The organism is Corynebacterium sp. p3-SID1056, from assembly GCF_025152525.1.
Lineage (GTDB): Bacteria > Actinomycetota > Actinomycetes > Mycobacteriales > Mycobacteriaceae > Corynebacterium.
Genome location: NZ_JALXXL010000015.1, coordinates 1 through 42,460 on the forward strand (window position 1 = coordinate 1; position 42,460 = coordinate 42,460).

36 protein-coding genes are annotated in these 42,460 nt (G+C 65.1%); 18 read left to right on the forward strand and 18 right to left on the reverse strand.

The genetic code is table 11. The features are described from left to right. The 5 genes from M3G14_RS11015 to M3G14_RS11035 all read left to right on the forward strand — a co-directional run. Positions 1-1,219: hypothetical protein (locus M3G14_RS11015; protein WP_259926579.1), on the forward strand; the 1,219-nt coding region annotated here is incomplete at its 5' end. A gap of 257 nt (positions 1,220-1,476) precedes the next feature. Continuing rightward, complete coding sequence (pta, locus tag M3G14_RS11020; RefSeq protein WP_259926580.1) at positions 1,477-2,832, forward strand: phosphate acetyltransferase; 1,356 nt, start codon at positions 1,477-1,479, stop codon at positions 2,830-2,832. Beyond that, complete coding sequence (locus M3G14_RS11025; RefSeq protein WP_259926581.1) at positions 2,833-4,038, forward strand: acetate kinase; 1,206 nt, start codon at positions 2,833-2,835, stop codon at positions 4,036-4,038. It abuts the gene before it with no gap. A 193-nt stretch (positions 4,039-4,231) separates the two neighbouring features. After that, the gene (locus tag M3G14_RS11030) at positions 4,232-7,303 is read left to right on the forward strand and encodes a Rib/alpha-like domain-containing protein (protein ID WP_259926582.1); all 3,072 of its coding nucleotides are present in this window, start codon (positions 4,232-4,234) and stop codon (positions 7,301-7,303) included. A 63-nt stretch (positions 7,304-7,366) separates the two neighbouring features. Then, on the forward strand, positions 7,367-9,871 hold the full coding sequence (locus tag M3G14_RS11035) for a hypothetical protein (protein ID WP_259926583.1): 2,505 nt from the start codon (positions 7,367-7,369) through the stop codon (positions 9,869-9,871). 16 nt (positions 9,872-9,887) lie between these two features. On the opposite strand, the gene M3G14_RS11040 is transcribed toward M3G14_RS11035, so the two are convergent. The 4 genes from M3G14_RS11040 to M3G14_RS11055 all read right to left on the reverse strand — a co-directional run bounded on the left by M3G14_RS11040 (position 9,888) and on the right by M3G14_RS11055 (position 15,911). Then, positions 9,888-10,604, reverse strand: coding sequence for an endonuclease domain-containing protein (locus tag M3G14_RS11040; protein ID WP_259926584.1), 717 nt, complete (start codon positions 10,602-10,604; stop codon positions 9,888-9,890). 440 nt (positions 10,605-11,044) lie between these two features. Next, positions 11,045-13,504 carry a tetratricopeptide repeat protein gene (locus M3G14_RS11045; protein ID WP_396122263.1) on the reverse strand — a complete coding sequence of 820 codons (2,460 nt, stop codon included), beginning with the start codon at positions 13,502-13,504 and terminating at the stop codon, positions 11,045-11,047. Further along, entirely contained in the window at positions 13,438-14,415 is a 978-nt protein-coding gene (locus M3G14_RS11050) for a glutamate ABC transporter substrate-binding protein (protein ID WP_259926586.1), read from the reverse strand. The genes M3G14_RS11045 and M3G14_RS11050 overlap by 67 nt, the downstream gene beginning before the upstream one ends. Next, on the reverse strand, positions 14,415-15,911 hold the full coding sequence (locus tag M3G14_RS11055; protein ID WP_259926588.1) for a hypothetical protein: 1,497 nt from the start codon (positions 15,909-15,911) through the stop codon (positions 14,415-14,417). Before M3G14_RS11055 ends, M3G14_RS11050 begins: the two co-directional genes overlap by 1 nt. Positions 15,912-15,947: 36 nt before the next feature. On the opposite strand from M3G14_RS11055, the gene M3G14_RS11060 reads away from it, so the two are divergent. Genes M3G14_RS11060 through M3G14_RS11070 form a run of 3 tightly spaced genes read left to right on the forward strand, consistent with a single transcriptional unit; the run spans position 15,948 to position 18,052 of the window. Then, positions 15,948-16,409, forward strand: a complete 462-nt coding sequence (locus tag M3G14_RS11060; RefSeq protein ID WP_259926590.1) for an NUDIX domain-containing protein — start codon at positions 15,948-15,950, stop codon at positions 16,407-16,409. Then, complete coding sequence (locus M3G14_RS11065; RefSeq protein ID WP_259926591.1) at positions 16,402-17,328, forward strand: ABC transporter ATP-binding protein; 927 nt, start codon at positions 16,402-16,404, stop codon at positions 17,326-17,328. Before M3G14_RS11060 ends, M3G14_RS11065 begins: the two co-directional genes overlap by 8 nt. Next, positions 17,321-18,052 carry an ABC transporter permease gene (locus M3G14_RS11070; protein ID WP_259926592.1) on the forward strand — a complete coding sequence of 244 codons (732 nt, stop codon included), beginning with the start codon at positions 17,321-17,323 and terminating at the stop codon, positions 18,050-18,052. The genes M3G14_RS11065 and M3G14_RS11070 overlap by 8 nt, the downstream gene beginning before the upstream one ends. Positions 18,053-18,057: 5 nt before the next feature. Here the strand turns inward: M3G14_RS11070 and cls are convergent, their stop codons facing one another. From cls to M3G14_RS11095, 5 genes are read right to left on the reverse strand one after another with little or no spacing between them, the layout of a single operon-like run. Further along, complete coding sequence (cls, locus tag M3G14_RS11075) at positions 18,058-19,536, reverse strand: cardiolipin synthase (protein WP_259926593.1); 1,479 nt, start codon at positions 19,534-19,536, stop codon at positions 18,058-18,060. Further along, entirely contained in the window at positions 19,533-20,324 is a 792-nt protein-coding gene (locus M3G14_RS11080) for an exodeoxyribonuclease III (RefSeq protein WP_259926594.1), read from the reverse strand. Before M3G14_RS11080 ends, cls begins: the two co-directional genes overlap by 4 nt. Positions 20,325-20,362: 38 nt before the next feature. Continuing rightward, positions 20,363-21,343, reverse strand: coding sequence for a GNAT family N-acetyltransferase (locus tag M3G14_RS11085; RefSeq protein WP_259926595.1), 981 nt, complete (start codon positions 21,341-21,343; stop codon positions 20,363-20,365). Then, entirely contained in the window at positions 21,343-22,356 is a 1,014-nt protein-coding gene (locus M3G14_RS11090) for a hypothetical protein (RefSeq protein WP_259926596.1), read from the reverse strand. The genes M3G14_RS11085 and M3G14_RS11090 overlap by 1 nt, the downstream gene beginning before the upstream one ends. A 19-nt stretch (positions 22,357-22,375) precedes the next feature. After that, entirely contained in the window at positions 22,376-22,948 is a 573-nt protein-coding gene (locus tag M3G14_RS11095) for a peptide deformylase (protein WP_259926597.1), read from the reverse strand. A 16-nt stretch (positions 22,949-22,964) separates the two neighbouring features. Between M3G14_RS11095 and M3G14_RS11100 the strand changes: the two genes are divergently transcribed. The 3 genes from M3G14_RS11100 (at position 22,965) to M3G14_RS11110 (ending at position 25,577) form a co-directional block, all read left to right on the forward strand. Then, positions 22,965-23,186 carry a DUF3263 domain-containing protein gene (locus M3G14_RS11100; RefSeq protein ID WP_259926598.1) on the forward strand — a complete coding sequence of 74 codons (222 nt, stop codon included), beginning with the start codon at positions 22,965-22,967 and terminating at the stop codon, positions 23,184-23,186. Positions 23,187-23,410: 224 nt separating this feature from the next. Continuing rightward, positions 23,411-24,370 carry a LytR C-terminal domain-containing protein gene (locus tag M3G14_RS11105; protein WP_259926599.1) on the forward strand — a complete coding sequence of 320 codons (960 nt, stop codon included), beginning with the start codon at positions 23,411-23,413 and terminating at the stop codon, positions 24,368-24,370. 70 nt (positions 24,371-24,440) lie between these two features. Beyond that, complete coding sequence (locus M3G14_RS11110; protein ID WP_259926600.1) at positions 24,441-25,577, forward strand: glutamate--cysteine ligase; 1,137 nt, start codon at positions 24,441-24,443, stop codon at positions 25,575-25,577. Positions 25,578-25,586: 9 nt separating this feature from the next. Here the strand turns inward: M3G14_RS11110 and M3G14_RS11115 are convergent, their stop codons facing one another. The 7 genes from M3G14_RS11115 to M3G14_RS11145 all read right to left on the reverse strand — a co-directional run bounded on the left by M3G14_RS11115 (position 25,587) and on the right by M3G14_RS11145 (position 33,627). Then, the gene (locus tag M3G14_RS11115) at positions 25,587-25,973 is read right to left on the reverse strand and encodes a monovalent cation/H(+) antiporter subunit G (protein ID WP_259926601.1); all 387 of its coding nucleotides are present in this window, start codon (positions 25,971-25,973) and stop codon (positions 25,587-25,589) included. After that, positions 25,970-26,248: a monovalent cation/H+ antiporter complex subunit F gene (locus M3G14_RS11120; RefSeq protein WP_259926602.1), complete on the reverse strand. Its 279-nt coding sequence runs from the start codon at positions 26,246-26,248 to the stop codon at positions 25,970-25,972. The genes M3G14_RS11115 and M3G14_RS11120 overlap by 4 nt, the downstream gene beginning before the upstream one ends. Positions 26,249-26,251: 3 nt before the next feature. After that, entirely contained in the window at positions 26,252-26,770 is a 519-nt protein-coding gene (locus M3G14_RS11125; protein WP_259926603.1) for a Na+/H+ antiporter subunit E, read from the reverse strand. Next, on the reverse strand, positions 26,767-28,590 hold the full coding sequence (locus M3G14_RS11130) for a Na+/H+ antiporter subunit D (RefSeq protein WP_259926604.1): 1,824 nt from the start codon (positions 28,588-28,590) through the stop codon (positions 26,767-26,769). Before M3G14_RS11130 ends, M3G14_RS11125 begins: the two co-directional genes overlap by 4 nt. Next, positions 28,580-29,071, reverse strand: a complete 492-nt coding sequence (locus M3G14_RS11135; RefSeq protein ID WP_259926605.1) for a Na(+)/H(+) antiporter subunit C — start codon at positions 29,069-29,071, stop codon at positions 28,580-28,582. The genes M3G14_RS11130 and M3G14_RS11135 overlap by 11 nt, the downstream gene beginning before the upstream one ends. Then, positions 29,072-32,086, reverse strand: coding sequence for a Na+/H+ antiporter subunit A (locus M3G14_RS11140; RefSeq protein WP_259926606.1), 3,015 nt, complete (start codon positions 32,084-32,086; stop codon positions 29,072-29,074). A 203-nt stretch (positions 32,087-32,289) separates the two neighbouring features. Next, entirely contained in the window at positions 32,290-33,627 is a 1,338-nt protein-coding gene (locus M3G14_RS11145; RefSeq protein ID WP_259926607.1) for a dipeptidase, read from the reverse strand. Positions 33,628-33,844: 217 nt separating this feature from the next. Between M3G14_RS11145 and groL the strand changes: the two genes are divergently transcribed. The 4 genes from groL (at position 33,845) to ppk2 (ending at position 37,297) form a co-directional block, all read left to right on the forward strand. Then, positions 33,845-35,485: a chaperonin GroEL gene (groL, locus tag M3G14_RS11150; RefSeq protein ID WP_259926608.1), complete on the forward strand. Its 1,641-nt coding sequence runs from the start codon at positions 33,845-33,847 to the stop codon at positions 35,483-35,485. Between the two features lie 391 nt (positions 35,486-35,876). Beyond that, on the forward strand, positions 35,877-36,035 hold the full coding sequence (locus tag M3G14_RS11155; protein ID WP_259926609.1) for a hypothetical protein: 159 nt from the start codon (positions 35,877-35,879) through the stop codon (positions 36,033-36,035). A gap of 91 nt (positions 36,036-36,126) precedes the next feature. Then, positions 36,127-36,255, forward strand: coding sequence for a hypothetical protein (locus tag M3G14_RS11160; protein WP_259926610.1), 129 nt, complete (start codon positions 36,127-36,129; stop codon positions 36,253-36,255). 142 nt (positions 36,256-36,397) lie between these two features. Next, entirely contained in the window at positions 36,398-37,297 is a 900-nt protein-coding gene (gene ppk2 / locus M3G14_RS11165) for a polyphosphate kinase 2 (protein ID WP_259926611.1), read from the forward strand. A gap of 251 nt (positions 37,298-37,548) precedes the next feature. On the opposite strand, the gene M3G14_RS11170 is transcribed toward ppk2, so the two are convergent. Both M3G14_RS11170 and M3G14_RS11175 read right to left on the reverse strand, forming a co-directional pair. Next, the gene (locus tag M3G14_RS11170) at positions 37,549-37,989 is read right to left on the reverse strand and encodes a MarR family transcriptional regulator (protein ID WP_259926612.1); all 441 of its coding nucleotides are present in this window, start codon (positions 37,987-37,989) and stop codon (positions 37,549-37,551) included. A gap of 74 nt (positions 37,990-38,063) precedes the next feature. Beyond that, positions 38,064-38,360 (reverse strand): rhodanese-like domain-containing protein, encoded by a 297-nt coding sequence (locus M3G14_RS11175; RefSeq protein ID WP_259926613.1) that lies wholly within the window; start codon positions 38,358-38,360, stop codon positions 38,064-38,066. A gap of 26 nt (positions 38,361-38,386) precedes the next feature. Here M3G14_RS11175 and M3G14_RS11180 point away from each other — a divergent pair, with 26 nt between their 5' ends. The 3 genes from M3G14_RS11180 to M3G14_RS11190 all read left to right on the forward strand — a co-directional run bounded on the left by M3G14_RS11180 (position 38,387) and on the right by M3G14_RS11190 (position 42,433). After that, entirely contained in the window at positions 38,387-39,076 is a 690-nt protein-coding gene (locus M3G14_RS11180; RefSeq protein WP_259926614.1) for a class F sortase, read from the forward strand. 89 nt (positions 39,077-39,165) lie between these two features. Then, on the forward strand, positions 39,166-40,011 hold the full coding sequence (locus M3G14_RS11185; protein WP_259926615.1) for a hypothetical protein: 846 nt from the start codon (positions 39,166-39,168) through the stop codon (positions 40,009-40,011). Between the two features lie 751 nt (positions 40,012-40,762). Continuing rightward, positions 40,763-42,433, forward strand: a complete 1,671-nt coding sequence (locus tag M3G14_RS11190) for a SpaH/EbpB family LPXTG-anchored major pilin (RefSeq protein ID WP_259926616.1) — start codon at positions 40,763-40,765, stop codon at positions 42,431-42,433. The last annotated feature ends 27 nt before the right edge of the window (positions 42,434-42,460 follow it).

Here is a 42,460-nt window from a genome sequence, read left to right on the forward strand (position 1 = left end):
GGGCGATGAGAAGACCGAGGTTGATCCCTCTGATGTGAAGCCGGTCAAGCCCACCGATGAGAAGCAGGACACGGGTGTCAAGGTCACCAACCCGGACGATGACACCAAGATTTCTGCAACTGATGAGGATGGCAAGACGATCCCGGTCGAGATTGACGAGAACGGCAATGTCGTCGTCACTCCGGGTGAGGACGTTGACGGCCCGATCACGGTTGTAGTTGAGGACCCGGATCTGCCTGGTGGCAAGACCGAGATCGAGGTCCCAGTTGAGGGCCACGAGAAGGGCGTCGACGACAACGGCAAGACGACCACCGCGAGCGAAGAGGACCCGTCCTACGGCGATCCAGTCATTGTGAAGCCGGGCGAGTCCGCGGACTCGACGAACCCGTTCGGTGAGAAGGGCGCCCCAGAAGGGACCACCATCACCGTGAAGGCACCGGAGAACGCTACTGGCTGGGAGTTCACGAACGACGCTGACGGTGTGATCACCGGTCAGGCTCCGAGCAATGAGGAGCTGGCGAAGCAGTTCGCTGAGCTGGGTGAGAAGGACTGGAACAAGGTCGTAGAGGCCCTGACTCCGGTTGCTGAGCCGAATGTTGGTGTCGAGTTCGAGTACGCGGACGGTTCCAAGGACACCGCAGATGCGAAGTTCCAGCTTGTCGGCCAGGACGGCAAGTCCATCCTGGATCCGGAAGGCGACGCTGACGGCGACGGTGTGTCGAACAAGGAAGAGGCCGAGAAGGGCTCCAACCCGTTCGATAAGAACAGCAAGCCGCAGGACGACAAGCCTGCACCGGTCCCGCAGGGTCCGGCTGATCCGGGCAAGTGCGTCGCTACCGCGGTCGGCTTCGGTTTGCCGCTGCTGGCACTGATCCCGATCGGCCTGGCAACCCAGCTGTCCATCCCGGGTCTGACTGACTTCGTGGAGAACGTGTCCATGGACCTTGAGCGTGCAAACGCTCAGATCCAGAAGAACCTGGGCATGCTTAACCCGGAGACTGCCAAGGCACTGTCGCAGATGAATGCTCAGCTGCGTAAGGCAGGCTTCGACCTGGCTACCGTCGGTGCTGGTCTCGCCGTGATCGCTGCTGGCATCCTGGCTGGCACGCTCATCTACGAGAACTGCGCACCTGGTGACGCGAAGAGCTCCATCAAGGTTGATTCCCTGAAGGGTTCTTCCGGCAAGACCTGGACCTCTTCCAAGAAGGACCAGAAGTAAGCCAAGCGTGACCGCGCTGCGCTGACGAAGTACCGTCCGCAGCCGGTCAGCGGCGAAAACCCGGCCCGGCACTCCCTACCACGGGGGTGCCGGGCCGGACGTATATTCTTCAAGCAATTGGTGTGATCTATGCTGAATGACACAGGCCAGCAGAGCACATTGGGGCGTTGCACGTCGCGATTCGTCGGTACACTGGTCACTGTTTTACGGCAACTCGAACCAGGTCATCGAAACGCCTGGATACGAAAGGTGGATTCATGGCGACTAGCCGCTCACTGCTCATCACTGCAGCCAATTGCACGCTTGACGACGTCGACGTTGCAGCCCTCGCCGCAGCGCTCGATGTGCGCGCCGCCCACGTCGAGGGCGAAACCCTCGCGGAAGCCTATGGCCAGCAACTGCTCGCGCAAGGCGACGCACTCATCTTGGGCAGCGGCGACTACACCTTCGACGCCGAGGTCGCCGCAGCGTACGGTGTGCCCGTCGTGCTGGTGACGCCTACGCCCGAGAAGACCGGGCACGTGGAGGCTGTGTTTGGGCAGAAGGGGGCGGTGCTCGCGGGCGTCGTGAAGCAAGGGGCCCTTGACGCGGCAGCGCTGCAGGTTGATGCCGAGGCTGCGCTCGTCATGAGCCCGGAGGTCTTTGAGTCTTGGCTGGTTGGCCGCGCGAAGGAGAACCAGGCGCACATCGTGCTGCCGGAGGGCGAAGACGACCGCATCTTGCAGGCGGCGCACCAGCTGCTGGCGAATGACGTGGCCAAGCTGACCATCCTGGGCGACGTTGAAGATATTGCTCGACGCGCTAAGGAGCAGGGGCTTGACCTGTCCAAGGCGCAGCTGATTGACCACACGAAGTCCGACCTGCTCGATGAATTCGCCGCCGACTTTGCGGAGCTGCGCAAGAAGAAGGGCATCACGCTCGAGCAGGCACGCGAGACGATGCAGGACATCTCCTACTTCGCCACCATGATGGTGCACAAGGGCCTGGCCGACGGCATGGTTTCCGGCGCAGCGCACACCACCGCGCACACGATTAAGCCTTCGTTCCAGATCATTAAGACGGCCCCGGGTGCGTCCGTGGTGTCCTCTATCTTCCTCATGGTCATGCGCGGCCGCCTCTGGGCATTCGGCGACTGCGCGGTCAACCCGAACCCGACCGCGGAGCAGATCGGCGAAATCGCCGCGGTCTCGGCGGACACCGCCTCGCAGTTCGGTATCGACCCGAAGGTGGCGCTGCTGTCTTACTCGACCGGTTCCTCCGGCGCAGGCCCGGACGTCGAGCGTGCTGTCGCGGCGACCGCGAAGGCGAAGGAACTCGCGCCAGACGTGGCTATCGACGGCCCGCTGCAGTTCGACGCGGCCTGCGACCCAGGAGTGGGCGCGAAGAAGGCCCCGGACTCCCCGGTTGCGGGCCAGGCCAACGTCTTCATCTTCCCCGACCTGGAGGCCGGCAACGCTGGCTACAAGATTGCGCAGCGCACCGGCGGCGCGCTCGCAGTTGGCCCTGTGCTGCAGGGGCTGAACAAGCCCGTCAACGACCTGTCCCGAGGCGCGACTGTGCCGGACATTGTCAACACCGTCGCAATCACCGCTATTCAGGCAGGAGCAAAGTAAATGGCATACGCACTGGTTATCAACTCCGGTTCTTCCTCCATTAAGTTCCAGATCGTCGATCCGGCATCGAGTGCCTCGGACGACCCCTTCGTTTCCGGGCTGGTGGAGCAGATCGGTGAGCCGCAGGGGCGCATCACCATCAAGTACAACGGCCAGAAGTACGTCGTGCAGCGTTCCATCCCGGACCACAAGGTCGGGCTCGAGGAGAGCTTCGGCATCCTCGAAAGCAAGGGAATCGGGCCCACCCAGATTGAAATCAACGCAGTCGGGCATCGCGTGGTACATGGCGGCATGGTCTTCTCCGAGCCCGAGCTGATCCTGGACCCCGTTGTGGAGAAGATCCGCGACCTCATCCCGCTCGCTCCGCTGCACAACCCGGCCAACATCGACGGCGTCGAGGTTGCCCGCGAGTTGCTGCCGGACATCCCACACGTGGCCGTCTTCGACACGGGCTTCTTCCGGCACCTGCCGCCGGCCGCCGCGCTCTACGCCATCAACGCTGAGGTGGCAGAGAGGAACCAGATCCGCCGCTACGGCTTCCACGGCACCTCCCACGAGTTCGTCTCCTCCCAGGTGCCCGAGCTGATTGGTCTGGACCCGCTGCACACGCGCCAGATCGTGCTGCACCTGGGCAATGGTGCGTCCTGCTCCGCCGTGGAGAACGGGCATGCCATCGATACCTCGATGGGCTTGACCCCGCTCGCCGGCCTGGTGATGGGTACGCGCTCCGGCGACATCGACCCCGGCATCATCTTCCACCTGGCGCGTCAGGGCGGGATGACTATCGACGAGATCGATAACCTGCTCAACCGTCAGTCCGGTGTGAAAGGCCTGTCTGGGGTGAACGACTTCCGCGAGCTGCGCGCGATGATCGAAGAGGAAGACGGGGACGCTTGGCTGGCGTACAACGTCTACATCAACCAGCTGCGCCGGTACATAGGCTCCTACATGATCGCCCTCGGCCGCGTCGACGCCATCACGTTCACCGCAGGCGTGGGCGAGAATGACCAGCAAGTTCGCCTCGACGCGCTGGACAACATGGAGATGTACGGCGTGAAGGTTGATCCTGAGCGAAACGCGCAGCCAAACGACGGCCCGCGCGTCATTTCCACCGACGATTCCAAGGTGAAGGTCCTCGTCGTGCCGACAAACGAGGAGCTGGCGATCGCACAAAAGGCCAACAGGATCGCGCAGCAGATGGCCTAGGGGCCTCGTCGCATGTTGGCGCGGGTGTGATCTGTCACGCACATGCCCGAGTCAACATTGCGTTTTGATTACCTGTCGGTAAAGTAAGTAACACATGGGCAAATCCTTGTAGATGCATAAACGCTTGAGGTGTGCCCATACCTAACCCGCGCGCGGCAAACACTCGTGCGCGGTGGACGAAGGAGGGCCACGAATGGGCAGCACTGGAAAGCGCACCACCGCGCGCCGCGGGATGACGCTCGCCGCGTACGCAATGGGCGCGACACTTATTCTGGTGGGGGTGGAGCCACTCGCTGCCCCACGCGCACTTCCAACTGCAGAAGCCGCCCCTAAACGCACAGATGCGGAACGCACCAGCATCAGTTGGGATACCCTGCAGCCTCGCTTCGGCGGCTCCGCATCTTCGGCACCCTCCGTGCGTAAATCCGGCCTTATTGGCAGCGTCGGCACGCCACAGGAGTGGGCGTTGGCCGAAGACTTCACCGTCCCGGAGGGCTGGGAAGTCACGCTGCAGGAAGACGGCAGCCTTGACGTCGCCCCGCCGTCGCCCTTCACCGCGGAGATGGTTGACGAGTTCGACGTACCGGTGACCGTGAGCTTTGCCGACGGTTCGGCCGGCGAGTTTTCCGCACACGTGGAGCTTGCCAACGAGCCCTACCTCATCGCCCCAGGCGACAAAACCTACTGGTCCGGCCGCCTTATCCTTCCGCTGTACCTGCGCGCCGTACACGTGCCCTTCGGCGCAAAGCTTGAGATCGACGGCCTGCCCGACGGTCTGTGGACCACCGTCCAAGCCCCGGGGCTGAAGCGCAGCGTGTATTACTACGTCAACGGGCGCCCGCAAGGAACGGGCGAATACCCGGTGACCTTGCGCGTGGTGGACCGCAACGGCAACCCAGTAGAAAACGGGGAGGGCCCGCTCGAGACCTCGTTTACCATTACTTTCCGCGACCCGGCCGACCTGGAGCCGCAGGATGCCGAGCTTGTCGAGGTGCCGGATACGCCGATTGTTGCGGGGGAAGAGGTCCGTATTCCGGTGGCGTCGGAAAACGCTGCCTCGGTGGAAGTCAGCGGGCTGCCCGAGGGGCTGGACTTCAACGGTGAGGAGCGTGTGATCGCCGGAACCCCAGCGGCAGCTGGCACCTCGCACGTCACCGTCGATGTCATTACAGAAGACGGCGAGCGCCTCGTCGACAACTTCGACCTCGTGGTCGAAGGCGAGCCGGCTGAGTCTAGTGAACCGGCTGAGTCTCCCGCCTCGAGCACGGAAACGCCGGCATCGACCACCACACCGGCACCGTCGACCACGACGCCCGCCAGCTCGACTGCGCCGACGACGCCGACGGCACCGACGACCCCGGCGAAGCCGCCGGTGGAACCGGTTGATCCCGAAGATCCGGTCGAGCTGGACCAGTTCGACTGGGATGAATTTGAGATCGCCGCCGGTGCCGAAGACGCCTTTGAACCGGCGCGCGCCGAAGCAGGCGTGGTTGTTTACGCCACCAAGGGCGCGCCCGATTGGGTCACCGTGTTCCGCGGCGGCCAGGTCTACGCGCAGCCACCTGCGGGTACGGCCCCGGGCATCTACGAGGTTCCGGTGTCGACGTCGAACGGTGAAGACGACGTGATTCGTATCCGCGTGATTGAAGCTGCAAACGATGAGCAGCGCTACAACCCCACCTACACGGTGGCTTACGTGCGTGCCGGCGGTCGGGCTACGTCGACGCCACCGCGTGCTTCCTTCACGGTGAACAACTCCACCTTTGACAACCAGCCTTTGCCCGCGGGCACGCGCTTTGAGGTTGAGGGCGAGCACGTGAGCGTCGATAAGCATGGCGCGGTGACGTACGCTGCGCCGCTGGACGCGCCGGTGGGTGTGGCCAAGCTCGTGCACGTCAACGTGATCTACCCTGACGGCTCGAGCGAGCGCACCATCGCGCACTTTGAGGTGCTCAAGGCACGCGAGGCGGAGCAGCACGCGCCGGCGTACGAGGAGAAGCAGGCGAGCGCCGGCGACACCATCACTGTCCGGCAGACCAACGCCGACCTCCCGGAGGGCGCGGACTTCAGCCTGGACCCCAGCGCCAACTTGCGGGGCTGGGACGTGCGCGTCGATCCTCGCAACGGCGAAGTGCGCGCCACCGCGCCGCAGGACGCAGCGCCGCTGGACGCCATTGTGCGTGTTACCTACGCCGATGGTTCGGAGGCAGAAGCGCCGCTGCGCATCGGTGTGCGCGAGCAGGCCTCGATGGCGCAGGGATCCGACCTGCACTACGAGGACGCCTACGCCGACGCCGACGGCAACATCAGCCTGAAGCCCAGTGGGGACGTGCCGGAGGGGATGGAATTTACCTCCTCCGGGGCGAGCCCAGTGCCCGTCGACGTCGACGAGCACACCGGCGAGATCACCGCGCGCCTGCCGGAGGAAGCGGCACCGGGTGCCTCCTTTACCGTCGGCGTGCGTGCCGAGTTCCCGGACGGGTCTGAAACTTCTCTCGACGCGGTGCTTTCCACCGATTCCGAAGCCCGCCACGCCGACATCACCTGGGAGCCGTTTGTGGTGCCCACAGGCGAAGTCGCGGTGACCGCGAAGGCGAACGGTGTGCCGGAGGGCACCACGTTTGCCCTTGCCTCTACCTACACAGAGATGCCGTGGCCGGCCAAGGTCGACGAGTCGACCGGCGAGCTGACCGTGTCCGCACCTGAGGGCGCACAGCCCGGCGACAGCGCCAACGTGCTGGTCAAGGCGACGTTCAGCGACGGGTCCTGGCGCCTGCTATCCACACGAGCAACGGTGGTCGCCGCGATGTCTGGCGCAGTGCCGAGCGACTTCGGCGCCGCGCAGATCCGACCGGGCCAGACCGCCACGATTTCGCCCGAGTTCGACGCAACGGCGTTCTCGTTGGTCGAAGCGGTACCGGGTCTGCGGACGCGGATCGACGAGACCACCGGCGAGCTGACCGTCGAAGCCGTCGACGGCGCCGAACCCGGCGAACGCAACGTGAAGGTCCGCGTGAGCTTTGCCGACAACACCGAGGCGGTGACGAACGCCACGGTCACGGTCCTGCCGTCGGAGGCGGAAGGCAGCGCGGATAACCGCGCTGCGGTGCCGCCTGCCGCGTCTGCGGCGTCGTCAAGCGCTGGCGTGGCCGCGCGGATGGTCGCGCTCGCCCTTGGCATCATCGCCACCGTCGGTGGCCTTGGCTTTGGGCTGTACCACAACCGGGAGTTCTTCCGGACGTTCCTGGTAATCCCGCTGGGCTAACCTGGGATTACCACGTTGTCTACCAAACGATTCTTCCGCACCGCACGCCGAAAGGGGATGAGCATGCGCCCACAGACATTGCCGGCTCTTCTTATCGCAACCGCGCTCGGCGTCTCTTGCGTGAGCGGCCCGGGCACGGGCGTGGCAGGCGCCGAGGTCACACCACGAGGTTTCTCAGTGGAGGTGACTACCGGCGCAGAGTCCGGGGTCCACACCGTGGACGCGAGCAAGGGCCGGGTGTCCTGGCTGTACTTCAACCACGCCAACCCGCAGGTAAGCCTGCTGCAGAACGCGCTGTACATCGACGCCGCCGCTGGCGGTATCCCGGTGGTGTACACAGCAAAGGACACCGAGGTCGAACATTCCTCCGCGTCGGGCGTTGACACGGTCACGCTTACCCACGTAGACGACTACGCAGAAGTCGAGATGGTACGCACCTTCCGCGTGCAGGGCGATACGGTGGACCTCGATGTGCAACTGCGCAACCTGGCTGAAGAGGACCGCGAGATGTCCGTATCGCTCGCGCACGGCACGCTCGGGACGAGCTACACAGCGCGCGGCTCCCGCGACGGCGACGCGCTCGACATCGAGGTGGGCGAAGCGTACCGGCTCAAGGCCGAATTCCCGTCCGCCGTTGGCATCGGCGCAGGCGCTGACCGGGACGCCGCGCTGGAAGACGCGGCACGCGACCAGTGGGACACCGCCGAGGCCAAGGACGCCCGCTTCCAGGCCGGCGAGTACGCCGACGTGGTCGCCCCGGGCGAGAGCATGCACGCGCACCTGAAACTCAGCGTCGAAATGGCGGAAGCGCTCAGCGACACTGACGGCGACGGGTTCCCGGACCGGTGGGAGGAAGAAGGTTTCACCACCTCCGACGGCACCGAGTTCCCCCTCAACGCGTGGGGCGCGGACCCGGAAAAGCCGGACCTGTTCCTGCAGCTCAACTGGATGAAGTCCGAGTGGGAGACCCTCGGTTGCGCGGCGCGGCACCACTTCGCGCCGACCCCGGCCGACTTCGCTGCGTTCACCGAATGCTCGCGCGCGAACACGAACACCTACCGCCCCTCCCGCGAGAGCCTGAACCAGCTGGTCAAGGTCTTCGACCGCCAGGGCATCCGCCTGCATATCGACGCCGGCGAGTACTACACCAACATCCCCGGCTACACCGAGCACTACGGCGGTCCCACGGAGGACTACGAGAAGTACTACTTCGCCGACGTACCGGACTCGGTGGACCCGAAGGCGTTCTCCGGCATCAAGCTGCAGCAGGAACGCGACCGGCTCTTGGGCCCGCGTGCCGACGTCTTCCGTGTCGGCATTATCGGCGGGCAGCAGTCGCCGGACAACTACTCCTCGGGCACCGGGCTGGTGCGCGACGGCGCCTTCTACGTGGCGAAGAACGACCTCATGACCTCGCAGGAGCAGCTGCGCAACACCATCCTGCACGAGTACGGCCACAACCTGGGGCTCACGCACTCGGGCGGGTTCTTCGTGCAGCGCCCGCAGTCGGACTACGTGCCGAACTACCGCTCCGTGATGAACTACCTCTACCAGTTCGCCCACTTTGACTACTCGGATACCCAGTCGCGGCCGGACCCGAGCGCACCACTGCCGCGCGCATGCGAAAACGGCAGCGCCCGGTGCTACAACGGCGACTACGACATCGACCCCGACTGGGACAACCTGGAACTGATCAACGGTCGAGTCGGCTCGGCACAGGGCACGACCGGTACGAGCGGCGGTACCACCGGCACCGAAAGCGGCAGCCAGGAGGACACTCAGCCCAGCGACAAGGACCCGGAAAGCACCCACCAGAGCGACGTGACGGTCCGCGATTTGGAGAAGAACGCCGCCCAATACAATGACGGCAAGGCCGGGTTCCGCGTGCTCAGGGACCCAAACAACCCGAACGTGATCGTGGCCAACCGCTCCGACTCCACCGTCGAAGTCGAGGTGTCCAACCTGGGACTGCGCCCGCACAACTACACCGTCGAGGCCATCTACCCCGGCGGCAAGTGGTCCGAGACGATCGAGGTTGCCTCCGCGCTCACCGACGCCTCCAAACACGCCCTCACCATCCCCATCGCCAACACCACGGGCTACGACCAGGCCACCATGCCGATTCAGTTCCGGGTCTACAACCAGGACGGCCGCCTCGTCGCCGACGAGACGCAGGAATTCTCGGTGCTCACCTACACCAAGGCCGAGATGCAAAAGCTTATCGACGAGCTCGCACGCACCGGCTCCCCGCTCCTCGCCGAAGCGCAAAACGCCTTCGGCACGCCCGACCCCGGGCTCCGCGGCGCGGCAGTCACCTCGCCCGTGCCGACCCGCCCCAACGACACGCTCACCACGCCCACCCGCAAGAAGGGCGTGACCGACCTGGGACCCGCGAAATCCACTAAAACCAGCGAGCCCGCCGCAACGCCGCGCCCCACCGCGAAGGCACCCGCCCAGGCCGCCTCGCAAGGGTCGAGCACCGCAGGTATTGCCATCGGCGTGATCCTTGGCTTGCTCACGGTGCTGGGGATCGGCGCCGGCGTCGCCGCGCAGGCTGGTCTGTTCTAGCTGGCTTGAGCCGGCGTTAGCTGGCTTTGCTGCGCCGCCAGTCTTCGCCGAACTCTGGGCGGAGGTGGGTGGCGGGGGTGAGCGGGGCGTCGAGAAGCGAAGCGTGCTCTTTTAACTCGCAGATCCTGCGGATGACGGCCACTTCATTGCGCAACAGCTCGCGCGGCGTGACGCGGACGACCGCGTAGTGCTGCAGCCGGAGCCAATTCTCGCGCTCCAACTGCTCGAGGGCGGCCGCCTGGCCGTTGTCCGCGAACTTCGCATCGCCGTCGACCTCGATGACCAGCTGGTCCCACATGAGATCCGGCCGCGCGTACGGGCCGATCCACATCTGCTCCGCCACCTCGACGCCGTGCTCGCGCAGCACTACGCGCAGCAGCGACTCGTACGGTGACTCGGACTTCGTCGAACACCAGTCAAGCGCTTTGCGTGCGCGGGCGATGCCGCGCTTGCCCGCGAGCCTGGTCACCACGTCTTCTAGCTCCGCGCGGATGCGTTCGTGATCGCGGGGATGCGCCTGGTAAAACAGGGAATCCATCGCGACGACGCCGTGGCGGACACCGTGCAGCCGGGCGACGTCGACGGCAGTGCGCGACGGAGTGGTCGTGCGGATGGTGTCGCCTGCGCGTGAAGTGAACGTGTAGGAGTCGGTGGCAGGGACACTGAGCCGACGGAACTCCACGCCATCCGGCCAGCTGCCCCGACCAGGTGCTGCCTGTTTCGGATACGACATCGTCACCGGAGCGTTTCTCATCGGAAGCGTCCAAATCCCGTGCATGCATGCCGCAGACCGGCCTACAAGTAGTGCCGTTTGGGCTGCTGCTCCCAACGCGTACGCCCGCAGAAACTCCTGCTCATAGGATTTCAGCTGCTCCCACGTGGAAGTGGCGATGAGCTTGTTTGCTGATAGTCTCCGGCACGAAACGCCATCGGCCTGGCCTGGCCGAATAAGGTGTGCGACAAGCGCATTTCTATCCATGTGATCCCCCCGATTCTCGTGTGCGATCCCCCGATCGCAATCTGTAGCCACTTTAGTACCAGTTGGAGAGAGCGGCTAGGCGAGGCGGGGCGTTTGCGCTGAATGACGAACACTGGATGACGAAGAAGCCCTAAAAAACGGGTTCTTCGTCATCCAGTCTTCGTCAAATGGAGGCGACCCAGCCCCCAACCCCTCTAGAACCACGTCGCGGGGCGGACCTTGTTCGCCATATCCACGAGCGCGAAGCGGTGCCGCGCGTACGGGGCGACGCGCGCCTGCTCGCGCAGCGTCATGGCGAGGCCGCGGCGTAGTTCCCGCAGGCTGAAGGTGTATTCGAAGAGCGGCATCGTGGAGTCCGCGTGCCGCATCCCATTCGCGCGCAGGTAGGTGAGGGCGGCGCGCAGGACGAACACCTTGATCTGCAGGAAGCGCGGTTCGGTGTTGGGGATCTGGTCGAGGCGGCGGGCGGCGCGTCGGATGCGGGACTCGGTGAGGTCGCCGGAGACCAGGCAGAGGATCGAGGTGAGCTGGGCCATCCGGTAGTGACGTGAGGAGTTGGGCACCTTGTCCAGGGCAGCGACGGCGAGTTCGACTTCGCCCTCGTTCATTAGCTGGCGGGCGAGCCCGAAGGCGGAGGAGACCGTCGTGGGGTTGGTCACCCACACCAGGGAGTACAGCCGCATGGAGTGGAAGCGCAGCATGGCCGGGTCGTTAGTGACCAGGCCCCAGTCCTCGGACATGAGGTCGTGGGCGTGGAGGTCCTCGAACACGCTGTTGTCCACGTCGTCGAGTTTGGTGCGGAGTCCGGCGGAGGCGCGTGAGAGGGCGTCGTCAAGCAGCTCCTCCTCGTGGAGACCCGCTTGCTGGAGGAGCAGCTCATCGACGGCCGCGATGGCGAGCTTGGGGGCGGGCTCGCCGGGGAGGAAGCTTAAGACGCGGTCGAAGTCGCGCTGGGCTTCGTTAAAGTCGCCAAGCAGGGTGTTGACCACGCCGAAGTACCAGTAGAAGCGCCAGTTGCCGGACAGGCGGGCGCGCATACTGGCGAGCCACGTTTGCGCCTGCTCGGTCAACCCGAGGTCCAACATGGAGCGCACAACGCCGAAGGGGATTTCCAGCGACTGCTGGTATTGGTCGGACTGCATCGCCTGGCGCAGCGTCTCCAGCGTTTCCTGCGGCTCGGTGTAGGAGGAGCCTTGGAGCATGCCGGCACCGACGTCGTCGCGGTTGATCAGCGGGGTGGGCAGCGCGGAGACGACTTCCTGCGGGGTGATTTCCACGGTGCGGGTGATGCCGTCGATGAGCTGGTCGGTGCGGAAGACCAGGTGCTTGGTGCCGAAGGTGGTACGTTGCGGCGAGAACTGGGATTGCTGGGCGGGGAAGGTGCGGCCGTCGCGAATTGCCAGCACCTCGCGCAGCACCCCGAGCAGCTGCGCCTGCAGTTCCTGTACCGAGTTGTAGCGCTGCGCGGCGTCGGGGTTGCAGCAGCGCGCGATCACGCGGTACAGCGAGATGTAGCGGCGGAACAGCGGTTCTTGGGTGGGCGTGGGGATGACGTGCTCGTACACGCCGTCTTTCTGCGGCAGGTCAACGACGAGCGCGGCCAGCGTCCGGCCGATGGTGTAGATGTCGGAGGCGATCGAGGGGCCTTCGGTGCCCACCTCCGGCGCCTGGAAGCCGCGTGTGCCGTAGATGAAGCCGTAGGCACCGATGCCGGAGACCGCCCCCAGGTCGATGAGTTTGACCTGGTCTTCGGTGACGATGATGTTGTCCGGCTTCAGGTCGTTGTAGACCACGCCGCGCGAGTGCAGGTAGCCGAGCGCGGGCAGGATCTCCAAGATGTAGCCGATCGCTACGTCGGGCGGCAGGACGTGGTGTTCTTGGGCGTTGCGCTGCGCTCTTAACGACGGCCCGCCAACGTACTCCATCACAATGAACCCGCTGGGCACACGGGGATCGTCGATGAAGTTGAAAATCTTCACAATGCCGGGGTGCGTGATGTCGGCCAAGAACTCGCGCTCTGCCGCCGCGGCTTCGGCCTCGTCCCGGTTTTCTTGCGAGTGCAGGCCCTTGAGCACGACGACGCGCTCGGAGACGTTGTGGTCTTCCGCAAGGTAGATCCAGCCGAGCCCGCCGTGGGCGATCACACCCAGGATCTCGTACTGGCCGGCGACGATGTCGCCCGGGTGCAGGGTGGGGGCCGGGATGCCCTTCTCCACCTCCGCGGGGCGCGGATCTTTCAGCGCGGTGCGTGGCTGTGTCGGCTCGACCCAGGGCAGTTCCACCATGCCGTCGGCCACCACGCGGTTTTCGCGTGGGGTGCCGCGCAGTTCGCGGAAGGTGTCGAGGGCCAGCCGGCGCGCTCGCGCGGCGGTGTCCTCCTTGACGGAGCCACGGCGCAGGTCGTCGAGGTCTTTGAGCAGGCCTGCCATCTCGCCGAGTTCGGAGAAGTCTGCGCCCTCTGAATCCTCGTCGTCGGCGAAGGGGTCGAAGGGGACTGCCTCGGTGGCTGGGTCCTCGTCGGCGAAGGGGTCGTACGGGACCGCCTCGGTGGCGGGGCCGGTGGCGTCGTCGCGATTGGTGGGTTCGGTCACTGCTCCTCCTCGCGGTACATCAACGGTGGCGGGGTCGGTTCGGCGAGCGAGTCGCCGAGCCATTGCTGGTGCATGCGCGTCCACGTGCCGTCGTTGCGGATGCGCTCGATGGTGGCGTTGACCGCCCGGACGAGATCGTCGTGGCCCTTGGGAATACCCACGGCGTAGAGCTGGCGGGCGAGTGAGTCCGGCAGGATTTCGGCGTGCGGGTCTTGGGCGGTCATGCCGGCGAGGATGGCGTCGTCGGCAAGCACGGCATCCGCCTGGAACTGCTGGGTCGCCATGAGGCAATCGGACCAGCAGCGCGTGCGCAACACCTCGGATTCGGGCGCGACCGTGCGTGTCAGGTTGAGCAGGTTCGTGCCGTCGACGATACACACGCGCTTGCCCGCCAACCCCTCGAGCGTGTCGATGCCGCGGTCGCGTGGGGCGAGCACGCGCACGTAGGAGATCATGTACGGGGTGGAAAACGCGACCTTTTCGGCGCGCTCCTGGGTAATGGACATGGTGCGGATGACCACGTCCACCGCCCCCGATTGCAGCATCTCGGCGCGGGAGGCAGATTCCACAAAGCGAAAGTCGACCTTGTCCGGGTCGCCGAGGATGTCTTTGGCGATTTCGTGCGCGAGGTCGACTTCGAATCCGCGCAGGTCACCGGCCGCGGTGTCGCGGTAGGACAGGAGATACTGTGATTGGTCGATGCCCACGAGGAGACGGCCGCGCTCGCGGATCTTGTGCAGGGCGCCGCCGATCCCATCCTCTTCCTCCAAGGGGCGCAGAGAGCCGGGCCAGTCGAAGTCGGCGCTGGAGAACTCGCCGGCCGGCGGCACTCCGGAGGGGTCCACGATCGCGCCGGGCGGCAGCGGCAAACCCTCGTAGGTCAAGGGTGGGTCCTGCGGGGGCGGCGGTGGGGCAGTGGTCGCGCAGCCTGCGAGCAGGAGCGCGCTGGTGAGGGCCATTGCTACGTTGCGCATCACATGTACTCCGCAATCCGGTGACGGATACCAATCCAGATACACAGCACCGCCAACAACGACAGGAGCGCCACCGCGCCGGAAACCAGCCTGGTCGCGTCGAGCGAGGCCGTGATGTACTCGCGGGTGGAACCACGCGAGATGGCAATGAGGTCCTGCAGGTCCGAGTCCAGCTGCCGGTAGGCGGTCGCGCCGACCTCGCCGGCACGCGCCGCGCCGCCAGGCTCGCCCTCGTCGCCGGGCTTCTGCCCGGTCAACAGCACGACGGCCTCCTGGTACTGGCCGTTGTCAATCGCCTGCAGAAGCGCCGCGTGGTTGTCCTGCCACTCGGCCAAGGACACGTGCGCGGAGGTAATCAGGTGCTCGGTCTCGGCCGAGGCGGCGCTGCCGTGGCGCTCCGAGTACTCGGCGAGCACCACGTTGGTCGCGCGCAGCGCGTCCACGATCTTCTCGTGCGTGGCGTCAAAGGAGCGCGAGGACTGCGCGACCGACTGGCGGCGCAACAGGGCGAAGGTCTCGTCCGTGCGCGCCTCCTGTGCGTCGATCCGGGCGGCAGTGAGCTGCTCCCAGGGCTCGGCGGCGCGCGCGAACCCGACGAAGCCGGACTGCCACAGCTGCAGGTTGGACACGCTCACCCACAACACCGCCACCAGCATGGACGCCGTGGCCACGAGGAAGCCCTTGTTCAGGCGGCGGCGGAACGTGCGCCACAGCCACCACTGGGCGGCGACGAGGAAGATCAGGGCAGCAAACAGCCCGGATAACGGGATGAATTGGGGCGCGGAGAGGCGGGCCATCTCGCGCGCGACTTGGCGTTGGGTCAGAGTGTAGAGGCGGTCGGCGTCGTCAAGCATCTGCTCCCTCATGATGCCCGAGGCCTCCGACATGTACGCCACGCCGACCGGGTTGCCCATCCGCTGGTTGACCAGCGCGCGCTCCATCAGCGCCGAGTAGACGGGGATGTGGCGCTGGATCGAGGAGACGAGGTCCAGGATCTCCTCGCTGTCCTGCGCGCTGTCCGCCTCGACCGAGCCGCGGTAGACGTCGTTGGAGGCGGTCACGGCGCGGTCGAGCGAGGCGAGGTAGAGCTGCCGCTCCTCCTGCGTGAGCATGCCGGGCTGCACGAAGCCCGTGGTGGCCACGGTGTCGGCCTGCGAGAGCGAGGTAAACAACAGGTGGGCGGAATTGCTCATCGGCTCGGTCGCGGTGACCAGCGTGTCCAGTGAGTCTTGCCTTTTGGACATCGAGGAACTCATCGCCATGCCCGCTGCGAGTAGGGCGAAGGTGAGCACCAGCATGATCACGACGAGCTTGCCGGGGGTGGTGGCCACGAAGCTCGCGCCGCGCCGGGCTAAGCGCGCGGGCCCGGTGGCGTAGTCGCGGATGACCATGCGAAACGTGCGGCGGGTGGGGGCGCGTTCTAGCTCGTCCAACCATGCGTCGTCGGACGTCGAGGCGAGCCCTCGCGCCTGATCGTGCTGCACGTTCTGGGACATTCTCCAAGAATAACGTGTCTGGCTACAGTGGGTGGCATGCTTGGCGACGGAAACGGATGGGTCACCGGACCCAACGGCGAAAAATACTGGGGCAAATACGGTGCCGCGGGCCTCTTCCTGCAGGCAGGGGAGAAGATCCTGCTGCAGCACCGCGCCGCGTGGACGGCCCAGGGCGACACGTGGGGCATTCCCGGCGGCGCCCGCGATTCGCACGAAACGGCGACCGAGGCCGCGCTGCGCGAGACGGTGGAGGAGTGCGCTATCGATCCGGCGCGCGTGCAGCCGTTCAAAGAGGTCGTCACCTTCGAGGCGCCCGGCTGGAACTACACCACCGTGCTCGCCCGCACGGTTGACGGGGACCCGCTACCGGTGAAGGCGAATGAGGAGAGCGAGGAACTTCGTTGGGTTCCGCTGGACGCTGTGTGTGAACTGCAGTTGCACCCGGGGTTCGCTGCCGCGCTGGAGGAGCTCATCGGGCATACTAGGCCGCATGATTGAAGTTCAAGGACTGACCAAACACTACGGTTCGGTCCGGGCGGTCGATGACCTCACGTTCAGCGTCAAACCGGGCGTGGTCACCGGCTTCCTGGGGCCAAACGGGTCGGGCAAATCCACCACAATGCGCATGATGCTGGGCCTCGACACCCCCACCCAGGGCACCGCGCTTATCGACGGCACCCCCTACCGCGACCTGCCTCAACCCACCCACCGCGTGGGCGCGCTTCTCGACGCCAAGGGCGTGCACCCCAACCGCACCGCCCGCAACAGCCTGCTGTGGCAGGCCCAGGCGGCGGGGCTGCCCACCACGCGCGTGGACGAGGTACTCGGTCTGGTTGGCTTGAGCGATGTCGCGGACAAGCGGGTCGGCGGCTTCTCGCTGGGCATGGGCCAGCGCCTCGGCATCGCCGCTGCGCTGCTCGGGGACCCGGAGTACCTGATCTTGGACGAGCCGGTCAACGGCCTCGACCCCGAGGGCATCCGCTGGGTCCGCGGGCTGCTGCGCAGCCTTGCCGACGAGGGGCGCACGGTGTTTGTCTCCTCCCACATCCTCGCCGAGATGGCGCAGACGGCCGACAACCTGGTGGTGATCGGACGCGGCAAGCTCGTCGCCGATACCTCGGTGGCCGAGTTCATTTCCTCGAACTCGGCGGTGACCACCCTGGTGCGCACCGCGGACGAGGCCGCGCTTGAGCGGCTCGCCGCAGCGCTGGGCGAGGTGCACCGCGGCGTCGATGGGGCTCAGCGGCCTGTGCTGGAGGTACCCAACGTGGCCAGTGATGAGGTCGGGCGCATCGCCTTTGACGCCGGTATTCAGCTGGCCGAGCTCACCGAACGCCACGCCTCGCTCGAGGACGCGTACATGCACTCGACTGAGGGCCACGCTCAATACATCGCACCGGAGGGACCACGTGCTTAACCAGATCAACGCTGAATGGACCAAACTGCGCACCACCCGGTCATTCTGGGTCTTAACGATTGTGGCGCTGGTGCTCTCGCTGCTCTACGGCATCCTCATTGGTTGGTCGTCCACCTTCGGTGCGATGCCGTACGCGCCGCTGATGACGGTTTCCATCGTTGCGCTGACGCTGTCGATTATCACGATGGTGCAGTCCGCCATGATGGTCACCACCGAATACCGTTTTGGGATGGCCAGCACCAACTTCCGCATCGTGCCGAAGCGCTGGCAGCTCGCGGTGGCGAAGGTGCTGCTCGGGGCCGTGCTCGCCTTTGTTATTGGGCTGGTGAGCATGGTGCTCGCGCTGATCGCCGGTGACCTGACGGCGAACGTGCCGGCGAATTGGGCGACGAACAACTTTACGCAGCGCTCGCTGTGGGCGGTGCCGCTGGGGCAGGCGCTCATCGTCGTGCTGACCCAGGGGGTGGGCTGGCTGGTGCGCAACACCGCCGGCACCATCGTCGTCGGCCTCGGCCTGTTGCTGGTGGTGGAAAACGTTGTCCGCATCCTGCCCAAGATCGGCGAGAAGGTCAGCGAGTACATGCCCTTCGGCAACCTGATGAGCTTCATGCTCAACCAGCCGGGCCCGCACGAGCAGTTGGGCGTCTCCCTCGCCATCTTCTGCGCGTGGGCCGTCGTCCTGTGGGCAGCCGGCGTGGCTGTGCTGCACAAGCGCGACGCCTAAAGAAGCTACTGCAGCGCGGAGGTCAGCTTCATCACATTGTCCACGTAGCGGCGGTACCAGGGGCGCCGGTTCCACCGCTCGGGCGTGAGCTCGCGGGAGACTGCAAGGTAGTTTTCCGCGAGCTTTTCTAGATCCCGGATGAGCGAGCCGGCCGTGACAAACAGGCTGGACTCGTAGTTCAGGGAGAAGGAGCGAATATCCATGTTGGAGGAGCCGACAACGCCGACGGCCTCCTTGGTCTGCGGGTCCGCCAGCGCAAACTTGGTGTGCAGGACGTACGGGGCGGGGAATTCCCAGATGTGCACGCCGGCCTCTAAGAGCTGCTGGTAGTAGGAGGACTGGGCGTGGTTGACCATGAACTGGTCAGCCTTCTCGCCCACCAACAGGTCCACGCGGATGCCGCGGTAGCAGGCCGTGGTCACGGCCTCGAGGAGGGACTCCTCCGGCACGAAGTACGGCGAACACAGGATCAAGTGCCCGCGGGCATGGTGGATCAACGAATTGAAGCTGCGCAGGTTCGGCTCCGTCTGGTAGCCAGGCCCGGAGGGCAGAAGCTGCATGAGGTTCACGTCCTCGCGGTGCGGGGTGGGCAGCGGCGCCGGTGCATTCAGCTCGATCAGCTCGCCGGATTCCGTGTACCAATCCACGGCAAACAGCGAAACCATGGAGGTGACGATGGGGCCCTCCAGCTCGATGAAGATGTCCACCCACTGCCGGCCCGCGCGCCGGTGATTCGGCATGAGGTAGCCGCGGTCGATCAGGTTGAGCGAGCCCATCAGGCCGACGCGGCCGTCGATGACCACCAGCTTCCGGTGGTTGCGCAGGTCCGGCCTGCGGAAGCGGCCGCGCAAGAGATTCAGCGGCAGCATGAGGTGCCAGTCGATACCGATGTCGGTGAGTCGGCGCTTGAGCTTGCGGAACCCCGGGTACTTCATCGACCCGATGTGGTCGAAGAGTAGGCGGACGTGGACACCGCGTTGCACGGCGCGCTCCATCGCCTCGAAGACGGGGCCGGTGGTTTCGTCCCACGCCACGGCGTAGATTTCGACGTTGACGTAGGAGGTCGCTTCGTCGATAAGCGAGGCGAGCCGCTGCATCGCCAGCTCGTAGTCCGCCCAGGTGTGGCGCACGCGGCTGTACTGGGCGGGGAAGCCCGTCAGCTCGCGGTTCAGTCGCAGCATCGAGGCGACGTCGGGGGAGAGTCGCGCGCCCTGCGGGTAGTCGGGCGTGGTGGTGTAGACGTCGTTGAGCAGGTCGGTGGCTTGTTGCTGGATGCGGTGGCGGCGCCGCGAGACGAGGGTCGAGCCCATCAGCAGGTACAGCGGAAGGCCGACGATCGGCAGGAGCAAAATGAGCAGCAGCCACGCGTTCGCCGAGGACGGGCGGCGGTTTTCCGGCACGATACCGATCATGACGAACTTGATCACGTAGTCGATGGCCATGGCCGCCAACTGCCAGTACGAGACGTCGAAGGAGAAGCTCATCGTACTTGATCGTAGCCCAGCCCGCGGGTGTCAAAGTCGGCGATCACCGGCGCGTGGTCGGAGGCACCGGTGCCGCGGCGCTCGTCCACGTCCACCCACACGCGGGTGGCTTTCGCCGCAAGCGGGGCGGTGGCGAGCAGGAAATCGATGAGCATGCCTTCGTTGCGCTGGAAGCGCGCCGACTTGTAGTCCCAGAAAGAATAGAGCTCCTCGTGCTCCAGCTGGGTCAGCCCGGTCTCGCACAGCATTTGGAAGGCAGCGCGCTCGGGCTCGGTGACGTGCGTCTTGCCCTCGAACCAGTCGATGTCCCACACGTTCGCATCGCGCGGGGCGATGTTGAAATCGCCGGTGAGCAGCTGCAGCTCGCCGGGGCGCACCGTGTCCTGCAGTGAGTAGAGGAACTGCAGCTTGTAGTCGTAGTGCGGGTCGCCGATCTCGCGGCCGTTGGGCACGTACAGGCTCCACACCTCGACGCCGCCGCAGTTCGCCCCGACCGCGCGCGCCTCGCGTACCGGCTCGCCCTTCTTGGCAAAGCTGGGCTGGCGCTCGAAGTGGTCGCGTACGTCGCTCAACCCCACCCGCGAGGCGATGGCCACGCCGTTCCACTGGTTGTAGCCCACGTGCGCGACCTCGTAGCCGGCGTCGTGGAACGCCTGGTAGGGAAATTTCGCGTCAGCAGCCTTCGTCTCCTGCATGGCCAGCACGTCGACCTGCTGTCGGTCGAGAAAGGCGACGATGCGCTCGGCGCGGGTGCGCACTGAGTTGACGTTCCAAGTGGCGATTCGCATGCCACCACTGTAGCGATGCTTCTCGACGCCGCGACGCCCTAACCTACCCACCGCGCGTAGCGATGCCGGTGGTGCTCGATAAAGCCCAGCTTGTGGTACATATCCAGCGCGATGGTGTTGCTCTGGCGGCAGTGCAGGTACGCGGATTCCGCCCCCTGCGCCGCGCCCCAGGCAAGCAGCTGGCGAGTCAGCTGCGTGCCCAAGCCTTGCCGACGGCAATCCTCGGCCACCTCCACGGCAGAGTAGCCGAGCCACATCCGCCCGTCGTCGGATTCGGTCAGCGTCGCCCGGGTCACCGCGACCGTTCGGCCGTCGCGTACAAGCTGGGCGAAGGCGAGCTTGCCGTCGATGTGCGCGGCGAGGTCCAGCACCGCGTCCTCCGGGAGCGCGGCGCCGCGGAAGTGGTACATCTCGAGCCACTCGTCGCTGGGGTATGCATCGACGCGCAGCTGCGCGCCGGTGTCTGCGGCTGTCTCGGCCGCGGCACACGGGGCGGTCATCACCAGGATCTCTTCGCCCAGCTCCCAGGCTTCGGGGTGGCGCTCGATCAAGCGCAGCGCCGGCTTGCCGATGCGCTCCGGCACCAGCAGCTGCAGCGGCACGTCGTGGGCGTCGTAAAACGTGCGTAGCGCGTCGAGCGGCACCGTCTGGAGTGCGGCGGAATGCCCGATCGGGGTGGCCGAGTTGGAGCGCTCGGCGATCTCGGCACCGGTGCGGGCGAGCCAGCCGTCGATAAGCTGCTGCTCCTGGCCGGGGAATGCGCGGGCGGTGGCGGCCTCGATGGCGCGGATGTCCGAATTGCGCACGGTGCGCGGCGACAATTTCTTGATGATGTGCAGGTCGCGAATCTCCACTGCGTCTTTAAACGACGGAAAACCACCCACCTCCTGCGGGCGGATCACCAAAGGCTCGAGGCTGAGCACGTGCCCGATGACGTCGCTGGCCATCTCGCCGCGGCGCTGGCGAACCACCACCCGGTCGCCGACGGCTACCTTGTCGGAACGGAAAATGCGCGACATTAGGCGGGGCGGCGGACCAGGAACGCGCCGGCAAGGGTGAGCAGTACCGCCAGCACAATCAGGTTGCGCATCGGCGTACCCGTCTCCGCCAGGTCGCCGTCGCGCTCATTGTCCTCGGTCTCCGAAGTCTTCGTGGCGGAGGTGGTGCTCGACGTCGTGCGTGTCACCGTCGACGACTTCGAACTCGCCGAAGTCGTGCGGTTCTGCAGGATCGCAGTCGCCGACGTGGTCGTATCGGCCGTGCCCGTGGTCGTCTCGGCTGCGGGGCTGGTGGTTTCGGCGGAGGAGCTCGAGGACGCGGAGGTGGTCGACTCAGACGTGGTCGACGAGGAGGTCGTCGACGAGGAACTCGAGGTGGTCTCGGAAGTGGAAGACTCGGAAGCGTCCTGCATCACCTCAGCGCGGTAGTACGGCCGCGGCTCCTCCGGCGTAGTCACCTCGGTGGTGGTTTCCTCGGGGGTTTCCTCTGCTTCTTCCTCTTCCGGCAGCCCGAATACGATGCGCTTGTCGCCCTGCTCGGAGCGCTCAATCGCGTCCGAGGCGGTGGTGCCCAAGAGGCCACCAAGCCCGCCGATGACACCCGGGAGGTAGACGGCCTCGTCGTCGCCTAAGGTCTCCTCGCGCAGCTCACGGACCGTCGCCCGGTCCTCGCGGATCGCGTCCTCGGCCTTGGTGAAGGCCTTCTTTTCCTGCTCGCTCAGCTCGCCATCCGAGGCGTTTTCCTTCGCTTCCTTGCGCAAACGTTCCAGCTCGTCGGAGGCGTCGATGAGCTCGGTTCGCCATTCCTTCAGCGTCTCGCGGTACGCATCCTGCGCGTCGACCAGGGCATCCTCGTCATCGGCCTCCTCGGCGGCTTGGATGTCCTCCAGCTGCGTGTTGAGGGTGTCGGTGTAGGAATCGTGGAGCTCGTGGACGTCGATAAGCAACTGCTCCACTGGCTCCTGAGCCCACGCGAAGGGCGCAGAGAGCGCGACAATGAGCGTGCCGGCGGCGAGGGCGGACGTAGTACGCATAACAACCTTTCCAACTGGCCTAGTGGCCGAACGGATCCTCGTCAGTACCCGGCAACCAGGTCCGGCCGGGCTCAGTCCATCCGTTCGCCTTAATCGCGCGCTTAGCCTCGCGCTTGTAACGGCCAGTCAACACATCGGTGTACACCTTACCGTCAAGGTGGCCCACCTCGTGCTGCAAACAACGGGCGAAAAAGCCGGTGCCCTCGACCTCGATCTCGTTGCCGTGCTCATCCAAGCCCGTGACCTTGGCCCAATCGGCGCGGCCGGTGGGGAAACCCTCGCCCGGAACCGACAGGCAGCCCTCGTCGTCCTCGCCATCATCGCGCGGCATCGTCTTCGGGACCTCGCTGGTCTGAAGCACCGGGTTGATCACCGTGCCGCGGCGCATCTCGTCGCCGTCAGGGCAGTGGTAGACGAAAAGACGGAGGTCAACGCCCACTTGGTTGGCGGCGAGGCCGACGCCGTTCGCGGCGTCCATGGTCTCGTGCATGTCCGCGATCAGCTCCTGCAGTTTCTCCACGGGCTGCGTCACCTCGCGGGTCGGGTTGTGCAGGACAGGGTCGCCGTAAATCACGATGGGTCGAATCGTCATGCCTACTATATTAAGCATGCCTTCGACCCTTTCCGACTCCGACCGAACACTGCTCGATTTCGAGGCCCGCGCCCCGCGCAGCCTGGGTGCCAAGGAAGAGGCGATCCGGCAGGAACTCGGGCTTACGCCGACTCGGTACTACCAAAGGCTGAACCTGTTACTGGAGTCGCCCGATGCGTTGGCGTATGCCCCGCAGTTGGTGCGACGGCTGCGGGCGGTGCGGGATGCGGAGGTTTGAGGGGTTTTTGGGGCCTGTTTCGGGTCCTGTTTCGGCGTGTCGTGAATTTTTCGACGTGGTGATTTTCCCCCTGAGATCTGACCTGGGAAAACGAGACATGCATAGCCTACTTATGCGAAAAAATTCACGCCTATCGATCGATAGGAATTATTCGCCACCGATTTTCCGGCGTGTCAGGGCCTACCTCACCTTCAATTGATGCTTGAGGGTCTAAAGTGGCGCGTGTGAATACTGTGAACCCTGGTGATGGACATCGCGGACGAGACGAGTTTCCGCGCGAGACCGACGAGTACCGCGGCGCCCACCGCCGCGCCGACGAGCCGGACGAGGCGTATGAGGAATACGAATGCGTGGAGGCCGAGCCGGTTGACGCGGCAGGTGCCGGGTATCCCGCTGCAGAAGAGGAGCGGGCAGGTTCGACTGCCGCAGCCACCGGAGATGGCGCTGCAGCAGCTGGCCTGCCGAAGCGCGGGCTCGCGATGATTCTGCTGGCAGTCGGCCTGCTCCTGCTGCTGTGGGGAATTTTCGCGCTGGGCAAGGGCGGCGACTCTTCCGGCGACTCCTCCGAAAATGCGGCGCAAGAGACCCCGGTTTCGCAGCCAGCAGACGCTGGCGCGAGCGACCCGAGCGCGTCGGGCGCAGCCAACGGTGACGCCGCAAACAACAACGCTGCCGACAACAACGCTGCCGACAAAGAAGCCGGCAAAGAAGCAGACAACGCTGCCAGCAAGGACGCGGGCAACGACGCGGAAAGCGCCGACAAACCCGCTGACGCTGCCAACAACAACCCCGAAAACAACAACCCCAACGGCGCAGCGCAGCCCAACCCGGCCGCGCCGGACCTGACGGCGCAGAACGCGCAGGTCTACGTGTACAACAACTCTGGCGTTCCGGAGCTGGCTAGCCAGACCGCCGGCAAGCTCGACGGGCAGTACTCGGTGGCGAACAACTCGCGCGATGCTGCTGCGATGAATATGCCGGAGCAGACCTTCGGCGTCTTCCCGGAGACCTTCGTGTTCTATAACCCGCAGGTCACTGGCGCGGAGCAGGTCGCTGCGGATATCGCGCAGCGTGTCGGGGGTACCCCGCGCGCGACGAATGACCTGCCGGGCGGTGAGACGCAGCTGCCGTCGGAGGCGATCCAGAATCGTCACGCCATCACGGTCGTGCTCGCAGGCCAGTAAGCAAGGCCAGTAACCCGGGTCTGAAAGCAAATGCCCGGGTTTCGGGCGCTGCAACATAGACTTGAGCGCTATGGATCCTTATCGCGATTTTGCACGATCCGCGGCGCCGACCCTCGGCGTGGAGTGGGAGGTCGGCGTGGTCGACCCCGGCACGCGCGACCTGGTGCCGCACGCCGAGCGCGTGATTGAGCAGGTGGAACGGGAGCACCCCGGCACCCACCTTGAGCGCGAATTCCTGCAAAATACGATCGAGCTGGTCACACCCATCTGCAAGAACACGCGCGAGGCAGTCGATGCCCTCTCCACGGACCTGACAAAGATCCGTGGTGCCGCGGAGGCGCAGGGTCTGAAGCTGTGGGCCGGCGGCGGCCACCCTTTTTCCGATTTCCGCGAGCAGCCGTTAAGCCCCAAGCTCACCTACAAGGAGATCATTAACCGTACGCAGTACTGGGGTCAGCAGATGCTGTTATGGGGCATTCACTGCCATGTCGGCATTAGCCACGAGGACCGCGTCTGGCCGATCATCAACGCGATCATGACCAAGTACCCGCACCTTCTGGTCATTTCCGCCTCGAGCCCGGGGTGGGACGGCATCGATACCGGCTACGCCTCGAACCGCACCATGCTGTACCAGCAGCTTCCGACTGCCGGCATGCCGTACCAGTTCCGCGACTGGGACGAGTGGGTGCAGTTCATGCGCGAGCAGCAGACCTCCGGCGTGATTAGCCACACCGGCAGTATGCATTTCGACGTCCGCCCTGCCGCCAAGTGGGGCACCGTCGAGGTGCGCATTAGCGACGCCACCTCCAACCTGCGCGAACTCGCAGGCATCGTAGCACTCACGCACTGCCTCGTGGTCTACTACGACCGCATGATCGACGCCGGGGAACAGCTGCCCACGCTGCAGCCTTGGCATGTCGCGGAGAACAAGTGGCGCGGCGCGCGCTACGGGCTCGACGCGTTGGTGATTACCAGCCGCGATACGGATGAGCGATGGGTTACCGACGAGCTGGACGACATGCTGGTCGAGCTGCGGCCGATCGCCGAGGAGCTGGATTGCGTCGACGAGCTCGAGATCGTCCGTGAAATCATGGAGCGCGGCGCGGGTTACCAGCGGCAGCGCAAGATCTACCAGGCCACGGGCGATTGGAAGCGCGTGGTGGATGCGACCTGCGACGAGATGTTTGCCATGCAGCCGCCGCGCTAGCGGCAGCGCTTAGGGGTCGACGCGCTTGGGGTGGTAGTCGGCGGGACGGTCGTTGCGGCTGAGCTGGTCGTCGCCGCCGTAGAGGCCTTCGCGGCGGGCGACGCGGCCGAGGCGCTGCGCGGTCACCGGGTTCGTCATGAGCGCGAAGAGCACGAGCAGGACGAGCATGCCTAGGTCGCCGCGGTGGTGGACGGAGAAGTCGGGCGAGTTGACGAGCCGGATGAAGGTGCCCACGAACATCAGCAGCAGGCCGGTGGTCTGCGGCTTGGTGATCGCGTGGACGCGCGCCATGGTGGAACCGAAGCGGACGGTGCCCACGGCGGCTGAAAAGACCATGAAGGCGCCGGGGAGGATGAACAGGAGCGACAGGGCGTCGAAAAGCAGGTGCCAATTCATAGCGAACCATCCCTCTTGCGGAAGCGGGCGACGGAAATCGAGGCGATGAAGCCGAGCAGGGCGATCACCATCATGACGTTGACCACGGTGGTATCCAGCGTCCAGCAGATGTAGAGCGCAAGCGCGCACTGCAGCGAGGCGGTGATCGCGTCGTTGCCGAGTACGCGGTCCATGGAGTCGGGGCCGACGATGACGCGCCAGCCGAGCAGGGCGAAGCCGATGGCGATGAGCACCGCGGCGATGCCGAGGAACACGTTGTAGACGGTGGGGTCCATGGGTTACCTCCTGCTTTCGAAGATGGCGATCATTTGACGCTCAAGCTTGGCGACGTTCGCGAGTTCCCGCTCGATGGCGCGTTCGTTATCGGCGTCGAGGACGTGGATGGTCCACTCGCGGTCGGCGAGGTTGATATCGGTGACGGAGCCGCCGGGCTGCAAGTTGTAGGCGCAGGTGGCCACGTACAGGACGAACTCGCTGCTCAGGCGCATGGGGGCCGTGAGGATCGCGTTGCGCGGCGGCTCGGCGGGGCGCAGCGCGAGCCAGCTGACCTTTGCGGAGGCGACGATGAGGTCGCGCAGCCACGTGGCGATGAAAAGCGCGAGGCGTCCCCAGTGGATGCGGTAGCCGTGGTTGGGGATGCGCGGCAGGGGCAACAGCAGCACGACCGCGAGCGCGAGCCCGAGTCCTGCGGCGAAGTTACCCCAGCTCAGCTCGCCCATCAGTAGGATCCACATCACGGTCAGCCAGACGACGAACCAGGGGCGGAAGCGGTGCTTGATACCGATTAATGGACTCATTGAGCGCTCACCTCCGGTCCGCGCACTGGCGTCGGGACTGTCTCGGTGGTCACGCCTTGGGTGGGCGCGCCGGGGTTGAGCCCGTGTTGGCTGCGGTGCCTGTACAGAGTGTCCGAACTGCCGTATTCGTCCTGCGGGGTGACAAAACGCTCCGGGCGGCGCGTCGGCGCCTCGGGCTCGGCGACTTCGCCCTCGACCCCGCCGCCGGGGACGGTGTCGAGCACGGCGCTGCGGTAGATCGAGTTGTCCTGGGCGGACTCGGCGGCGCGGTCGGTGATGTGTGAGATCGGGCCGGCGAGAAAGGTGATCGAGACGGACGCCGCGACGAGCAGTGCGGTGGACAAAAACATGCCGGTGGGGACGCGGCCGACGTCGGCGCGCTCGGCGAGCTGGGTGGTGGCGCCGCGCTCCGCCAGGTTGGCGGGCCGGGCCATGGCCACGTCTCCCTCGGGGGCGTCGGCGCGGTCGCGGAGGAAGCCCTTGGACCAGACGAGGATCATGGCGTAGAGCGTCAACAGCGAAGTGACCACGGCGCCGCCGATGAGGACCCACGCCAGCCAGGAGCCGTCGGCGGCGCCGGCTTGGATGAGCATGACCTTGCCCAGGAACCCGGAGAACGGGGGAATGCCGCCGAGGTTGAGCGCGGGGATGAAGTAGAGCAGCGCGATGACGGGGGCCGTGTAGAGCAGTGAGCCGAGCCGGCGCAGCTGCGCGGAGCCTGCCTGGCGCTCGATCAGACCGACGACGAGGAACAGCGAGGTCTGCACCAGAATGTGGTGGACGGCGTAGAAGATCGCGCCGGACAGGCCCGCCATGGAGCCGAGCGCGATACCGAAGATCATGTAGCCGATGTGGGAGACCAGCGTAAAGGACAGCAGGCGCTTGATGTCGTTTTGGGCCAGCGCGCCCATCACGCCGACGATCATGGTCAGCAGCGCGACCCACATGAGCAGGGTGTCGAGGGTGCCGTCGGTAAAGACGGTGGAGCGCATGCGAATGATGGCGTAGACACCCACCTTGGTCAACAGGCCCGCGAACACGGCCGTGACCAGGGAGGCGGCGGTGGGGTACGAGTCGGGCAGCCAGGCGTCCAGGGGGAAGACGGCGGCCTTGATGCCGAAGGCCACGAGCAGGGTGGCGAAGATGGCGGCGCTGGTGCCGTCGGGGATGTCCTCCATGCGCAGTCCGGCGTGCGCCATGTTCACGGTGCCCACCGCGGCGTAGACCAGCGCGAGCGCGAACAAGAACACCATGGAGGAGGCCATGGAGACCATGACGTAGCCGATGCCGCTGCGCACGCGCCCGGGCGAGGCACCCAGGGTGAGCAGGACGTAGGAGGCAACCAAGAAGACTTCGAAGCCGACGTAGAGGTTGAACAGGTCCCCGGCCAAGAACGAGAGGTTCACGCCGAGGCAGAGCAGCATGTAGATGGGCAGGAAGACGGCGACTGGATCGTCATCGTCGCCGTCGCGAAGCCCCTGCGAGATGCCGTACCACATGACCGCGAACAGGACGATCGCGGAGACGAACAGCATGATGGTGGACAGTCGGTCGGCCACGAGCGTGATGCCGATCGGCGCGTCCCAGCCGCCCATCTGCACCGTCTGGATGCCGTGGACGTCCGCGACGATGATCATCGTGCCCGCGATCACCGCCAGTGCAAACAGGGTGAGCAGGGCGATCGCGCGCTGTACTTGGACGTGTTTGCCGGTGACCAGGATCAGTGCTGCGGCGATGGCAGGCATGACCAGCGGCATGACGATGAGGTAGGGCATGGCGGCAAGCGCCGCGTCGGCGAAGTCGAACAGGCTAGTGCTCATCGTCCGCCTCCTTCACCGGGGTTTCGAAGGAGCGGGGGCCGAAGGAGTCGCCGGTCTCGCTGGGTTTGCCGGTCTCCGGGTCGTCGGAGCGGTCGTGGTCGGGCGCGGCCGCGGGCAGCGAAGGCCGCGCGGCGATGGCGCGGTCCTCCTCGTCGCGCTCGATGACGTCGTCGGTGCGGTAGCGGTACTGCCGGTAGGCCAGCGCGAGCATGAAGGCGCTCATCGCCATGGAAATCACAATCGCGGTGAGGATCATTGCCTGCGCGAGCGGGTCGGCGCTGTCTCCAAACAGCGTTGAGTCGCGCCCGAGAATCGGCGGCGCGCCGGCCTGCCCGCCGGACTGCAAGAGCAGCAGGTTCGCGCCGTTGCCGATCAGCAGCACGCCCATGATCATGCGGGTCATCGCGCGGTCGAGCATGAGGTACACGCCCGCCGCGATGAGCACGCCGGAGCCAATCAAGAGGAAGAGGTTCGCTTCCATCTACTCGCTCCTTTCTGTATTGGGCCCTTTGCTTATCGACGCCTCGCCTACCTCTACCGCACTCGATCCCGTCGTGGAAACGGCGGCCCGGTCCGAGGCGCGCGCCGCCCTGCGGCGGGTCTGCAGCCGGCGGCGCAGGGCGTTCTTGGCCTGCAGCTGGCGGGCGCGGTCGCGGGCGCGCTGCTTGCGGGTGTCCTCTTCGCGGTCGAGGTAGGCGCCCATGGAGCCGAGGATGTGCATGGTCAGGCCCACGACGATGAGGTACACGCCGGCGTCGAAAAGCAGGGCGGAGGGCACGACGAACTCGCCGATCAGCGGCAGCGATGCGGTGGCGTAGCCGGACATGAGCGGCGGGTTGCCGGCAAACATCGGGACGACGACGCAGGTGGCGGAGAGCAAGATGCCGGTGCCCAAGAGCTTCGCGGGGTCGACGGGTAGTGCCTCCTCGATTTCGGCGCGGCCGCCCGCCAGGTAGCGCAGCGTGAACGCGAGGGCGGCGACGAGGCCGCCGGCGAAGCCACCGCCCGGCGCGTTGTGGCCGGAGAAGAAGAAGTAGAAGGAGAGCAAGATGATGGACGGGAAGAAGATGCGGGTGACCACGTCCACCATGATGGAGCGGTTCTGCGCGCGTTCGGTGTCCACGCCCGAGGCGAGCCAGCGTGGCTTGTTCGTGGACAGCGTTGGGCGTCGGGAAGCGCGGCCGAATTTGCCGGTGCCGAAGATGAGGCTGGCCACGCCGGTCGCCGCGATGACGAGCACGAGGATTTCGCCGAAGGTATCGGCGGCGCGCAGGTCCACGAGCAGCACGTTGACGGTGTTGCGGCCGTGGCCGATCTCGTAGGCCAGGTCCGGCATGTGGGTGGAGATCGGCTGGGCTTGGCGTGCGGAGATCGCCGTCATCGCCACGATGACGACGGAGACGCCGGTGCCGATGGACAGCCAGGCGCGCAGGCGGTTGTCGTCGGTGCGCGGCTCCACCTCGGTGGGCATCTTGCGCAGCACCAGCATGAACACCACCATCACGATGGTCTCCACCAGCGCCTGTGTCAGCGCGAGGTCGGGCGCGCCGTGGAGGGCGAAGATGAAGGCCATGGCGTAGCCGGTCAGCCCCACCATCACCACGCCGGAGAGGCGGTTGCGCTGCAGTGTGGCGAAGACGGCCATGGCGCACATGAGGCAGACGACCATGCCTTGCCACGGGGAGTCCCACAGGATCATGCGGATGTCGTTGCTCTCGCCGAGGATCATGGCGCCGAGGGGGACCACCATGAGCGTGGCGAAGATGACGGCCAGGTTGATCGACAGCGAGCCGCGCTGCGTCGATGCGGTGAGCTTGAGCGAGGCGTTGCGCAACACGCTCAGGATGGCGTCCCAGAGCTCGTCGGCGTCGCCAAGCGCGGGTTTGGCAAAGGCGGCGCGCTTGATCAGCTTGCGCTGCCAGAACACGATCGCGCCGGCGGTGACGATGACGGCGGTGAGGATCAGGGGCGTGGTGATGCCGTGCCACAGCTTCAGGTCGTGGCTTTCCGCGGTGGGGAAGCGCACGTTGAGGTAGGTGTTGATCGCGTCGGAAAGCCAGCCGGGCAGAAGCCCGAAGGCGATGGTGGCCAGGGTGAGCAGGGCCGGGGAGATCGCGAGCCGCGGCCCGATGTGGTGCATGTCGGCGACGGCTGGCGAGACCCCCTGATCCTTGTGCGCCTCCTTCGTGGCGAAGGCGCCCCAGAGGAAGTACAGGGAGTACGCCATGGTGAGGATCGAGCCGACGACCAGGGCCACCAGGGTGAGGTGGCCCGGCATACCGTGCAGCAGCTCCTCGTTGAGGATCGCCTCGAGCGCGGCCTCCTTGGCGATGAAGCCGAACAGCGGCGGGATACCCGCCATCGACGCCGCCGAGACCAGCGCCAGTGCCGCGATGAACGGTTCGCGGCGCGCCAGTCCGGACAGCTCGCCAATGTCGCGGGTGCCGGTGGTGTGGTCGATTGCGCCGACGATCATAAACAGCGTCGCCTTGAACATGGAGTGCGCAAAGGTGATCGCGAGCCCGGCCATCGTCGCCTCGCGCGAACCCACCCCGATCACGGCGGTGATGAAGCCCAGCTGGGAGACGGTGCCGTAGGCCAGGATCAGTTTGAGGTCGCGCTGCTTGAGCGCCATCCAGCCGCCCAGCAGCATGGTGAACAGGCCCGTGGTGATGACCACGAGGTGCCAGGTGTTCACCGCAGCCATGTCGGGGGCGAGGCGGGCGACAAGGTAGATACCGGCCTTGACCATCGCCGCGGAGTGCAGGTAGGCCGACACCGGGGTCGGGGCGGCCATCGCGCCGGGCAGCCAGAAGTGCCAGGGAGCCTGCGCCGACTTGGTCAGTGCGCCAAGCATGATCAGCACGATCGCCGTCGAGATCGCCGGGGTGTTCTCCAAGTCCGCGAACTGGGAGATCTGGCTGAGCCGCCAGATGCCCGTGTTGAAGCCAAGCAGGTTGATGCCCACCAGCATGGCGAGCCCGCCGAAGGTGGTGATCATCAGCGCCTGGATCGCCGCCCTGCGTGACGACGCCCGCTCGCCGTAGTAGGAAACGAGCAGGTAGGACAGGACGGAGGTCAGCTCCCAGAACACGTACATCAACAGGAAGCTGTCCGAGATGACCAGCCCGTACATCACGGTGGCGAACATGGTCAGCTCGCCGCCGAACTTGGCTAGGCGGCGCGGGTTGGAGTCGAAATAGCCCCAGCAGTACAGCAGGACCAGCGCGCCCACACCCAGGATGATCAGGCTAAACAGGCCCGCCAGCGCGTCGAGGCGAAAATCTAAGTTGAGGTTTGCCGACGGCATCCACGGGTACCGGGCAACGATCTCGCCCTGGTTTGCAAACACGCCGCGCTGGAACAGGCTGACTACCCACACAAAGCCGCCGAGGGGGACCGTGGCCAATACCGCGAAGGCTGGGCGCCCAAGCGCGCGGATCAGCAACGGGGCGCAGGCCGTGGCGACAAGCAGCGCGGCGAGCAATGTGAGCACAGTGCGGACCCCTCCTTGGGCAGTTCGGATCGAGTTCTCAAGCCGGGCCCGACGTTGCAGTGAAGCAGCGTACGAAGAACGTAGAACTACACCTGAGCAGTACCTGCGGCGCTGCTCGTTTGCGAAGGGGCGCGTCGAAAGTAGATAGGCGCGGCCAATGTGCCCAACTGTACCGATAAGGTCACAAATTCGCTACTAGCGTGTTACTTCCCGTAGGCCTGCAGGAAGCGGGCCTCTGCGACGGCGATACGCTCGATCTCCGTGGGGTCGACGGACTCGTCCACGCCGTGGATGCCGCAGGCTGGCTCCTCCACACCGAACAGCGCGATCTCCGCGTCCGGGAACTGCTCCTGCAGCGTGATGGTCAGCGGGATCGAGCCGCCGGAGCCAATCGCGGTGAGCTTATCGGTGCCGTAGGCCTCGCGCAGGCACTCGCCAAGCTTTGCGACGGCCGGACGCTCCGGATCTGTAGCAAACGGCTCGTTGACGCCGCTGATCTCTACGTCCACCTTCGCGCCCCAGGGGGTGTGCGCGTGGATGTGCTCCTCCATCTTCTGGGCCACCTCGGCGGCGTTCTGCCCGGCGGGCACGCGCAGGTTGAACTGGGCCTCGGCGCGCGGGTTGACCGCGTTGACGGCTTCGGCGACCGGGGTAGAGGTAAAGCCGATCATGGTCACTGCGGGGCGTGCCCAGCACATGTCGGCGGGCTCGTCCTCGACGGTGCCGAGCAGTTGGACGCCGTCGAGCACGCCCGCGTCGGTGCGGAAGGTGTCGCGCTCGTACGCGTCGCCGGACCACTTCGAGGTGGTGTCGACGCCGTCGATGGTGGTGCGCCCGTGCTCGTCGAAAAGCGAGTTGGCGATGCGCACCAGAGCGTGCGCGGCGTCCGGGGCGGCTCCGCCGAAGCCGCCGGAGTGGATCGCGCCCTCGAGGGTCTCCACGGTGACCTTGATCTGGGCGCCGCCGCGCAGGGAGGTGGTGAGCGTCGGCTCGCCGACGGCGGCGTTGCCGGAGTCCGCGATGAGGATGACGTCTGCGCGGAAGATTTCGGGGTCGGATTCGATGAGCTTGACCAGCCCGTCCTCGCCGCCGAGCTCCTCGGAGCCCTCGACGACGACCTTCAGGCCCAGGTCCGTGCCGCCGTTGTGCTCGAGCAGGCGCAGCGCCTCGAGGTGCATGGCCAGGTTGCCCTTGCAGTCGGCGGCACCGCGGCCGTACCATCGCCCGTCGCGCTCGGTGAGCTCGAACGGGTCGTTTGTCCAGGCGTCCGGGTTGCCGGCGGGGACGACGTCGTAGTGGGAGTAGAGCAGCACGGTGGGTGCGTCGCCGACCGGTTCCTTGACGGCGACGATCGTGTCCGCGTCGTCCACGGTGGGGTAGCGCGTGACCTCAAGCCCCGCTTTCTCGAGTGCGGCGGCGGTCCAGGCGCAGGCGGCCTCGTGTTCGTCGGCCAGCTCCGGGGTGGAGTGGGGCGAGTTAAACGAGACCAGTGTGGCCAGGTCGGAGAAGATGCGTGCGCGGTCTGGTGTGAAGTCAGTCATGGGGGTGACGCTACCAGTGGGGGCACGTGGACGTCGATAAGCAAAAGTGTGCTTGCACTCGACGGGGGTGAGTGCTAAAAATGGGTGCTAGCACTCGGAGACGCCAAGTGCTAAGCGGGTGAGGCTGCACCACTCAGCAGCCGTGCCGTCGCGGGCGCCTGCTTGAACCGACGAATTGAGTACTCGTTCCACAATATATAAGGAGCAACAAACTCACATGGCAAAGACCATTGCATTCGACGAGGAAGCACGCCGCAGCCTCGAATCCGGCCTAAACACCCTGGCAGACGCCGTGAAGGTCACCCTTGGCCCGAAGGGGCGCAACGTTGTCCTGGAGAAGTCCTGGGGCGCGCCGACCATTACCAATGATGGCGTGACCATCGCGAAGGAAATCGAGCTCGAGGACCCGTACGAGAAGATCGGCGCCGAGCTGGTCAAGGAAGTTGCGAAGAAGACTGACGACGTCGCCGGCGACGGCACCACCACCGCAACCGTGCTCGCCCAGGCGCTCGTGCGCGAGGGCCTGCGTAACGTTGCTGCGGGTTCCAACCCGATGGGGATTAAGCGCGGCATCCAGGCTGCGACCGAGGCAGTATCCAAGCACGTGCTGGACAATGCCAAGGAAGTAGAGACCCAGGAGCAGATCGCGTCCACCGCTGGCATCTCCGCCTCCGACCCGGAGATCGGCGCCAAGATCGCTGAGGCGATGTACGCCGTCGGCAACGGCTCGGTAAACAAGGACTCCGTCATCACGGTTGAGGAGTCCAACACCTTCGGCGTTGACCTCGAGGTCACCGAGGGTATGCGCTTTGACAAGGGCTTCATCTCCGCCTACTTCGCCACCGATATGGAGCGCGGCGAGGCAGTCCTGGAAGACCCGTACATCCTGCTGGTCTCCTCCAAGATCTCCAACGTCAAGGAGCTCGTGCCGGTTCTGGAGCAGGTCATGCAGTCCGGCAAGCCGCTGCTGATTATCGCCGAGGACGTCGAGGGCGAAGCACTGTCCACCCTCGTGGTGAACAAGATCCGCGGCACCTTCAAGTCCGTCGCTGTCAAGGCACCGGGCTTCGGTGACCGTCGCAAGGCAATGCTGCAGGACCTGGCTATCCTCACCGGCGGCCAGGTTATCTCCGAGGAGGTCGGGCTTTCGCTCGAGACCGCGGGCGTTGAGCTGCTCGGCCAGGCACGCAAGGCTGTCATTACCAAGGACGAGACCACCATCGTCCAGGGCGCTGGCGACCAGGCCCAGATCGAGGGTCGCGTCAAGCAGATCCGCGCCGAGATCGAGCACTCCGACTCCGACTACGACCGCGAGAAGCTGCAGGAGCGCCTGGCCAAGCTGGCCGGCGGCGTTGCAGTGATCAAGGTTGGCGCTGCGACCGAGGTGGAGCTGAAGGAGCAGAAGATGCGCATCGAGGATGCGGTGCGCAACGCCAAGGCTGCTGTAGAGGAAGGCATCGTCGCCGGCGGCGGCGTGGCACTCCTGCAGGCCGCCAAGGAGCTCGAGGGCGACCTCGGCCTGACTGGCGACGAGGCCACCGGCGTGAAGATCGTCCGCGAGGCACTGTCCGCGCCGCTGAAGCAGATCGCGCTGAACGCTGGCCTGGAGCCCGGCGTGGTTGCCGACAAGGTGGCTAACCTCCCGGCAGGCCAGGGCCTGAACGCGGCGACCGGCGAGTATGTCGACATGGTCGCCGAGGGCATCAACGACCCGGCCAAGGTGACCCGCTCCGCGCTGCAGAACGCGGCGTCCATCGCTGGTCTGTTCCTGACCACCGAGGCCGTCGTGGCTGACAAGCCGGAGCCGGCCGGTGCCGCAGGCGCTGGCATGGACCCGGAGGCCATGGGCATGATGTAAGCCTGTCTGGCTTCGAGCCCCCGCGGGATACCCCCGTGGGGGCTTTTTCACCCCCGGAAGAGGGGGCTATGCCTGTTGTGTGCGGGCATTGCTTATCGACGCCCCACCCCCGCCCGTTACGACCCTCACCCAGAGTTTAGGAGGCGTTAACTTAGGCGGACAATAACACTTGTATAACGGCGCTGGTCGTACAGGAACCTGGGAGAAAGGTTGCCAAACCGTAAACAAAGCTGGCAGATGGGTGACGCTTGGGCGAGGAAAATACTTCTGCAAAGCCCTTGCGGAAGCTGGAAGCTGTGGCAAAATACTTCGTGTGATGCCCCACGGTGGGTGTCAGGACACTGTCAATCTCGAGCCAGACACTCTGGCACCTACACGTAAGGGGAAAACAATGGGTGACCTCTCTACCATCGTCGACATGCTGAAGGACTTCAGCAAGTTCGGCAAGAACATCGTTGAGCTGTTCCGCGGCATCCCGGATCTGTTCATCAGCCTCGGTTCCCTGGGCGACAAGGCTAAGGAACTCCCGAACGACGTTTCCACCAAGTAGTCGTTCCTTCGCGCGCCGTTGAGTGATGGCGCGCGCCCCATTCACATCAACAACTGGCCCTTAAACGGGACACTCACACAAGGAGAACATCGTGGAAGCACTTGCAAACTGGGCATTCCTGTCCTCTGACGCACACGTCGCTGGCGCACTGCTCGGCATTCTGAAGCAGGTTGCAGGCCTGGCAGGCAACCTGGGTGACCTGCTCAGCCTGGTCGCGTAAGCTACGCCGCCAACGATAACCCCGCCATTGTGCGGGGTTGTTTTGCGTTTGGGGGACCTTTCAGGGGGAGCAAACGCACACCACCCACCCCGCTTGCGTAGTTACCGAACACGAATCGGGGGTGGGCGCTAAACTCGAGAGTATGGCTGACCATAAAGATGATGAACTCCCGATGATCGACCTCGCGGAGGTTGAGGGCTGGGTCGTTGACGATACCGATGAAGACGATCCGGTGCTGCTGATGCCGGATGGCACGCCGATCCAGACGTGGCGTGAGAACTACCCCTACGACGCGCGTCTGACCCGTGACGAGTACGAGAAGGAAAAGCGCGCGCTGCAGATCGAGCTGCTGAAGTGGCAGAACTGGACCAAGGATACGGGCCAGCGTCACATCATCATCTTCGAAGGCCGCGACGCCGCCGGTAAGGGCGGCACCATCAAGCGCTTCAACGAGCACCTCAACCCGCGTGGTGCCCGAACTGTCGCGCTGGAGAAGCCGAGCCCGCGCGAGTCCACTTCGTGGTACTTCCAGCGCTACATTGAGCACTTCCCGGCTGCCGGCGAGATCGTGTTCTTTGACCGCTCCTGGTACAACCGCTCCGGCGTCGAGCGCGTTATGGGCTTCTGCACGGAATCGCAGCACGCCGAGTTCCTGCGCGAGGTGCCGATGCTGGAGAACATGATCCTGGGCTCCGGTATCTCGCTGACCAAGTTCTGGTTCTCCGTGACCCAGAAGGAGCAGCGCACCCGCTTTGCTATCCGCCAGGTGGACCCGGTGCGTCAGTGGAAGCTGTCGCCGATGGACTTGGCCTCGCTGGATAAGTGGGAGGACTACACCCGCGCCAAGGAGGAGCAGTTCCGCTACACGGACACTGACGAGTCCCCGTGGATCACCATCAAGTCCAATGACAAGAAGCGCGCTCGCCTCAACGCTATGCGCTACATCCTGAGCAAGTTCGAGTACACGAACAAGGATCACGATGTGGTCGGCGAGCCGGACCCGCGGATCGTCAAGCGCGGCCGCGACCAGATCGGCGACTAGTCTTTAGCGCTGTACAGCCCGGTTCTCCTGTGTGGGGAGCCGGGTTTTCGCGTTGGGGTGGGCTATATGTCGAACCCTCCTTGTCGAACAAGTCCAAAAATCGCGGGATTCTCGACAAGGGGGGTTCGACAATTGGGCCGAGCCGGGCTAAACAGCGCAGATCGGAACTCGATAGTCGCTGGAATTTCCGGAACTATCGAACTCCTCATTGCGCTGTTTGCGAACCCCCTGCCGCCCCAGGCCCCCGAACTCTACTCCTCGTCGGCGAGGATGGCCTTGGACAACTTTTTCAGGCTCTTGAGCTGCTTGTTGCTAGAGGCGTCGAGGGCGCGGTCCTCGGCGTCGGCGACTTCATCGGCGAGCATCCCCAGGGCCTTGGAGCCCTTCTTCGTGGCGGTGACGATCTGGCGGCGCCGGTCTTTAGGGTCGCGGTCGCGTTTGACCCAGCCGAGATCTTCGAGCGAGTCCACGAGGCGAACCATGTCGGAGGCGTCGACGGCGAGCAGGCTGGATAGCTGCGATTGCGAGAGCGCGTTTTCGGCCACGCAGGTGAGCACCCAGAAACCCCGCATTGACACCTCGTGCTTGAGCAGTGTGCGCTCCACCTCGTCTTTGGTGTGGCGGCGAACCCGCTCGATCTGGAAAGACGGGGACTTAATCAGCGCACTGGGAAGCTCGTCGTGGGAGGCCATACCCTCATCCTAGGGTTAGTGGGCCGCCCCAAACAATTACAGGTGGCCGAGAGGGGCACGCGTACCCCCGAACGTTACTTTTCGGTGGGCAGACCTGCGGCGATCCAGGCGTCGGTGCCGCCTTCGACGTTGATCACGTTGTCCCACCCGAGTGCCTGCTCGAGGTACTCGGCAACGCGCAGGGAGCGGCCACCGGCCTTGCAGATGACGTAGATGTCCCGGTCGGGGTCGATGTCGCCGGTGTTGCCGACGATGGACGACATGGGCATGCTCACGGCGCCGGTGGCGTGGATGTCGGTGTACTCTTCGGGCTCGCGGACGTCGATAAGCTGGGCACCCTGCGGCACTTCGGTGACTTTGACTGACTGCATGGGCACGATCCTATACGCTTTGCTGCATGAACCTTGACCGCCGCCCGCCGCAATGGGTGTTTTGGGTGCGGCGCGCTGCGGTGCTGGGCGTGCTGGTGGTGCTGCTGATGGGCATTGTGGCGCTGGTGTCGCGGTGTGGGGGCGAGGAGCCTGAGCCGCCGGCGCAGGTCGGACAGTCGCGGCCGGTGGAGCTGCGCATTCCCGCGATCGGGCTGGACGCTGAGGTGGAGCGGGAGGACTGCCGGGTCAAGGACGGGGCGCTCAACCCGCGCTCGATGTCGAAGGCGTGCGCGTACACGTCGCCGGACAAACCGTATGAGCTGCCGGGCCCGGGCGCGGGTGATCTGGCGGTGATCGCGGGGCACACGGGTGCGGGCGTGCCTGGGGTGTTCGATGCGCTTTATGACAGTGGGGCGGACGCGTCGCGGGTGTCGGTTGGCGACGTGTTGTACCTGCGTACCGAGGATTCGCGCGCGGCTGGTGCGTGGCTGAAGTACGAGGCGACGGATGTGCACGCGCCACAAAAGGCGGGGCTCGCCGACGATGCCTCGATCTGGGGTACGGGCCCGATGCCGGGGCGGTTGCTGACTATTTCGTGTATTCAACCGCCGAACCTGCTGGCAGATGCCGTGCGCAATGCGGTGGTGGGTTGGCAGTTCGTCACCGTCGTGCCCGAGGCTGAAATGCTTGCCGACGCCACCGTTACCAATGTGTGACGTGTTGCCCCTGTGAAAAGTGTGACTGTGTGTGTAAAGTCTAAAGGTGAACTTGAGAGTGAGTCTTTCTCGCACGACAGGAGACCCCTATGCACCGCACACCGCTTACCCTCGCCGCCGCCGGTTTCGCCGGCGCACTCGCCCTTTCCGCCGCGCCGCTCGCGGGGGCGCAAGAGCTGCCCGCCGAGGTGACCGACGCCTTCGGCGCGACATACTTCCTTAACGAGGCCGGCGACTACTACGTCACCGACGCCGCCCAGGTCGCCGTACCCTACGCCCAGCTCAGCGCCGCCGACCAGGAGCGCGCGGTGGACGTGACCCGCGCCGCGATCGCCGGGCTTATCGACGCTCCTGCGGAGACTTCCGCTTCGACCTCGGCCGAGGCTCCGGCTGATGCTCCGAAGGGCGACGCTGTCGCCACGCCCGTCAAGCCCGAGGGCGACGGCGCACCGAATGAGAAGGTGCTGGACGCCGACGCCGTCGATCCGAACAATCCGGATCCAGTCCAGGGCGGGCTCGTGGCCCTGCCGTCTGTGCTGACAGTGAACGGCGAGACTTTCTACCTCAACGCGGACGGTGCGACCTACGTCAACGATGTTGCCCGCGTCGCGGATAGCCCGACGCCGGAGGAAGTTGAGGCCTCCGCGAAGCTCATTGCGGAACACTCCGGCGAGATCCGTGAGCAGGGCCTGGAAGAGGCGCGTGCTGGCGGTAAGGATGTGGAGGCTGCGCCGGAAGCTCCGGCCGCTCCGGCCGTTGAGGTGCAGCATCAGGCCGCGCCGGCACCTGCTGGCACCGCCGTCGAGGCTGTGCAGGCCCGCGGCATGGCCGCCGAGACCGGTTCGAACACATTTCTTCGCGCCCTCGTCGCACTGGTGATCGCGTCTGGGCTGGGTGCCGCCGTCTTCCTGGTGGGGCGTCGCTACTTGATCTAGCGGTGCCGCTGCGTGAGGTAGTGGTGAACAGGGGTGTCTATGGGCGCTCTCGCATGGTTGCGGGAGCGCCTTTTTAGTGCGTTCGCGGTGGTTGGTGACGTAGCGCGTCGTGCCTTAACAGGCAGTTTTGTTGTTATGGGATACGTAATGGTGTCGGTGTGTGGGTGTTATTTGTGTGAACGTTTTTGCTGGAGCTCCTGTGGCTTGGGGTGCGGTGCCGGTCGCGTCCCGCCGACGACGTATATTGCCTGTTGGGACACTTATATGCTTTAAAGGTCTAGATAGATTGCGGTGGCGAGGTAGATCGCGCTGCGACCCAAGGTCGGGGCTCTGGTTGGGGATGGCTCTGCTAATCGTGCAGGTATCGGAATAAATTTAGCCAAGCTACCCCCGATCCCCCCCCCCTACTTCCTGAGTAGTAATGAATACTTTTTCAAACGTCTAGCTGTGGTGCGGGGCATATCGGTGGACTTGTGTGCGTCGTCCCTCATCGCATTGATGCAGGTCATGCGCGGGTAGTGGCGCTAGGAAGTTGCTGGCGGTACGAGGCGCTGTATGTATGGATGAATAGTTTTAAAAGTAGTGACGACACGCTTTAGTAGCGGAATGGACAGGTGTTCAGGTTGCTACTACTTTTTAAAGCGGTGCCCAGGCTGGGCCCAAGTTCACGCCAGGAACAGTTACGGCGTGCTTTCCCACCGCTGACCACACAGGGCCCAGCGATCTCTGATCTTCCGGAAGGACTTTCACCATGGCCAATGCCTTTACCAAGACCGCAGCCATCGCAGTTGCTGCGGGCCTGACCCTCGCCGGCTCTGCCGGTATTGCTACTGACGCGCTGGCGCAGACGATGAATCCAACGGCTGTTACGACTGCTCCCGGCGTTCCGGATGCCAGCAGTATTTCCAGCAGTATTCCGTCTGGAAAAGTGAAGCTGACCATCAACAAGCGCGTGAACCCGACCGAGCTGCGCCCGGCTAACGGTGAAGCTGATTCTGGTGCTTCTGGTGAGGGGCTCCAAGGCGTCGGATTTACCGCTGAGCGAATCAAGCTTGACATCACGAATCAGGAAAACTTCAACAAGATTGCTGAGCTCGCAAACAAGCGTGACGTCGAGGGCGCGAAGGAACTTGGGGTGGACGCACCGCAGAGCTTCCAGGACACGGACGCCAATGGCCAGACCTCCCTGGATCTGCCGGTCGGTGCCTACATTATCCGGGAGACCAAGACCCCAGCAGCTACGACGACTGAGTCTTATGTTCCCGCCGAGCCGTTCATCGTCTTTCTGCCGATGACTAACAAGGAGGGTACTGGCTGGCTCAACGAAGTGCAGGTTTACCCGAAGAACTCGATGGCGAAGGTCTCCAAGACTGTTGTTGACGAGGGGAAAAACACACTGAGCGATAAGGCACAGGGGGAGGAGGGCAAGCCTGGCTACCTCGGCCCGCGTCCTGCTGAGAACGCCGTTGTTCAGTACACGCTTGAGGGTCTCGTGCCCGCGGCACCGGAGGGCCGCGAACTGAAGAACGTGACCCTTACGGATGCCTCCAACAGTGCCGAGCTTCAGTGGGACACGGATTTCATCAAGGGCGTGTACGTCGTTCGTGATGGCGCGGAGGTAGCAATCGATGCGGCCAACTACACCGTAAATACCGAAGCCGCTGTCCCGACGACCAACACTGAAGGGCTCGCTGCTGGTGCCAACCAGGCCTTCACCGTCACGGTAGACGCACAAAAAGCGGGCCTGAAGCCGGGTGAAACCGTGCGCGTGAAGGTCAACGCGACCATGCTCAAGGACGATGCCGCTTCCAAGGGCATTGAAAACTCCGTCCGCGAGTCCTTCGTCTTCCGCAACCCCAACACCGGGGCAGAGGATGAGCCGAAGGAGACGCCGGACGACAAGGTTGTCACCTACGTGGGCAACATCTCGGTGTACAAGCGTGGCGATGAAAACAAGGCACTGGCTGGTGCTGAGTTCCAGATCGGTAAGTGCAACAGCGACAAGTCTGGCCTTGACGGCGACGCAATCCAGACCGGTATCACCGACGCAGACGGCAACCTGACCTTCCCGGGCCTGCACGTCACCGACTACGTCAATGACGCAGAAGACACAGTCGCGAACTACTGCGTGGTGGAGACCAAGGCTCCTGAGGGCTACGCAACCCCGAAGGGCAAGAACGCCGTTCACGAGATCGAGCTGAAGCGTGCGACTTCGAAGGCACTGAACGCTGAGAAGACTGCGTTTGATGTTGCTGCAGCCGAAAACGTGATCGCTAACGGCGCCGTGATCGACAACGTGAAGAAGACCACCCCGACCCTTCCCGCAACCGGTGGCATGGGTGTCCTGATCATCGTGCTGGCTGGTCTGGCCATCATCGGCGGCGGTGTCTACGCGGCACGCCGCAACTCCCAGTCGGCCTAGGCCGCAACGTGTAGTCGGCGCGGTGGC

Excerpts from the sequence above, each read along its gene's own strand:
- groL (WP_259926608.1), top strand. The coding sequence starts at position 33,845 with ATGGCAAAGACCATTGCATTCGACGAGGAAGCACGCCGCAGCCTCGAA.
- M3G14_RS11170 (WP_259926612.1), bottom strand. The coding sequence starts at position 37,989 with ATGGCCTCCCACGACGAGCTTCCCAGTGCGCTGATTAAGTCCCCGTCT.
- pta (WP_259926580.1), top strand. The coding sequence starts at position 1,477 with ATGGCGACTAGCCGCTCACTGCTCATCACTGCAGCCAATTGCACGCTT.
- M3G14_RS11025 (WP_259926581.1), top strand. The coding sequence starts at position 2,833 with ATGGCATACGCACTGGTTATCAACTCCGGTTCTTCCTCCATTAAGTTC.
- M3G14_RS11045 (WP_396122263.1), bottom strand. The coding sequence starts at position 13,504 with ATGGCTCGGCGACTCGCTCGCCGAACCGACCCCGCCACCGTTGATGTA.
- M3G14_RS11030 (WP_259926582.1), top strand. The coding sequence starts at position 4,232 with ATGGGCAGCACTGGAAAGCGCACCACCGCGCGCCGCGGGATGACGCTC.
- M3G14_RS11175 (WP_259926613.1), bottom strand. The coding sequence starts at position 38,360 with ATGCAGTCAGTCAAAGTCACCGAAGTGCCGCAGGGTGCCCAGCTTATC.
- M3G14_RS11185 (WP_259926615.1), top strand. The coding sequence starts at position 39,166 with ATGCACCGCACACCGCTTACCCTCGCCGCCGCCGGTTTCGCCGGCGCA.
- M3G14_RS11095 (WP_259926597.1), bottom strand. The coding sequence starts at position 22,948 with ATGACGATTCGACCCATCGTGATTTACGGCGACCCTGTCCTGCACAAC.
- M3G14_RS11130 (WP_259926604.1), bottom strand. The coding sequence starts at position 28,590 with ATGAGCACTAGCCTGTTCGACTTCGCCGACGCGGCGCTTGCCGCCATG.
- M3G14_RS11145 (WP_259926607.1), bottom strand. The coding sequence starts at position 33,627 with ATGACTGACTTCACACCAGACCGCGCACGCATCTTCTCCGACCTGGCC.
- M3G14_RS11135 (WP_259926605.1), bottom strand. The coding sequence starts at position 29,071 with ATGGAAGCGAACCTCTTCCTCTTGATTGGCTCCGGCGTGCTCATCGCG.
- M3G14_RS11190 (WP_259926616.1), top strand. The coding sequence starts at position 40,763 with ATGGCCAATGCCTTTACCAAGACCGCAGCCATCGCAGTTGCTGCGGGC.
- M3G14_RS11040 (WP_259926584.1), bottom strand. The coding sequence starts at position 10,604 with ATGTCGTATCCGAAACAGGCAGCACCTGGTCGGGGCAGCTGGCCGGAT.
- M3G14_RS11050 (WP_259926586.1), bottom strand. The coding sequence starts at position 14,415 with ATGCGCAACGTAGCAATGGCCCTCACCAGCGCGCTCCTGCTCGCAGGC.
- M3G14_RS11090 (WP_259926596.1), bottom strand. The coding sequence starts at position 22,356 with ATGCGTACTACGTCCGCCCTCGCCGCCGGCACGCTCATTGTCGCGCTC.
- M3G14_RS11065 (WP_259926591.1), top strand. The coding sequence starts at position 16,402 with ATGATTGAAGTTCAAGGACTGACCAAACACTACGGTTCGGTCCGGGCG.
- ppk2 (WP_259926611.1), top strand. The coding sequence starts at position 36,398 with ATGGCTGACCATAAAGATGATGAACTCCCGATGATCGACCTCGCGGAG.
- M3G14_RS11055 (WP_259926588.1), bottom strand. The coding sequence starts at position 15,911 with ATGTCCCAGAACGTGCAGCACGATCAGGCGCGAGGGCTCGCCTCGACG.
- M3G14_RS11115 (WP_259926601.1), bottom strand. The coding sequence starts at position 25,973 with ATGAATTGGCACCTGCTTTTCGACGCCCTGTCGCTCCTGTTCATCCTC.
- M3G14_RS11100 (WP_259926598.1), top strand. The coding sequence starts at position 22,965 with ATGCCTTCGACCCTTTCCGACTCCGACCGAACACTGCTCGATTTCGAG.
- M3G14_RS11080 (WP_259926594.1), bottom strand. The coding sequence starts at position 20,324 with ATGCGAATCGCCACTTGGAACGTCAACTCAGTGCGCACCCGCGCCGAG.
- M3G14_RS11035 (WP_259926583.1), top strand. The coding sequence starts at position 7,367 with ATGCGCCCACAGACATTGCCGGCTCTTCTTATCGCAACCGCGCTCGGC.
- M3G14_RS11110 (WP_259926600.1), top strand. The coding sequence starts at position 24,441 with ATGGATCCTTATCGCGATTTTGCACGATCCGCGGCGCCGACCCTCGGC.
- cls (WP_259926593.1), bottom strand. The coding sequence starts at position 19,536 with ATGAGCTTCTCCTTCGACGTCTCGTACTGGCAGTTGGCGGCCATGGCC.
- M3G14_RS11125 (WP_259926603.1), bottom strand. The coding sequence starts at position 26,770 with ATGAGTCCATTAATCGGTATCAAGCACCGCTTCCGCCCCTGGTTCGTC.
- M3G14_RS11060 (WP_259926590.1), top strand. The coding sequence starts at position 15,948 with ATGCTTGGCGACGGAAACGGATGGGTCACCGGACCCAACGGCGAAAAA.
- M3G14_RS11180 (WP_259926614.1), top strand. The coding sequence starts at position 38,387 with ATGAACCTTGACCGCCGCCCGCCGCAATGGGTGTTTTGGGTGCGGCGC.
- M3G14_RS11085 (WP_259926595.1), bottom strand. The coding sequence starts at position 21,343 with ATGTCGCGCATTTTCCGTTCCGACAAGGTAGCCGTCGGCGACCGGGTG.
- M3G14_RS11120 (WP_259926602.1), bottom strand. The coding sequence starts at position 26,248 with ATGGACCCCACCGTCTACAACGTGTTCCTCGGCATCGCCGCGGTGCTC.
- M3G14_RS11155 (WP_259926609.1), top strand. The coding sequence starts at position 35,877 with ATGGGTGACCTCTCTACCATCGTCGACATGCTGAAGGACTTCAGCAAG.